Source organism: Bacillus sp. 5RYD7K, assembly GCF_059831465.1.
The window spans coordinates 290,858-346,379 of the sequence record NZ_CP191200.1 but is presented as its reverse complement, the minus strand read 5'-3'; the positions used below and the strand labels follow the sequence as shown (position 1 = coordinate 346,379).

At 44.3% G+C, this 55,522-nt stretch carries 58 protein-coding genes and 3 pseudogenes (1 of these 61 only partly in view); 33 read left to right on the top strand and 28 right to left on the bottom strand.

The features are described from left to right. Nucleotides 1-264 precede the first annotated feature (264 nt). Both ACQE26_RS01645 and ACQE26_RS01640 read right to left on the bottom strand, forming a co-directional pair. On the bottom strand, nt 265-834 hold the full coding sequence (locus ACQE26_RS01645) for a DUF2812 domain-containing protein (RefSeq protein WP_500470484.1): 570 nt from the start codon (nt 832-834) through the stop codon (nt 265-267). After that, complete coding sequence (locus ACQE26_RS01640) at nt 821-1,138, bottom strand: PadR family transcriptional regulator (protein ID WP_015416893.1); 318 nt, start codon at nt 1,136-1,138, stop codon at nt 821-823. Before ACQE26_RS01640 ends, ACQE26_RS01645 begins: the two co-directional genes overlap by 14 nt. 301 nt (nt 1,139-1,439) lie before the next feature. Between ACQE26_RS01640 and ACQE26_RS01635 the strand changes: the two genes are divergently transcribed. Together ACQE26_RS01635 and ACQE26_RS01630 are read left to right on the top strand one after the other, a co-directional pair. Next, complete coding sequence (locus ACQE26_RS01635; protein ID WP_500470483.1) at nt 1,440-2,345, top strand: bifunctional helix-turn-helix transcriptional regulator/GNAT family N-acetyltransferase; 906 nt, start codon at nt 1,440-1,442, stop codon at nt 2,343-2,345. 22 nt (nt 2,346-2,367) lie between these two features. Next, a pseudogene (locus ACQE26_RS01630) lies at nt 2,368-3,629 on the top strand (MFS transporter). Between the two features lie 63 nt (nt 3,630-3,692). Here ACQE26_RS01630 and cotR read toward each other — a convergent pair. Further along, on the bottom strand, nt 3,693-4,655 hold the full coding sequence (cotR, locus tag ACQE26_RS01625; RefSeq protein WP_016937134.1) for a sporulation hydrolase CotR: 963 nt from the start codon (nt 4,653-4,655) through the stop codon (nt 3,693-3,695). 186 nt (nt 4,656-4,841) lie between these two features. Between cotR and ACQE26_RS01620 the strand changes: the two are divergent. The 4 genes and pseudogenes from ACQE26_RS01620 to ACQE26_RS01605 form a co-directional block, all read left to right on the top strand. Further along, nucleotides 4,842-5,021: pseudogene (locus ACQE26_RS01620) on the top strand (DinB family protein); the annotation flags it as partial. 177 nt (nt 5,022-5,198) lie between these two features. Then, nucleotides 5,199-5,384 (top strand): hypothetical protein, encoded by a 186-nt coding sequence (locus ACQE26_RS01615; RefSeq protein WP_438421266.1) that lies wholly within the window; start codon nt 5,199-5,201, stop codon nt 5,382-5,384. 264 nt (nt 5,385-5,648) lie between these two features. Then, nucleotides 5,649-5,960 carry a hypothetical protein gene (locus tag ACQE26_RS01610; protein ID WP_500470481.1) on the top strand — a complete coding sequence of 104 codons (312 nt, stop codon included), beginning with the start codon at nt 5,649-5,651 and terminating at the stop codon, nt 5,958-5,960. Nucleotides 5,961-6,303: 343 nt separating this feature from the next. Further along, nucleotides 6,304-7,650, top strand: a complete 1,347-nt coding sequence (locus tag ACQE26_RS01605) for an FAD-binding oxidoreductase (RefSeq protein WP_500470480.1) — start codon at nt 6,304-6,306, stop codon at nt 7,648-7,650. A gap of 178 nt (nt 7,651-7,828) precedes the next feature. On the opposite strand, the gene ACQE26_RS01600 is transcribed toward ACQE26_RS01605, so the two are convergent. Further along, nucleotides 7,829-8,251 carry a VOC family protein gene (locus tag ACQE26_RS01600; RefSeq protein WP_500470479.1) on the bottom strand — a complete coding sequence of 141 codons (423 nt, stop codon included), beginning with the start codon at nt 8,249-8,251 and terminating at the stop codon, nt 7,829-7,831. 220 nt (nt 8,252-8,471) lie between these two features. Between ACQE26_RS01600 and ACQE26_RS01595 the strand changes: the two genes are divergently transcribed. Continuing rightward, the gene (locus tag ACQE26_RS01595; RefSeq protein ID WP_500470478.1) at nt 8,472-9,413 is read left to right on the top strand and encodes a cation diffusion facilitator family transporter; all 942 of its coding nucleotides are present in this window, start codon (nt 8,472-8,474) and stop codon (nt 9,411-9,413) included. 180 nt (nt 9,414-9,593) lie between these two features. On the opposite strand, the gene ACQE26_RS01590 is transcribed toward ACQE26_RS01595, so the two are convergent. Beyond that, entirely contained in the window at nt 9,594-10,895 is a 1,302-nt protein-coding gene (locus tag ACQE26_RS01590) for a DedA family protein (RefSeq protein WP_500470477.1), read from the bottom strand. A 453-nt stretch (nt 10,896-11,348) separates the two neighbouring features. Here ACQE26_RS01590 and ACQE26_RS01585 point away from each other — a divergent pair, with 453 nt between their 5' ends. The 4 genes from ACQE26_RS01585 to ACQE26_RS01570 all read left to right on the top strand — a co-directional run bounded on the left by ACQE26_RS01585 (nt 11,349) and on the right by ACQE26_RS01570 (nt 14,505). Beyond that, complete coding sequence (locus ACQE26_RS01585; RefSeq protein WP_060963486.1) at nt 11,349-11,888, top strand: cupin domain-containing protein; 540 nt, start codon at nt 11,349-11,351, stop codon at nt 11,886-11,888. A gap of 341 nt (nt 11,889-12,229) precedes the next feature. Continuing rightward, nucleotides 12,230-12,751 (top strand): streptothricin N-acetyltransferase SatA, encoded by a 522-nt coding sequence (gene satA / locus ACQE26_RS01580; protein ID WP_045926968.1) that lies wholly within the window; start codon nt 12,230-12,232, stop codon nt 12,749-12,751. Between the two features lie 271 nt (nt 12,752-13,022). Beyond that, the gene (locus ACQE26_RS01575; protein WP_500470475.1) at nt 13,023-13,406 is read left to right on the top strand and encodes a YdeH family membrane protein; all 384 of its coding nucleotides are present in this window, start codon (nt 13,023-13,025) and stop codon (nt 13,404-13,406) included. Between the two features lie 136 nt (nt 13,407-13,542). Beyond that, on the top strand, nt 13,543-14,505 hold the full coding sequence (locus tag ACQE26_RS01570) for an arsenic resistance protein (protein WP_045926966.1): 963 nt from the start codon (nt 13,543-13,545) through the stop codon (nt 14,503-14,505). Between the two features lie 54 nt (nt 14,506-14,559). On the opposite strand, the gene ACQE26_RS01565 is transcribed toward ACQE26_RS01570, so the two are convergent. Beyond that, nucleotides 14,560-15,609, bottom strand: coding sequence for an NAD(P)-dependent alcohol dehydrogenase (locus ACQE26_RS01565; protein WP_060963481.1), 1,050 nt, complete (start codon nt 15,607-15,609; stop codon nt 14,560-14,562). 159 nt (nt 15,610-15,768) lie between these two features. On the opposite strand from ACQE26_RS01565, the gene ACQE26_RS01560 reads away from it, so the two are divergent. Both ACQE26_RS01560 and ACQE26_RS01555 read left to right on the top strand, forming a co-directional pair. After that, complete coding sequence (locus tag ACQE26_RS01560; protein WP_500470474.1) at nt 15,769-16,173, top strand: MerR family transcriptional regulator; 405 nt, start codon at nt 15,769-15,771, stop codon at nt 16,171-16,173. 223 nt (nt 16,174-16,396) lie between these two features. Next, entirely contained in the window at nt 16,397-17,686 is a 1,290-nt protein-coding gene (locus ACQE26_RS01555) for a Na+/H+ antiporter NhaC family protein (protein ID WP_500470473.1), read from the top strand. Between the two features lie 30 nt (nt 17,687-17,716). Here the strand turns inward: ACQE26_RS01555 and pdxR are convergent, their stop codons facing one another. Continuing rightward, the gene (gene pdxR / locus ACQE26_RS01550) at nt 17,717-19,099 is read right to left on the bottom strand and encodes a MocR-like pyridoxine biosynthesis transcription factor PdxR (RefSeq protein ID WP_500470472.1); all 1,383 of its coding nucleotides are present in this window, start codon (nt 19,097-19,099) and stop codon (nt 17,717-17,719) included. A 117-nt stretch (nt 19,100-19,216) separates the two neighbouring features. Between pdxR and ACQE26_RS01545 the strand changes: the two genes are divergently transcribed. Further along, nucleotides 19,217-19,837 (top strand): FMN-binding negative transcriptional regulator, encoded by a 621-nt coding sequence (locus tag ACQE26_RS01545; RefSeq protein ID WP_500470471.1) that lies wholly within the window; start codon nt 19,217-19,219, stop codon nt 19,835-19,837. A gap of 48 nt (nt 19,838-19,885) precedes the next feature. On the opposite strand, the gene ACQE26_RS01540 is transcribed toward ACQE26_RS01545, so the two are convergent. Next, complete coding sequence (locus ACQE26_RS01540; RefSeq protein WP_500470469.1) at nt 19,886-20,245, bottom strand: hypothetical protein; 360 nt, start codon at nt 20,243-20,245, stop codon at nt 19,886-19,888. Nucleotides 20,246-20,451: 206 nt separating this feature from the next. On the opposite strand from ACQE26_RS01540, the gene ACQE26_RS01535 reads away from it, so the two are divergent. The 4 genes from ACQE26_RS01535 (at nt 20,452) to ACQE26_RS01520 (ending at nt 23,544) form a co-directional block, all read left to right on the top strand. Further along, a complete protein-coding gene (locus tag ACQE26_RS01535) occupies nt 20,452-21,060 on the top strand; it encodes a class I SAM-dependent methyltransferase (protein ID WP_500470467.1) in 609 nt (202 codons plus the stop codon). Next, nucleotides 21,032-21,718: a response regulator transcription factor gene (locus tag ACQE26_RS01530; RefSeq protein WP_438421284.1), complete on the top strand. Its 687-nt coding sequence runs from the start codon at nt 21,032-21,034 to the stop codon at nt 21,716-21,718. The genes ACQE26_RS01535 and ACQE26_RS01530 overlap by 29 nt, the downstream gene beginning before the upstream one ends. Continuing rightward, nucleotides 21,715-22,788: a sensor histidine kinase gene (locus ACQE26_RS01525; RefSeq protein ID WP_025284318.1), complete on the top strand. Its 1,074-nt coding sequence runs from the start codon at nt 21,715-21,717 to the stop codon at nt 22,786-22,788. The genes ACQE26_RS01530 and ACQE26_RS01525 overlap by 4 nt, the downstream gene beginning before the upstream one ends. A gap of 126 nt (nt 22,789-22,914) precedes the next feature. After that, on the top strand, nt 22,915-23,544 hold the full coding sequence (locus tag ACQE26_RS01520; RefSeq protein ID WP_489201685.1) for a TVP38/TMEM64 family protein: 630 nt from the start codon (nt 22,915-22,917) through the stop codon (nt 23,542-23,544). A gap of 92 nt (nt 23,545-23,636) precedes the next feature. On the opposite strand, the gene ACQE26_RS01515 is transcribed toward ACQE26_RS01520, so the two are convergent. Next, the gene (locus ACQE26_RS01515) at nt 23,637-24,827 is read right to left on the bottom strand and encodes an MFS transporter (RefSeq protein WP_500470466.1); all 1,191 of its coding nucleotides are present in this window, start codon (nt 24,825-24,827) and stop codon (nt 23,637-23,639) included. A gap of 248 nt (nt 24,828-25,075) precedes the next feature. Here ACQE26_RS01515 and ACQE26_RS01510 point away from each other — a divergent pair, with 248 nt between their 5' ends. After that, nucleotides 25,076-25,654: a TetR/AcrR family transcriptional regulator gene (locus ACQE26_RS01510; protein WP_500470465.1), complete on the top strand. Its 579-nt coding sequence runs from the start codon at nt 25,076-25,078 to the stop codon at nt 25,652-25,654. Between the two features lie 156 nt (nt 25,655-25,810). Then, nucleotides 25,811-25,953, top strand: a pseudogene (locus ACQE26_RS01505) (MocR-like pyridoxine biosynthesis transcription factor PdxR); the annotation flags it as partial. 116 nt (nt 25,954-26,069) lie between these two features. Here ACQE26_RS01505 and ACQE26_RS01500 read toward each other — a convergent pair. The 7 genes from ACQE26_RS01500 to ACQE26_RS01470 all read right to left on the bottom strand — a co-directional run bounded on the left by ACQE26_RS01500 (nt 26,070) and on the right by ACQE26_RS01470 (nt 30,782). Continuing rightward, nucleotides 26,070-26,369 carry a spore coat protein gene (locus tag ACQE26_RS01500; protein ID WP_016937108.1) on the bottom strand — a complete coding sequence of 100 codons (300 nt, stop codon included), beginning with the start codon at nt 26,367-26,369 and terminating at the stop codon, nt 26,070-26,072. Nucleotides 26,370-26,383: 14 nt separating this feature from the next. Next, complete coding sequence (locus ACQE26_RS01495; RefSeq protein ID WP_003156073.1) at nt 26,384-26,581, bottom strand: hypothetical protein; 198 nt, start codon at nt 26,579-26,581, stop codon at nt 26,384-26,386. Between the two features lie 18 nt (nt 26,582-26,599). Beyond that, the gene (locus ACQE26_RS01490) at nt 26,600-27,736 is read right to left on the bottom strand and encodes a zinc-dependent alcohol dehydrogenase (RefSeq protein WP_016937106.1); all 1,137 of its coding nucleotides are present in this window, start codon (nt 27,734-27,736) and stop codon (nt 26,600-26,602) included. A gap of 18 nt (nt 27,737-27,754) precedes the next feature. Next, nucleotides 27,755-28,123, bottom strand: coding sequence for a spore coat protein (locus ACQE26_RS01485; protein WP_070081429.1), 369 nt, complete (start codon nt 28,121-28,123; stop codon nt 27,755-27,757). A gap of 17 nt (nt 28,124-28,140) precedes the next feature. Continuing rightward, entirely contained in the window at nt 28,141-28,386 is a 246-nt protein-coding gene (locus tag ACQE26_RS01480; protein WP_060963473.1) for a hypothetical protein, read from the bottom strand. Between the two features lie 147 nt (nt 28,387-28,533). Then, nucleotides 28,534-29,748, bottom strand: coding sequence for an MFS transporter (locus ACQE26_RS01475; protein ID WP_500470463.1), 1,215 nt, complete (start codon nt 29,746-29,748; stop codon nt 28,534-28,536). Further along, entirely contained in the window at nt 29,745-30,782 is a 1,038-nt protein-coding gene (locus ACQE26_RS01470) for an ROK family protein (RefSeq protein ID WP_500470461.1), read from the bottom strand. The genes ACQE26_RS01475 and ACQE26_RS01470 overlap by 4 nt, the downstream gene beginning before the upstream one ends. 167 nt (nt 30,783-30,949) lie before the next feature. Between ACQE26_RS01470 and ACQE26_RS01465 the strand changes: the two genes are divergently transcribed. The 4 genes from ACQE26_RS01465 (at nt 30,950) to ACQE26_RS01450 (ending at nt 35,736) form a co-directional block, all read left to right on the top strand. Further along, nucleotides 30,950-31,486: a sugar O-acetyltransferase gene (locus tag ACQE26_RS01465; protein ID WP_060963470.1), complete on the top strand. Its 537-nt coding sequence runs from the start codon at nt 30,950-30,952 to the stop codon at nt 31,484-31,486. Between the two features lie 152 nt (nt 31,487-31,638). After that, on the top strand, nt 31,639-32,856 hold the full coding sequence (locus ACQE26_RS01460) for a sensor histidine kinase (protein ID WP_500470460.1): 1,218 nt from the start codon (nt 31,639-31,641) through the stop codon (nt 32,854-32,856). Then, entirely contained in the window at nt 32,849-33,484 is a 636-nt protein-coding gene (gene ydfI, locus ACQE26_RS01455) for a two-component system response regulator YdfI (RefSeq protein ID WP_500470459.1), read from the top strand. The genes ACQE26_RS01460 and ydfI overlap by 8 nt, the downstream gene beginning before the upstream one ends. A gap of 98 nt (nt 33,485-33,582) precedes the next feature. Continuing rightward, nucleotides 33,583-35,736, top strand: a complete 2,154-nt coding sequence (locus ACQE26_RS01450) for an MMPL family transporter (RefSeq protein ID WP_500470458.1) — start codon at nt 33,583-33,585, stop codon at nt 35,734-35,736. 33 nt (nt 35,737-35,769) lie between these two features. Here the strand turns inward: ACQE26_RS01450 and ACQE26_RS01445 are convergent, their stop codons facing one another. The 4 genes from ACQE26_RS01445 to ACQE26_RS01430 form a co-directional block, all read right to left on the bottom strand. Further along, nucleotides 35,770-36,492 carry a gamma-glutamyl-gamma-aminobutyrate hydrolase family protein gene (locus tag ACQE26_RS01445; RefSeq protein WP_500470457.1) on the bottom strand — a complete coding sequence of 241 codons (723 nt, stop codon included), beginning with the start codon at nt 36,490-36,492 and terminating at the stop codon, nt 35,770-35,772. Nucleotides 36,493-36,633: 141 nt separating this feature from the next. Next, nucleotides 36,634-38,262, bottom strand: a complete 1,629-nt coding sequence (gene abc-f / locus ACQE26_RS01440; protein ID WP_500470455.1) for a ribosomal protection-like ABC-F family protein — start codon at nt 38,260-38,262, stop codon at nt 36,634-36,636. Nucleotides 38,263-38,538: 276 nt separating this feature from the next. Beyond that, a complete protein-coding gene (locus ACQE26_RS01435) occupies nt 38,539-39,066 on the bottom strand; it encodes a GNAT family N-acetyltransferase (protein WP_438421298.1) in 528 nt (175 codons plus the stop codon). 113 nt (nt 39,067-39,179) lie between these two features. Beyond that, nucleotides 39,180-40,037: a YitT family protein gene (locus ACQE26_RS01430; protein ID WP_438421299.1), complete on the bottom strand. Its 858-nt coding sequence runs from the start codon at nt 40,035-40,037 to the stop codon at nt 39,180-39,182. A 299-nt stretch (nt 40,038-40,336) separates the two neighbouring features. Between ACQE26_RS01430 and ACQE26_RS01425 the strand changes: the two genes are divergently transcribed. Then, on the top strand, nt 40,337-41,449 hold the full coding sequence (locus ACQE26_RS01425) for a glycerol dehydrogenase (RefSeq protein ID WP_500470454.1): 1,113 nt from the start codon (nt 40,337-40,339) through the stop codon (nt 41,447-41,449). Between the two features lie 155 nt (nt 41,450-41,604). Next, nucleotides 41,605-42,816: a Bcr/CflA family efflux MFS transporter gene (locus ACQE26_RS01420; protein WP_060963462.1), complete on the top strand. Its 1,212-nt coding sequence runs from the start codon at nt 41,605-41,607 to the stop codon at nt 42,814-42,816. A 27-nt stretch (nt 42,817-42,843) separates the two neighbouring features. Here the strand turns inward: ACQE26_RS01420 and fabF are convergent, their stop codons facing one another. Beyond that, nucleotides 42,844-44,079: a beta-ketoacyl-ACP synthase II gene (gene fabF / locus ACQE26_RS01415; protein WP_060963461.1), complete on the bottom strand. Its 1,236-nt coding sequence runs from the start codon at nt 44,077-44,079 to the stop codon at nt 42,844-42,846. Between the two features lie 108 nt (nt 44,080-44,187). Between fabF and ACQE26_RS01410 the strand changes: the two genes are divergently transcribed. Beyond that, the gene (locus ACQE26_RS01410) at nt 44,188-45,027 is read left to right on the top strand and encodes a helix-turn-helix transcriptional regulator (RefSeq protein ID WP_500470452.1); all 840 of its coding nucleotides are present in this window, start codon (nt 44,188-44,190) and stop codon (nt 45,025-45,027) included. Nucleotides 45,028-45,067: 40 nt separating this feature from the next. Here ACQE26_RS01410 and ACQE26_RS01405 read toward each other — a convergent pair whose 3' ends face one another. Both ACQE26_RS01405 and bltD read right to left on the bottom strand, forming a co-directional pair. Beyond that, nucleotides 45,068-45,811: a sulfite exporter TauE/SafE family protein gene (locus tag ACQE26_RS01405; protein ID WP_060963459.1), complete on the bottom strand. Its 744-nt coding sequence runs from the start codon at nt 45,809-45,811 to the stop codon at nt 45,068-45,070. A 145-nt stretch (nt 45,812-45,956) separates the two neighbouring features. Next, nucleotides 45,957-46,427 carry a spermine/spermidine acetyltransferase gene (bltD, locus tag ACQE26_RS01400; protein WP_500470451.1) on the bottom strand — a complete coding sequence of 157 codons (471 nt, stop codon included), beginning with the start codon at nt 46,425-46,427 and terminating at the stop codon, nt 45,957-45,959. 263 nt (nt 46,428-46,690) lie between these two features. On the opposite strand from bltD, the gene ACQE26_RS01395 reads away from it, so the two are divergent. Then, entirely contained in the window at nt 46,691-47,308 is a 618-nt protein-coding gene (locus ACQE26_RS01395) for an NUDIX hydrolase (RefSeq protein ID WP_500470450.1), read from the top strand. A 130-nt stretch (nt 47,309-47,438) separates the two neighbouring features. Here ACQE26_RS01395 and ACQE26_RS01390 read toward each other — a convergent pair whose 3' ends face one another. Next, entirely contained in the window at nt 47,439-48,344 is a 906-nt protein-coding gene (locus ACQE26_RS01390; RefSeq protein WP_500470448.1) for an alpha/beta fold hydrolase, read from the bottom strand. An 11-nt stretch (nt 48,345-48,355) separates the two neighbouring features. After that, complete coding sequence (locus ACQE26_RS01385; protein WP_500470447.1) at nt 48,356-49,420, bottom strand: tartrate dehydrogenase; 1,065 nt, start codon at nt 49,418-49,420, stop codon at nt 48,356-48,358. Between the two features lie 180 nt (nt 49,421-49,600). Between ACQE26_RS01385 and ACQE26_RS01380 the strand changes: the two genes are divergently transcribed. Together ACQE26_RS01380 and ACQE26_RS01375 are read left to right on the top strand one after the other, a co-directional pair. After that, nucleotides 49,601-50,287, top strand: a complete 687-nt coding sequence (locus tag ACQE26_RS01380) for a GntR family transcriptional regulator (protein WP_029575258.1) — start codon at nt 49,601-49,603, stop codon at nt 50,285-50,287. Nucleotides 50,288-50,427: 140 nt separating this feature from the next. Then, entirely contained in the window at nt 50,428-51,615 is a 1,188-nt protein-coding gene (locus ACQE26_RS01375) for a macrolide family glycosyltransferase (protein ID WP_500470446.1), read from the top strand. 58 nt (nt 51,616-51,673) lie between these two features. On the opposite strand, the gene ACQE26_RS01370 is transcribed toward ACQE26_RS01375, so the two are convergent. After that, complete coding sequence (locus tag ACQE26_RS01370; RefSeq protein ID WP_438421314.1) at nt 51,674-51,928, bottom strand: hypothetical protein; 255 nt, start codon at nt 51,926-51,928, stop codon at nt 51,674-51,676. A 232-nt stretch (nt 51,929-52,160) separates the two neighbouring features. On the opposite strand from ACQE26_RS01370, the gene ACQE26_RS01365 reads away from it, so the two are divergent. Both ACQE26_RS01365 and ACQE26_RS01360 read left to right on the top strand, forming a co-directional pair. Next, complete coding sequence (locus ACQE26_RS01365; RefSeq protein WP_047478256.1) at nt 52,161-52,430, top strand: hypothetical protein; 270 nt, start codon at nt 52,161-52,163, stop codon at nt 52,428-52,430. Between the two features lie 139 nt (nt 52,431-52,569). Continuing rightward, nucleotides 52,570-53,928 (top strand): serine hydrolase domain-containing protein, encoded by a 1,359-nt coding sequence (locus ACQE26_RS01360; RefSeq protein WP_500470445.1) that lies wholly within the window; start codon nt 52,570-52,572, stop codon nt 53,926-53,928. Nucleotides 53,929-53,978: 50 nt separating this feature from the next. On the opposite strand, the gene ACQE26_RS01355 is transcribed toward ACQE26_RS01360, so the two are convergent. Then, entirely contained in the window at nt 53,979-54,152 is a 174-nt protein-coding gene (locus ACQE26_RS01355) for a hypothetical protein (RefSeq protein WP_016937085.1), read from the bottom strand. A gap of 203 nt (nt 54,153-54,355) precedes the next feature. Between ACQE26_RS01355 and ACQE26_RS01350 the strand changes: the two genes are divergently transcribed. Beyond that, entirely contained in the window at nt 54,356-54,922 is a 567-nt protein-coding gene (locus ACQE26_RS01350; protein WP_045926971.1) for a YdhK family protein, read from the top strand. 53 nt (nt 54,923-54,975) lie between these two features. On the opposite strand, the gene ACQE26_RS01345 is transcribed toward ACQE26_RS01350, so the two are convergent. Continuing rightward, nucleotides 54,976-55,522, bottom strand: partial view of an MFS transporter gene (locus tag ACQE26_RS01345; protein ID WP_500470444.1) — the end only. The gene runs 614 nt beyond the window's last position; 547 of the gene's 1,161 nt are visible here — the last part of the coding sequence; its start codon lies off the right edge, out of view; the stop codon is at nt 54,976-54,978.

The following is a 55,522-nucleotide window of genomic DNA, read 5'->3' as shown; positions in this document are numbered from 1 at the left end:
ACCCCGAATGAAAAAAATCCCTAAACAGGGGAGGATCATTTCGGGATGAAACGAATAGAAGAGCTGGTTGCAAGAATGTATCTTTGTGACAATAAAGGTACCTGTGAAGGTTTAGCATCCCAATGATACCAAGGGTTTTAACGCCCTTGGTATTTTTTGTTTTAAATAAGCCGTCTGATCTGTCAGTGAATTCAGGGCGTTAAAGCGCCCGACTGTGGCAGGTACATGATCCTTCATTACTTTTTTGAATGTAACTTCCCCGCATTATTCTTCTTTTAACATTGAATACTTTCGATACGCTTTATAGAAGCTGATGCCGAAGATAACAGCCATAAGGGCGGGAAGCGACCTCAAAAGGGCAAATGGAGTTTCAAATAAAAATGCTTTCCAAAACATTGAGCCTTCCATACTCCACAGACCTTCGGCTAAATATAAACCTGAATCCTTGTAAATCAAATAAGAATAAAACAAGCACAGGAAACCAAAACAAGATGAAAACCTCATTAATCTTTTATAATAATTACTCTTTGATTGGCGATCCGAGAAGATTTCATTTTGACCATCATCTTCTTTTTGCCAATATCGAGTTCCAAGCCCCCACGGGCCATTTATATAACTCCAGCCGAAGTCTTCATAAATTCCTTTGTAATCTTTGAACTTTTTCATTGATAAATAATCTTGATAATCTACACGCATTACATATCTCTTATCGGTTTTTTCGAAGGTGTATATTCCTAATCCGCTAATATTTGTACAACGATAGCCTTTTTGTAATTGCTCGTTCAGCCATTGCTCCTCTTTTTCAATATCAAAAAACATCTTAAATTTCTTCATTCGATTCACTTCCTTCGTACAGGGATAAAATATGCAATAACCTGTTTTGTTCCATTTTCAAAATGGCGCTTCCTTCCGCAGTTATCATATAGACTTTTCTCCGGCCCGACTCTCCGACAGGCTCAATCCAGCCATGCTTATTCAAGTTTTCAATCGCGCCGTATAATGTGCCGGCCGCTAAAATAACAGTACCGTTACTCATCTTTTCTATCTTTTGCATGGCGGCATAGCCATGGAGCGGCTCACGCAGAGCTAATAAAATGTAATGCATGGTTTCAGACAGCGGTAATAATTTATGTTTCATATCCTCACCCTCTATTCAGTTCGACTATATAGTTCAACTTTATAATAATGTAATACAGTTCAACTGAATAGTCAATGGGTTTTTCAAAATTTGTAAAAGGAACTTGAAGTAAAAAAAGAATTTATGGCGGTGCGTAACGGTTCTCCGATGAAACAGTGCCGTTGATTTTTGTTTTTTAGAAATCAAAGGTGCTCATTACAAAAAAGGTAGAAGAAATGAAAAATATAGTTGACTTAAGCAACTGATTCGATTACGATGGAAAAAGTTGCTTAAGTCAATCTTTTGGAGGAGGTACATTAATTTGGAAACAAAACGTGTTTTGGCATTCAGACAATTTAATAGATTTTATACAGATATTTTGGGTTTTCTGAATGAACACATTTATGACAGTCCATTCTCTTTAACAGAAACCAGGATTTTATACGAAATTTATAATACGCCCGATTGTACAGCAAAAATCATTCAAGAAAGATTAGACCTGGACAGAGGATATGTAAGCAGAATTATCAGAAAATTCGAAGAGGAAGGATTCATATATAAGCAAAAATGCAAAGAAGACGGACGTAATCATTTCCTTTATGCCACCGAGTCAGGGAAAAGTCTTTATAAAAGTCTGGAGAAAAAAGCCAATCAGCAAGTTGAATATATCCTTGAATGCATAGACAAAGAGGAACAAGAAAAACTTGTAGATTCAATGGAAACCATTCAACACATTTTGCAGCATTCTTTTTATGATAAAGAATCTCCGATTTCAATAAGAGACTATTATACTTCAGAGGATGTCAAAAACATAATTGAAAAACAGCGATTATTTTATGCCAAATCCCATGGGTGGGATGACACATTCTTATCTTATCTTCGCGATACGTTTAAAGCTGATATTGAAAAAATATGGGTGGCGGAAAGCGGGAATACATTTGCGGGTTGTATCGGCTTAGTGAATGACGGTGAAAAAACAGGACAGTTAAGATGGTTTTTAGTCGATCCGTCTTTTCAAAGAAAAGGTGTCGGCAGCCGTCTGATGAAGGAACTTGTTCAATATTGTAAAGAAAATGGATACGAGCGCATATTTCTTTGGACGGTAAAAGACATGTCAACAGCCCGGCCATTGTATAAAAAAACCGGATTTGAAATAACAGAAATTCATGAAGAGAAACCTTTATGGGGATCAAATTTAATAGAAGAGCGCTGGGATTTGGAATTATAAATAAAAGTGAGGGGGGGATAGGATGCGAATAAAATATCACTACGCATGGATCATTGTTTTTGTGAGTTTTTTAACCTTATTAGCGGTTCAAGGGGCACGTCTTTCATTTGGAGCTTTTGTTGAACCGTGGGAAAAAGATTTTTCTATGAACAGAGGAACAATCTCACTTATTTCTACTCTGAGTTTTATCATATATGGCCTATCTCAGCCCATAATAGGGAGGCTGGTTGATAAACTAGGCCCCAAAATGATTTTGTCAGTCAGCACTTTCTTGGTCGGGCTTAGCTTTATTTTAACTTCTTTTGTGAATCATCCATGGCAATTATTTATCCTTTAAGGAGTTGTTATCTCCGTCGGTGTTGGAGGGGCATCTAATGTAGCCGCAACAGTTGTGGTTACAAATTGGTTTAATGAAAAACGCGGGCTTGCTTTTGGAATTATGGAGGCGGGGTTGGCGCTGGTCAGATGCTTCTTGTTCCCGGCTCTCTCATTTTGATTCAATGGTTTGACTGGAAGTTAACTGTAGTGATTTTGGGTCTGCTTTTAATGGTTATTGTGTTTCCTGTCATCCTGTTATTTTTACGGAATCATCCCGGCGAGATGGGGTTATCTCCTATGGGCGGCTTTATGAAAGAAGAAGCTGGAAGTGGGCAGCATACGACCGGCATTTCTGTTTGGGAAGTATTTTGCAAGAAACAATTCTGGTTTTTAATATTACCCTTTGCGATATGCGGTTTTACAACTACAGGCCTGATGGATACTCACCTTATTCCTTTTTCTCATGACCATGGGTTTTCAACAAGTGTAACCAGTGCTGCAGTTAGTGTGTTGGCGGGATTTAATATTTTGGGGATAATCATTTCAGGAATTGCGGCAGACCGCTGGAGCAGTAAAAAGATGCTTATTCTTTTATATGTCATCCGCGCATTATCAATTTGCATCCTGTTATACAGTCATCATCCGGTTATATTACTTATTTTTGCAATTCTGTTTGGGCTGGTTGATTTTGCAACTGTAGCTCCTGCCCAAATGTTAGCCACGCAATATTTTAAGCAATATTCAGTTGGTTTTATTTTAGGCTGGTTATTCCTGAGCCATCAGATAGGATCGGCGCTGGGCGCTTATGTACCGGGTTTTCTTTATAGTGAAATGGGTAACTATGATCTTTCGTTTTATTTCTCAATGATTATTTTGTTGGGAGCGGCAATATTGACTTTCTTACTGCCTGAAACGGTGAAAATAAAAAAAGAGCAAAAGCCGGAGACCGATTCAGCTTCATATTAATCAGTCCTCGGGCCGTATCTAAAAATACCAAGGGTTTTTCCACCCTTGGTATTTTGTCTGTTCTTATTTGTTGTTCCAGTTTTTCTCTATAAATTCAATCGCAGGCTGTAAGTTGGTTTTGTTCGCAATTTCAATGACAGCGGGAACGACGGCAGGGTCCGTTTTGGAGAAGTTCGGAATCCGCGGATCTAATCGGAAAAAACGATCTCCCAGAAGATTCGCACTGACCATGGATTCATAGTAACCATTTCCGCCAGCAATTATCTGAAGAAATGGCAGTAAAGGTTCATTAGGCGACCTGTCCAAAAGGACTCCCCAATTTGGCGGAAGGTTCTTCAGATTTTCGGGACGTATGTTATCTGCACTTACCATTCCCCATCCCCTCGTATCTCTTCTTAAACGGGTCGGGGCTTCACCTGTTCCGATGGACAATACCGCAATTTGATCCAATGGCACGTTGGCTTTACCAACTGCAAACGCGATACTGGCTGTACTGGGGTTCGTTGCTACTACATATCCGTCCACATAGTTTTGATAGGCGCGTTGCGTCGCAGGGGCACCGCTGCTCCGCAGTATGACATCACTCACTTTCTCATTTAAATAGGGAGAGCCGGGAAAGTTGTGAAATAATACAGGAGTCCAACGATCCAGTTTTGGAGAGTATAATTTGAATGAAGGGACAACAATTCGCTTTCTTAAATCTTTGAGGCGAAGATCTGCCGGGAAAAAATTTCGTACCGCTTTAATAAAACCGGAATATGGTAATTGTTGATTGAAAACAGGTCCGCCCGGCCGGGAAACGCTGAATGCGGGCAGGATTTTTTCCTTAAAATAGCGGAATGTCTCATGCGGCGATCTTCCGCTGGCTAATGCAAGGGCAGTGAATGAACCGATTGAATTTCCTGAAAACACGTGGGTTCGGCTTATTAAAGTGGGATTTTGTTTAACCAATCTGTTCAATAGCTGTAAACTTAAAGCACCTAACGTACCTCCCCCATCAAAGGTCATGATCCGATATTTTGCCAAAGCTGATGTCTCCTTTCTAATGAAAACTATCATTCAGTATATGTTCAACCAGAGTCTATTGTATGGATGAATGGATATCTCTTGATCTTAAAAATTGTTTGATTTATCAATCCAGCGGGATGGGAAAGAATATCTTCTTTAATTGAAGAGGTTTTTCCGGGAAGAAGGAGAATGGTTTAAAAATAAGTGAGACGGCGAAGCATCAAGTTGTGGACAGCTATCCCTAAGGAAAGAATGGACTGGCGCCCGGATTCCGAAGCCATGTCGTGTAAGGAAATGATAAGGCATGTTTTAGAAGCAGAATTTCTTTATCATCAAATGTTACTAAAACATATGAATGAGCCTTCAGAGGAATCTGCTAATCCTTAGGGTGTTGTGAATACCGGGCAAGAAATAACTGATCAAACAGCTGAAAATGATGTCTGGGTCTAGCCTGTAATGATAGACCGAAATTAAGAAAGGTTTAAGGTTAAATATTGAAAATTTTGTTAATATTATAATACATTGTTTGGAAATTTTATCATTTGATAAGGAGTTTTCTAATTGCGTTGGAGTAAATGGTTCAATATTTTTTGTATAGTTGCATTGGGATCAATATATGGTTATAAATTATGGACTAACCAAGAAGTTAACACTACTCGTTTAATAATAGCTTCAGTAGTTGTCTTGTGGAACATTGTTGGACTTTTTAGCAAAGAACCGGTAAAACAAACACAGCAAGCAAATTAAAAGTCAAAAAAGTCGGTACAGAAAAAGGCTGCAGCGTGCAGCATCTCTCAGTCTCGCAAAAAACCAAGGGTTCAGCCCCTTGGTTTTTTTGTGGTTTTCGCAGCTTATTATTTTCAAGTTTATTGCAGGCATCCAGAGTCTGTTGTATGGATAAATGAAAATTGAGGCTGAAATGTGTTGGTTAACCAAATGAATAGTCCAAGCTGGAGTCTTTTATATACATAGTATGAAGAGATTAAAAAATATGAGAAGGAGTGGTCGTTCATGTATTATAACCCAGGTGAGAATCACGTTCAGAAAAAACCATACGACGAAGCCTGTGACCTTGGCCATGATTTTGATATGGCGGAAGACGAAGCAAGAGCAGAAGCTGCAAGAGAAGCAGAAGCGAGAGCAAGAGCGGAAGAGGCAATAGCAAGAGCGGAAGAAGCAAGAGCCAGAACAGCAGAAGCAGAAAGACTAGCAGCAGAAGCAAAGGTAAAAGCGGCAAAAGCAGCAGCAAAAGCGAAATGTAAAAAACATCATAAGAAAGAGAAAAAACATGATTGCAAACGTAAACACAAGAAGAAAAAATAGGAGAAATTCCGGCCCAAGGCTGCAAAAACGATAAAGAAAAAGATTCTTGTTGGAGATCAAACAGGAAGATTACTCAGCTGGTGCGGCAAAAAGGGCGCATAGCAGGATAAACAAAAACTTTCCTATGAGCTTCCATAGCCGGGTCAGTATATCACGCCAATCATATTAAAAAGATAGGAGAGACAAGAGTTTCGGCAACCTGCCGCTCTTGTCTTTTTTGTGTTTTTATATCATCTTCGCGTATTTCTATTTATTTTTAAGTCAGCAGATCATCCGTCTAAGAATTTGTCCAAATCCTGCATATACTGGAATCGGAATCAAATGTTTATGGGGAGTGAAACAGATGGGATCAGCACAGTTAACAGGGCGCGTCATCTTCAAAGGGGACCCCGGCTATGCACAGGCGGTTAAGAATTGGAACCCTTATGTTGATGTCTGTCCGCTTGTCTTTGTTTTTGCACAAAATTCATACGATGTAAGTAATGCGATTAAATGGGCGCGTGAGAATAATGTGCCTTTGCGTGTCAGAAGCGGCCGCCATGCTCTGGATAGAAACCTTTCAGTCGTAAGTGATGGAATAGTTATTGATGTGAGTGACATGAATAAAGTTTTATTAGATGAAAAAAACGCGATTGCAACCGTTCAAACCGGCATTCATGTTGGCCCGCTTGTGAAAGGATTGGCCCGGGATGGTTTTATGGCTCCGTTTGGAGACAGTCCGACAGTGGGAATCGGAGGAATTACGATGGGCGGCGGGTTTGGCGTGCTTTCACGATCAATCGGCCTGATAAGTGATAACCTTCTCGCACTGAAAATGGTAGATGCAAAAGGCAGGATCATTCAAGCAAATCAATCTCACAATGAAGATTTACTATGGGCTTCCAGAGGCGGCGGGGGAGGCAACTTCGGATATAATACCCAATACACGTTCAAAGTTCACCGTGCTCCTAAAACCGCAACCGTCTTTAATATTATTTGGCCATGGGAGCAGTTGGAGACGGTCTTTAAAGCTTGGCAAAAATGGGCGCCGTTTACAGACGAACGATTGGGATGCTACCTTGAGATTTACAGCAAAGTAAATGGCTTGTGCCATGCGGAAGGATTGTTCCTCGGTTCAAAACCTGAGCTGATTCAATTATTAAAACCTTTATTAAATGCCGGAACCCCGACACGAACAATTATCAAAACATTATACTATCCGGATTGCATAGATTTCCTGGACCCTGATGAACCGATTCCGGGAAGATCTGATCAGAGTGTTAAATTCTCCTCGGCATGGGCGCTAAATCTTTGGCCGGAAAAACCTATTTCAGTGATGAGACAATTTTTAGAAAAAGCCACCGGAACAGAAACAAATTTCTTTTTTATCAATTGGGGCGGTGCGATAAGCAGAGTTCCCAGCAGCGAAACAGCCTTCTTTTGGCGCCGGCCGCTGTTTTATACGGAATGGAATGCCAGTTGGGAAAATAAATCACAAGAAGCCTCGAACCTTGCATCAGTTGAAAGAGTGCGTCAGCTGATGAAACCATATGTAACTGGTTCATACGTCAATGTTCCGGATCAGAATATTGAAAATTTTGGGAAAGCATATTATGGCTCAAACTTTGCAAGGCTTCGAAAAATAAAGGCGAAATACGATCCCGAAAATGTATTTCGTTTTCCGCAAAGCATACCGCCATCCAATCAATAGTTTATTCGTTTTGTTACACAAAATAAAAACGCTTAGTGCTGAACCTCATCCAGTTGGAACACACCAGAACATTCAGGTGTGTTTTTATTTTTAGCCCTGCCGTCAGTGATGTGTCAAGAATGGTCTTGCAGAAAAAACACTGCTCTGGCCTATCCGTTTTTCACTGATGAACATTCCGTTATTCAGTTATATCCCAATGCGGATTCCAAACGATTTCCCATAGGTGCCCATCGGGGTCTTGGAAGTGACCGGAGTATCCGCCCCAAAAAGTATCATGAGCGGGATCAGTTATCGTTGCTCCTGCCTGTTTTGCCTGTTCCATGACTTTATCGACTTCAGCTTTACTCGTAACATTATGTCCTAATGTAAATTCTGCCGGGCTTGGTGCAGTTAAAGCAACGTTTGTCTCATGTGCGATGTCTTTACGATTCCAAATGGTCAGTTTCAGTCCTGTTTGTAAGTCAAAAAAGGCGACGGCGCCATGTTCAATCTCTTTTCCGACTATTCCCTCAGTAGGCAGTCCGAGGCCGTCCCGATAGAAGCGAAGTGATCGTTCCAGATGATCTACGCCTAAAGTGATGACTGTAACCCGCGGTTTCATAAACATATAACCTCCCAAGCTGATGATAAGACAATGATATCAAGTTTCATTATTGCGCTGCAGCATCATATAGAAAAAGATTTTGACATTTCAGTAAAGAACCTATATATTCATATATGAGCACATAATCATATATGATTATTTTTGTATCCATGTTAGAATGCTTCATAACAGAAAAGAAATAATAAATGCAGTGTATGAGATAAGGAGGAGATTTTTTATGGGTCATAATCACAATCACGCCGGCGGGTCCAATAAGAAGGTTTTATTGATCTCTTTTATCGTGATTACAGGTTATATGATAATAGAAGCGATAGGCGGATTTGTAACCAATAGTTTAGCGCTTTTGTCAGATGCCGGTCATATGCTGAGTGACTCAATCTCATTAATGGTTGCTCTGATTGCTTTTAAATTGGCCGAAAAAAAGGCAAGTCATCATAAGACATTCGGCTATAAACGATTTGAGATTCTCGCAGCTGTGATAAACGGTGTTGCCTTAATATTGATTTCCCTTTATATCATTTATGAAGCAATCAAACGTTTCTCTCATCCGCCAGAAGTGGCAACAACGGGCATGCTTATCATTAGTATCATCGGGTTAGCTGTGAATATATTGGTCGCTTGGATTATGCTGAACGGCGGAGATACAAAGAATAACCTGAACATAAGGGGAGCTTATTTACATGTAATAAGTGATATGCTCGGCTCTGTAGGTGCCATTCTGGCTGCGGTGCTTATCATCTTCTTCGGGTGGGGCTGGGCAGACCCATTGGCCAGTGTCATTGTAGCTGTTCTTGTTTTAAGAAGCGGTTACCATGTGACGAAAGATTCCATTCACGTATTAATGGAAGGAACTCCGGAAAATATTGACGTGACTGACATCATCCATACGATTGAAGAGACAGAGGGCATTCAGCATATTCATGATTTACATATATGGTCTATCACAAGCGGGTTGAATGCTCTTTCCTGCCACGCTGTTGTTGACGATCAGCTGACCATTTCAGAAAGCGAACATATTTTACGCAAAATTGAACATGAGCTTGAGCATAAAGGCATTACGCATGTAACGATTCAAATGGAAACAGCAGCGCATAATCACGACAATGCAATCCTTTGTCAGGCAAAAATTGAGCAGACGGACGGCCACCATCATCATTAAATTTTTATCTGATTTGAATGCAGAGATGGATGAAAGCCTCCTGATGCTCCAAAGCTTTCCGGGATGTATACGCTTGGTAAGAAAATTTACAGAGAATTGTTTAGCTCACGCACATAGAAAAGCTCCTTGTTAAAGGAGCTTTTCGATTGTTTACATATGGTTCATATAAAATGTTTGCTTTCACTTTTTGTTCAGCCTTTCTCCTTTAATCCTTTCGATTACAAGCCGAAATAGTTCAAACAACAAGAAGTTAAAAAACATCCAAACTCCGCCATATACATATCCGCCCACTATGTCGCTTGGAAGAACGCTTGTCCATTTCATATTTACAATCGCGAGACCTATTAATAACAGTAATCCAAATAAAGGAGCCGCAACGGTCACATAATGTGTGTTTGAATGACGAACAAGCAAAAATATGCAAGTTCCATAAATGATCATCATCATAGCGGCATTCAGATCCGGAAAATCGGCAGAATGAAATTTCCCCTTAAAACCAATCGTTCGAAGGATAGAGAAGGCCTCCATAATAAATTCACGAAAAGGGGCTCCCCCGAGTATGGAAACCGACAATAATAGATACTCCAGCAGCCTATTCTGATTCTTGAACCAAATGACTAATAGGGTTAAAATGATGAGGCCGGCAAGGGCAGCCGGTTGTTGAAAAATGAATAATTCTTTCATCCAGTCCATATAAAAGGCAGTATAAACGATATATTCCGCAATTTGATTAAACTGGGCAACGTCATTTGCAAGATAATCCTGAGCTAAGCCAAACATCAGGATCACAAATCCAATTAAAACTGACGTGAGGCAAGTAAGGAATATTTCAGTGGCTCTTATCGTTCTGAATCGATTTGTTAACCTCGTCAGCCATTGGATAAAAAAGTTTTTAATCTGGATTTTATAAAATCTAAAAAGAAGATATCCCGTTAACAAAACAGCCAGAACAAGAAGAAAAATGATTAAATATTTGCTTGCTGCCTGATGTAAGGTTTCCCATTTAGGCCCCAATAATTTCCCTAAAGTAATAAAACAGCTTCCCCACAAAATGGCCCCAATGTAAGCAGGAATAATAAATGTCTGGAATGACATTCTGGAACTTCCTGATACATAACCGGCAAAATGCCTGACCCCGGGAATGAAATAAGCAAACACAAGTAATTTACTTCCTGACCGTTGAAACCAAGCCGCTGTTTTTTGATACCTTTCGGGCCCTAAGTGAACATACTTTCCATACCTCTCGATTAATCTATATCCTCCGAGTCGGCCAATCCAGTACGTAATTGTTATTCCTGCGCCCGTGGAAATAAAAGCCGTTAACAGTGCTAAAACATAATTCATTTTCCCTTGATAAACGAAATACCCTGCATAGCTCATGATCAATTCAGCTGAAATCGGAATAGCTAAAAGCTCTAAAATAATACCTAAAAATAAAATCAAATAACTATGTTGTTCAAATAATGTGATTAAATGTGACATAAACGCCTCCGGATTCGTCTAACACCGTTACTTGATCCGCAATGTATCATTATTTTTTTAGTGAGTTTAGCATTTTCAGAAACTGTAAGTTTTTAATAGGAACAAGTTTATTGTATAGAGTAAGGATGCCCGATTCTGAAAAAAATATAACATCAGTCCAAGCAATTGCGATGCTTACTAAAAGCGATTTTTTAAGCTTTAACTTTTAATGTAAAGCTGACGGGTTTATGAATTGCTTCGAATTTTTATCGCCCTCTTCTCATTACGTATCAACATATAGCCGGTTTTTGGAACAGAGAACAGTATCATTGAGGGACAATGAGTGAGTGACCTGCGGAAGTTCAAGTTTTCTCAGTCGTACTCATGATAAGGGGGAAATTCCTTAGCGTGGCACATTCTCACTGTAAAAGCATAGGATAACATCATAAAAATTCAAAATTGCGGGGATGAAAAATGTATTATATACCTTTTTCGCATCAATGTTATTATTATGTGAATGTACCGATGTATAACGACGGAAGATCTGTTTATTGGGCTTATCCAAATGACATGGGGTTGCGATCTTCACCCGAAGATAGAAATCTTCTCCTAAAAGATTACGGATCAAAACCATTAGTTGTGAATATCAATAAAGCCGCAAAACAAAATCATACGTTCCGTACTGCCTTATGGACAGGAAAACATTTTCAAATTACTTTGATGAGTATTGGCATTGGGGAAGATATCGGTTTGGAAATCCACCCCCACGTAGATCAATTCTTACGGATTGAGCAAGGCCGGGGAATCGTTAAAATGGGCAGGAGCAAGGAAAATTTAACTTTCCAAAGAAATGTCTATGATGACTTTGCCATTGTTGTACCTGCCGGCACTTGGCACAATGTGATTAATACGGGTAATACGCCGTTAAAACTATATTCAATTTATGCGCCTCCCAACCATCCATTTGGTACGGTTCATGTGACTAAGGCAGATGCAGAGGCTGCGGAAGGTTAGCATAGTATGCTGCGGAGGTTTGACAAACTGGGATTATGCCATTCTGGCTGCCCAAGAGTACGGTAAATAAGGCCGATTTAATATGAATCGGCCTTATTTTTTGTTGGATTTATTTTAACGGTCTTTGATCGCTGCGGGCAATGAATCGGTTTAACGGCCTCAAATTCTCCGAAATACCACGGCACGATTCCAAATATGGCCTTCTTGATTAGGCTTTTCAGCAAAGAAAGAGACCCTCTTTTTTACTTCTACGTTCATTTTGCACATGTTATTGATTTATTTGCGAAGTAACATATAATGGAAATGATGAAATGTAATATCTCGTTGAGAAGGAGATTGAGATGATCATTAAAATGACTTCGTTTCATATGAAAGACTTCAATAAACCAAATGAACCTCTGGTTGTTTTCGGGAGAATTATACCCGCACTTGAAAACAATGTTTGGACATATACTGAGGAACGATTTTCTAAGCCTTATGTTAAGAAATATGAAGATGACGAAATTGACGTCAGTTATGTTGAAGAAGAGGGGAAAGCAGTCTTTTTTTATTATGATGAAAATAACTGCATCGGCCGGATTAAGATACGTTCTAATTGGAATGGATATGCGCTGATAGAGGACATTGCGGTTGCAAAGGACTATCGAAACAATGGGATTGGAACGGCATTATTAAATAAAGGGATTGAATGGGCAAAGGAGAATGATTTTTGCGGTCTCATGCTTGAAACACAAGATATTAATGTATCAGCTTGTCATTTTTATGCTAAACACGGCTTTGTAATAGGCGCAGTTGATACTATGCTTTATTCCAACTTTTCAACGGCAAATGAGATCGCGATTTTTTGGTATTATCAATTTTAACTGCTTGGAAAAAGCAAAACGCTGAGTGTATAACATTTAGGGGAATATCGGTGATTCAATTTCCTAATTTGATATTGATATAGATGATGCTTGGGGACAATTATGCGGAAACTGTAAAAAAGTGGGGATTGTCCTAAGAGCTTATATTAGGCGGGTATTTACAGAAGAGAACGCAGGAAAGTGACGGATACGAAGCAATACAAAAATTCCGAACAAAGCTGACGGTTCAACTTTATCTTGTTTTATTTTATATAAAAAAGGAGTCATAACGTTGCTGAAAAGGTTTTTTCTTGTTTTTCTTACGCTGATAATGTCTGTATTTGCTGTATTCGCGGCTGCTGAAGAGTCTCCCGGCGATCGTGTCATTTCTTTTGACGAGCCTATGATTTTATTGATCTCACTCGGAATCATCTTATGTTTGTTCATTCCTCCATTCGTCATGTCCTTTTTTGGCAGTTTGGTTGTGAGAATCATATCCGGAGTCTATCAATGTTTTATCGTCCTCACGTTTGCGGGGCTCATTCCGATTGGATTTCTGATTCCCAATGGCTTTTTGACAATTCTTGCTGCTGTCCTGGGAACTTTGGTCAGTTCAGCCAGTGTTGCGGTCACCTTATTCGTTGGCAGGACAGAGAACACAAGTAAACTTTCATAAGCGGTTTTGACAACAATAACTCGCGTTCCAAAAACACCAAGTGTCACAGACCCTTGGTGTTTTTTAATTCCGGCAGGACCTTAATGCAAGAGCTTCAGAAAAGAAGGTATAATGGGCGGAGAAGAGGTGTCAGCCAATGAAAATAACCAGAGAGACATTAGAAAATCAGCAAATTTGGATATATGGTGTGTTTCTTGTGATCGGCGGAATAGCGGGGATCGCCGGGAAGGATTCAGGACTCAGCTGGGGCTGGACGATATCACCGCTAATCGCTGTTCTCATGTATGCCATGTTTGCCCAAATCCCATTCTTGAAGCTGAGGGAAGCGATCTCGAACCTCAAGTTTATGGCGGCTTTACTGATCGGTAATTTCTTAGCTGTGCCTGTTGTTGTATGGGGGTTGACCGCCATTTTTCCTCAATCTCCTCCTATATTATTAGGCGTTTGTTTAGTATTGCTTACACCTTGCATTGATTACGTCATCGTCTTTACTCAGCTCGGGAAAGGAAATGAGAAATTAATACTGGCTTCCACGCCGGTTTTGTTCGTCGTTCAGATGGTATTGCTTCCGTTATACTTGTGGCTGTTTATCGGGAAAGAAGTCATAGGGGCTGTTCATGCCGGGCCGTTTCTGGAAGCATTCTTATGTTTAATAGCGGGACCGCTGCTGGCGGCAGTGATGACACAATTGTGGGCTGATAAGAAGCCGGCTGGAGAAAAGATGTTAGAGTGGACGGCGTGGCTGCCTGTTCCTTTTATGGCTCTCGTATTGCTGGCGGTCGTTGCCACACAAATCGGCAAGGTATACAGTGATTTTGAGGTCATTATACGTGTAATTCCGATTTATCTGTTATTCCTGCTCATTATGCCGTTTGTTTCCCGGTTTATCGCATATGCGTTCCGTCTGGATACAGGCGAAGGAAGAGCATTGATCTTCAGCACGGGCACAAGAAATTCTCTCGCAGTCCTTCCGTTAGCGCTGGCCTTGCCGGATGCTTGGGCCTCATTAGCCGCCGCTGTAATCGTCACACAGACGATTGTTGAACTGATAGGCGAATTGATTTATATAAAAGCGGTGCCCAAATGGCTGCTGAAATAAAAAAAATCTGAACTGAAAAAACATACCAAGGGATATTGGTATGTTTTTTTATGATTATAAAGTTGAAATATCAATGACGAAACGGTAGCGGACATCGCTTCGGAGAACCCGTTCGTACGCTTCGTCGACTTGATTGGCCGGAATCACTTCAATTTTAGGAGCAATGCCGTGCTCGGCGGCGAAATCAAGCATTTCCTGAGTCTGCGGAATACCGCCGACGAGTGAACCCGCAATGCTGCGGCGGCCCGTGATTAAGGAGAACACACTGTATGAGTCCGGATTAGCAGGCGCTCCTACATTTACTAATGTACCGTCAATGCGAAGCAGGGATAAGTAGGCATCTACATCAAGGTTCGCGGATACCGTATTTAAAATGATATCAAAATGTCCGGCCAGCTCAGTGAATGTATCCGGATCGCTTGTCGCGAAGTAATGATCGGCTCCAAATTCAAGGGCTTCGTCTTTTTTGTTCATTGAGCGGCTGAGGACAGTGACCTCTGCGCCTAAAGCGTGCGCGAATTGAACGGCTAAGTGTCCGAGCCCTCCCATTCCGACAATCGCCACTTTTTTGCCGGGACCGGCATTCCAGTGTTTCAGCGGAGAATACGTGGTAATGCCCGCGCACAATAGCGGGCTGGCAGCATCCAAATCCAGCTGATCCGGAATCCGGACAACGAATCTGTCAGTGACAACTATTTTCTGGCTGTAGCCGCCGTACGTAGGATTTCCGTCGTAGTCCAGATTATTGTAGGTCTGAACAACGCCTTTTGTGCAATATTGTTCGTCTCCGTTAAGGCAGTATTCACATTCCCCGCAGGAGTCTACAAAACAGCCGACACCCACACGGTCGCCGACGGCAAATGTGGTGACTTCTTCACCCACGGCTTCCACAACTCCGGCAATTTCATGCCCGGGAACCATCGGAAAGATTCCGCCGCCCCATTCATCGAATGCGCTGTGGATGTCTGAGTGACAAATCCCGCTGTACTTAATATCAATCAGGATATCGTGCGGCCGTAATGCTCTTCTCTCAATCGTTGTCCGCTCAAATTTAGCTTTTGCATGCGGAGCGCTTAATACACGAGTCGGATGATTATTGCACATGGTTATCTTCCTTTCCAAGATAAAGTGATGAATCCTCTGTTCGGTTTTACTTTAAATGTTAAAGCGGACTTTAAGTCAAGGGGTTTGGTTTATTTTTTTATGAAATGATATTCTATAATGGCACGCTTATGAAAGGGATGAAGGATGGGTGGTAAGAATATGAAGATTGCGCAGGCTGCAAAGCAGGTTGAGTTATCAGCCGCGACGCTTAGGTATTATGAAAGTATAGGACTGATTCCTCCAGTAAAACGGGATGAAAGCGGCATCCGCGATTATGACGAAGATGATGTGAATTGGATTCAATTTATAAAATGCATGAGAAATGCCGGGCTGTCGATTGAGGCGCTGATTGAATATACCGCTTTATTTATTGAAGGAGCCGATCATACGATTGAACCCCGAAAAAACATCCTTATAAATGAAAGGAAAAGGCTGACGGAGAAACAGAGGGAAATTGATGAAACTATAAAACGATTAAACAGGAAGATTGAGGATTACGAAGACATCCTTGAAAATGAAGCGAAACTTAAAAATAGATTGAAAGCTGAATATATTTCTGAATGAAGAGAAGATGTCCCGGGCGCCGGGCCGCATGAAATGTACCAAGGGAAACGAACCTTGGTTTTTTTATTTTCTAAAGAGAGGAAACAAAACAGTTTTTCCTATCTTATCAATCTTTACTTATCCTTTTTTCAGCTTGACTTTTTTACTGCAGACTTTTAAAGTGTGAAATGTTGCTTAGACTGTGATTAGCGACTTTAATGCTGAAAAGAGGTGGTTTACCCAGATGAACAATAAAAAGAACCCTTGGGCGTTATTGCCTTTAGTCTTATTCGTAGGGCTTTTTGTCGGCTCTGGTCTGGTGACCGGAGATTTTTATAAATTGCCGATTCTGATTGCCGCGATCATTGCGTCAGCTTTTGCGCTGTTATTTAACCGGAAGAAATCGCTCAATCAAAAAATAGAATGGTTTGCTTCCGGCGCGGGGCATCCTGATATTATCATTATGGTTATGATTTTTATATTGGCAGGTGCCTTTGCTTCAGCTGCTGAAGCGATGGGAGCGGTGCATTCAACTGTCAATCTTGCTTTGAGTATTATTCCGCAGCAGTTTTTGCTGCCGGGGCTGTTTATCATTGCTTGTTTCATTTCTATATCGATGGGAACATCAATGGGCACGATTGCGGCGGTTGCGCCGATCAGCGCCGGTTTGAGCGGGGAGCTTGGCATTTCCGGCGCGATTACGATGGCAGCCGTGGTCGGCGGAGCTATGTTTGGAGATAATCTTTCTTTTATTTCCGACACGACTATTGCGTCAGTGCGGACGCAAAAAACACAAATGATGGATAAATTCAAAACGAACTTTCTGATTGTTTTGCCCGCTGCTATTTTAACCGTTATTATCTTATTTTTTATTCCGGCAGGCCACGCCGGCCATGCGGGTGCTGCATCTTACAGCTGGATAAACGTGCTTCCTTATGTCGCCGTGTTGGTCTTCGCGTTAATCGGTTTTAATGTGATGGCTGTCATATTCGGCGGATTGATTTTGACGGGAATCATAGGGTTAGCGAGCGGCAGCCTGACGTTTGATTCTTATTTTAAGGCGATTACGGATGGAGTTGCCGGAATGAGCGATCTGATCATCCTGTCCATGCTGATCGGCGGAATGGTCGGCGTGATGAAACAAAATGGCGGGATCGACTTTTTACTGGAGTTCATCACGAAACGAATCCGTTCGAAAAAAGGCGCCGAAGCCGGCATTGCCGGGCTGGTCAGCGTGACGAATCTGGCTGCTGCCAATAATACGATCTCAATTATCGCAGCCGGTCCGATTGCGAAGAATATCGCTGATGAATTTAAGATCGACAACAGAAAATCGGCAAGTATTCTGGATATCTTTTCGTGCATGGTGCAAGGTTTGATTCCTTACGGCGCGCAGCTGTTATCGGCCGGGAAATTCGGGAATATTTCCCCCGTCAGTATGCTGCCATACTCTTTCTATCCCGTTTTAATCGGAATCTGCGGCATTATCGCCATTATGTTTGGCCTGCCGAAATTCACAAGGAATACGAAATAAAAAAAGGCGCCGTTCGGCGCCTTTTTTCTTTCATGTCAGCCAAGCATGTTTCAAAAGCTGCACGCCCTGTGCGATCTGATCCGTATCAAGGTGGGCGAAACCTAACTTTATGATCGGCGGTTCAGGCTTTCCGGCAACGAAATAAATGGCGGTAGGGTATACTTTCACTCCGTACTGAAGAGCGCGCTCGATTAACGTTTCTTCTGTACAGTTCAAGTGAACTCTCACCAATATATACAATCCGGACTGCTCGCCGATGATCGTCAACTGTTCGCCGAACTGCTGCTTAATATGTGAAGTTAAGTGCTGCATCTTACGCTTGTAGACAGTGCGCATGCGCTTAATATGGCGGGTCCATTCCCCGTTCTTCATCAATTCAGCCATGGTCAGCTGGTTAAGCGAAGAAGCGGTGCTTTCGAAATGAATGAAACGTTTTTTATACCGGTGCAAAATGCGCCGCGGCAAAACCATATAGCTTATGCGGATGCCCGGAAGAAAGGATTTTGAGAAATTCCCCAAATAAATCACCCGGTCTGACTGAATGGAAGCAAGGGCGGGAAACGGCTGCTGCGTATAACGAAATTCACTGTCATAATCATCTTCAAGAATATATCCCTCTCTTTTATTCACCCAATTGATCAGTGTTTGGCGCTGCTGAATGGACATGCTTACGCCGTAAGGGCTGTGGTGGGAAGGAGTCACGTAGATTAATTTTTCTTTCATTGCATGCAATTGAGAAAAATCAGCTCCGTTTTCATAGACGGGCATCGTTTCCAGTGATAGCCTGTGAAATTGAAATGCCTCTCTGGCACCGTCAAATCCCGGGTTTTCCACGATAACTCCGGAAAAATCTTCTTTCAGAATCCGGCTGAGATAAATCAGCATCTGCTGTGTGCTGCTGCCGATGATAACCGAATCCGCATCTGTTTTCACCCCGCGTGATTCCAAAAGATAAGCGGAAATTTGTTCACGCAAGCCTCTCTCGCCGAACGGTTCACCGTACAGAAAGCTTCTCTCTGATGTTAAAACTTGATTGTGTAATTTTCTCCATGTTTTCAGAGGAAAATGCTTTTGATCGACGGCTCCTGCGCGAAAATCAATCAGGGCCGGCTGAGTTGATTCGTTTTTCTCTGCGTGCACAACATCGTTTTCTTGCTGAAATAAAGAGGGCTCTATTTCATTTGCAAAATATCCTTTGCGCGTTTCGCCGCGAATGTATCCTTCCGCGAAAAGCAGATCATAGGCCATCAATGTCGTATTGCGGCTTACCCGCAGGGAATCTGCCAGCTCCCGAATGGATGGCAGCCGCTCATTTGCCTGAATCGTTCCCTGTTCAATCAATGTCTTAAATTGCTCGTAAATTTGTTTGTATTTCGGGGTGTCGCTTTTGAAAGCGAAAATCATATTTTTCATCAGATGTTCACCTCTGACATGCGTATTTATCCAAAACTGTACCTTTTTAAATGTCAGTTGATCTTTTATTATAGCGGAAAGCACTTTATCAATCCAGGTTCAGAGAGGAGAGTTTTTATGTATATTCCCGCTCCATTTCAGCTGAGTGAAGCTGAAGCGTACGATGTTATTAAAGAGTATGGTTTCGCAACCCTGTTTTCAACGGCAGGAGGCATGCCGTATGCAACCCACCTGCCATTGATGATGAGCAAGGACAATCAATGCTTATACGGTCATTTTGCCTTGCCGAACCCCCAGTGGAAAGAGATTGAAGGCCAAAGTGTATTAGCCGTTTTTCAAGGGCCTCATTGTTATATCTCGCCCAAATGGTATGAGACGAATCAGGCTGTTCCTACATGGAATTATGTGGCGGTTCATGTATACGGGGAGGCGGAGCTTTTGGAAGAGGAAGAAACCGTGCATTCGATGGGCGATCTCGTATTGAAATACGAAAGCCCCGACAGCCCGTACAAATTAGAAGATGTCGATGCGAAATTCCTGTCAGGCATGAACAAAGGGGTAAAAGGCTTTAAAATCAAAATCAGCAAAATAGAGGGGCAGGCGAAGCTGAGTCAAAATCATTCAGCCGCTAGACAGGAAATGGTCGTACAACAGCTCAAACAGATCCCGCACACAAACGAACAGCTCATTTCCGGCCTGATGGAAGAAAACATCAAGCGGATCACTGCAAAAAACTGATACGCATCTTAAAAACATACCGGCAGCATGCGGTATGTTTTTTTCTGGTTATGAAGGTTTTCTCGGGATGAAAAACGACTCAAACAGCAAATAAATCAACGGTGCCGATAAAACGAAGAAAGAACGGGAAATAGCATATGTTATGAGTAAGTAAACGATAAGTTTCAATAGAATGAAAGACGTTTTATTCAATGTCCAACGGTTCCCCAAAACATCAGTCATACATGCTGAAAAAAGGCCGACCGTCAAATAACCGGCTGCGATGTACATATAAATAGAAAGGTAAAACAGATCAGACAACGGCGGTGTGTCTTCCTGTGTCACTTTTAAACTCACGTAAAAGACCAATAAAAAGCAAACGGACGAAATCAGAGCCAGCAAAAGGTGTTTATATAAATACTTCTTCATGTGTTCACCTGCCTATAGCACAATTAATTCTTAACATATTATGACATGGTTTTACCGCTGCTGAAAGAATCGGCAGCTGAAAAAGACGGCAAATCCCGCCGTCTTTTTTTATATCTTAAGATTTCTTAAGAACTTTTACCGCTTTTTCTTCAGGTTTTGAATGTAGAGTGTGTTTTATAAATTCAAAACAAATGGAGAGATTATAGATGAAACGTCTGTTATTTTTATTTCAATATATTATGAATCCCAGATCTGTCGGCGCCGTTCTGCCCAGCTCACACTTTCTTGCTGAGAAAATGACCGGAAAAATTGATTTTCATAAAGCTGAATACATTGTTGAATACGGACCAGGCATGGGAGTATTTACAAAAAAGCTGCTTGAAAAACGTCAGCCTGGGACGATGATCTTATTGATAGAACAAAATGAGGAATTTTATGCTTTACTGAAAGAAAAATATAAAGAGGAACAAAACCTATTTATTGTACATGGATCAGCTGAACATATTGAGAGTCATATGAAGGAGCATGGAATTCCTTATGCCGACTATGTCGTCTCCGGACTTCCTTTTGCAAGCCTTCCAAAAAAAGTGTCTGCCGATATTTTGACGAATACGGCTAAAATCTTAAAAGATAACGGAGAATTCATTACGTTCCAATATACTCAATATAAGAAGGCATTGATTGAGCAATTCTTTCCGCAAATAGAAGTAAGGAGAGAAATCAGGAATATACCGCCGGCTTATGTTTTCAGCTGTTCATTGCCGAAAAAAAAGAGGGAGGATTCATATGGGGACAACCATTCTAATCGTAGATGATGACAAAGATATCCGAAACCTGATCTCTGTCTATTTAGAAAATGAAGGAATAGACACACAGAAGGCGGAAGATGCTGCTGAAGCATTAAAATTATTGGAGCAAAAGGAGTTTGACCTGATCATTTTAGATATTATGATGCCCAATATGGATGGGATTGAAGCATGCATGAAGATCAGACAGGAACGAAATCTGCCTATCATCATGCTTTCCGCCAAATCGGAGGATATGGATAAAATTCAAGGACTGGCTTCCGGTGCCGATGATTATTTAACGAAACCGTTTAATCCGTTGGAATTGATCGCCAGAGTGAAATCGCAGCTGAGAAGGTATAAAAAATACAATACAGATACAATCAGCACGAAGAACGTCATTGAAATCGGTGATTTGACCGTGAATACAGATACAAGGCAAGTGTGGGTGCGGGGGAAAGAAGTCAGGCTGACTCCGAAAGAGTTTGATATTCTGGAGCTGCTTTCGAGAAACAAAGGAATTGTCATGAGTGTTGAAAAAATATATGAGGCGGTATGGAAGGAAGACTTTTTTAAGTCGGACAATACGGTGATGGTCCACATCACAAAGATCAGAGACAAGATAGAAGAGGATTCTAAACATCCGATTTATATCAAAACGGTATGGGGAACAGGATACAAAATATGAAGAAGTTTGGAAATAAGCTGATTGTCAGGCTTCTGATCGCGATCGCAATTAGTTATCTTGTTGCATTTGGTGTGTTGATTCTTGTTATTTTATCTATTTCATATCTGTACAAAATAAATTATTTAACAGATGTGAGCCAGGGAAACGCTAATTTTAGGATACTGATTCAATTTACTGCAGCTATTTTGACCTTTATTGCGGTTTTTTTGTTATTGGTGCGGAAAAAAATATTATATTTGAAACACATTACTGAGAGTGTTCACCATATTGCCAATGGAAATTTAGGCTTGACCATCAGGACTGAAAGCAGGGATGAATTGACACAGCTTGCACAACATATCAATTATATGTCCGAAGAATTAGAGAGTAAATTTGAACATGAAAGACAATTAGAACGAGCGAAAAGTGAGCTGATCTCAAGTGTATCCCACGATTTAAGGACCCCGTTAACATCAATTATCGGATATTTGGATCTGCTTAAAAAAGAACAATACAACAGTAAAGCCCAATTTCAGGAGTACCTTGAAACGATTTATTCAAAATCGCAAAGGCTGAAATATTTAATAGATGAACTGTTTGAATATACACATTTATCGAGTCCGGACGTTACTTTGAACCGCAGCAAAACAGACTTGTCTGCCCTATTGGAACAAATCACCGGAGAGTACATTCCCATTTTTGAAAAGGAACAATTAACTGTCCGAAAATCAATTACGGAAGAACATGTTCCCGTCTGTATTGATATAGAAAAGATGGTTCGCGTTTATGATAATCTTTTTATGAATGCGCTGAAGTACAGCATCAAACCATCTGAATTGTTCATAAACCTAGAAATAAAAGATGAAAAAGCAATTTTGCAAGTGTCAAACAAGGCCGAAAATCTCCCTGCTGACGATATCAATCAATTGTTTGAACGGTTTTTCAGAGGGGATAAGGCTAGGACGGGTCATCAAGGTACCGGGCTCGGACTTGCCATTTCAAAGAGAATTGTTGAGCTTCACAGCGGCCGTATTCATGCGGATTACAGCGGCGGATGGCTTCGTTTTTCTGTTGAACACCCGATTGACTAGAGCTTGCGGGACAAACGTTCCGTAAGCTTTTTTCTTAGAATAACTTAAGAATACTTAAGAATTTTACCGGCTGTTTCTTCATTTTTTTTGCTTATGATGTGATGGAAAGCGAGGAGAGCGGAGAAATTGAAAAATAAAATGATTTTATTATGTATATGGTTTTTAGGCGTTTATTGTTTGAAGGAACTGGACGTGCTGTCATTTGATATGAATGATGTAACGGACTTTATATCAGGGCATGTGCAATACGCGATGCTGCTGTTTTTGGCTTTGTGGGTCGTCAGGCTTCTCTTTTTTATTCCCGGCATGACGCTTATGTTTGTAGGTGGAATATGCTTTGATCCGATGGTCAGCATTTTATTATCAATGGCCGGACTGTTTATAAGCGAAACGTTGGTTTATCTTTTTTCAAAGAAATTCGCCAGCGAAAAAACGACTCAATTGCTGGAAGATAAATATCCTGACTTGAAAGTGTTATTGGAGGCGTACAATTATAAGTTTTTGGCATTGGGGATGATTTGTCCGGTAGCTCCTACGGATGTGATTTGTTTTTTATCGGCAGCAATCGGGTTAAGGTATTCTGCCTACATGTTAACTGTATTGATTTCAAATATTCCTATGGTGCTATTGTCCAGCTTTGTCGTTATCAATTTCAGTGAGTCAATGACAGGTATTGTGTTAGTAATCGTTTCGTTTATATTGATTACGATCTTAACGGTGAGAATGTGGAACCGCATGAAGCAAAATTACTCATGAAACAGGGGTTTATTGTTCGGAAGGATGTAAAGAAGAATACATCAAAAAAAGCTGTCAGCTCGGTCTTTGACGGCTTATTTTTGATGAAAGGCTTATTTCTCCGTTGTGAAATAAAGCAATGCGATGACCGGAAAAGCGATTCCAATCCATAATGTGATACTCCACCCGCCTGAGGCGTATGCCCATCCTCCGATTGATGAACCTGCAGCACCGCCCAGAAAGAAGATGGCCATGAATAAACCGTTTAATCGACTGCGAAATTCAGGTGCCAACGAAAAAATGGCACGTTGACTAAGTACGAGATTGGCAGATACACCCACATCTAACAGGATGGCTGCGGCCACCAGAACTGCTATTCCGACGGGGGAGCTGCTCTGAATCATGAGCGGGAGTAATAAAGAAACGATGACAGCACCGAGAGCGATTCCGGTGGCAAGCCGGGTCAGGCCGCGATCAGCCAGACGGCCGCCTATCGGTGCAGCGGCTGCACCCGCAATGCCCGCCAGTGCGTATAGCGCGATTGCCTTCTGAGAAAAATGAAAAGCAGGGCCGGACAATAATAAAGGTACAGTCGTCCAGAACAAGCTGAAAGCTCCAAATACAAACGCATGATAAATGGCACGGCGGCGTAAAACCGGAGTCGTGCGCAGCAGCTTCCACATTGAGCCGAGTAAGGCGGTATAGCTTGTGTTTGCTGTTGGTTTTCTGGCAGGAAGCACTTTTGATAAGACGATTGCCAGGACAACACTTAACGCGGCGGAGAAAGCAAATATGGCATTCCACCCCCATATATCAGCGACCAGACTGGATATCGGGCGGGAAAGCATAATACCGAGCAATAGGCCGCTCATCACATTGCCGACAACCCGGCCGCGTGCGGCGTCCGGTGCAAGGTAGGATGCGAACGGTACAAGCACTTGGGCGGCGATCGATCCCAGTCCGATGAAAAACGCAGCGGCTAAAAACAGTGTTCCATGCTTCACACATGCTGTCAGTGTCAAAGCGGCTGCGCTTAGTAGGAGCGATACGACGACAAGTTTTTTGTTTTCGATTATATCTCCCAAAGGGACGAGAAACAGTAAACCGGCAACGTATCCGATCTGGGTCAGCGTGACAATCAATCCGGCACTGCTTGGAGAAAGCCCAATGGCCGCACTGATGAATCCTGCCAAGGGCTGTGCATAATAAAGATTAGCGACAATGATGCCGCATGCAGCTGCAAGAAGAAGGGTTAAACCAGTTGAGACCCCCTGATTTCCTTTTTGTTTGTTTAATGTAGCCATGTGAATGAACTCCTTTTTAATGATTTTATGAGGTTTGACAAATAATTTGCTGATTCATCTCCTCTCCATAGATTTTTAGTGCTAAGGTTTTGCGGAGTGTTGAACATTTTCTAAACTGAACGTTCAGTTTTATTTATAAGTGAATGATATACTAAACGTTCAGTTTTGTAAATGGGTTTCTGTTTTATTTTTTTATCATGTTAAGTATACTGAACGTATCGTTTATATTTCGGGAAGGAATGATTTATGTGCAGAGTAAACGAGGGCGGCCGCGTGATGAAGGAACACATAAGGCGATTCTTTCTGCGGCCTATGACCTCTTGCTGGAAAAAGGTTTTGATGCGGTGACAGTCGATAAAATTGCAGAGCGCGCGAAAGTGAGTAAAGCAACGATTTATAAATGGTGGGCAAACAAAGCTGCCGTTATCATGGACAGCTTTCTTTCGACCGCTACGGAAAGGCTGCCTGTGCCTGATACGGGATCAACAGTACATGATGTATCGATCCACGCCGCGAATTTAGCAAGGTTTTTGACAAGCCGGGAAGGAACCGTTATTAAGGAATTAATAGGTGCGGGGCAGCTGGATGCCAAATTGGCAGAAGAATATCGCACACGATTTTTCCAGCCCCGCCGCCTCCAAGCAAAAGGCCTTCTGGAAAAGGGAATTCAGAAAGGTGAATTGAGAAAGGATCTTGATATTGAAGTAAGTATTGATCTTATTTACGGACCGATTTTCTATCGCCTGCTTGTAACAGGGGACGAGGTCAATGATGCCTATGTGCATGATTTGGTGATGAATGCGTTTAAGGGAGTTCAAGCTACGTGAATAATCGCCCGAGCGGAAAATAATGAAAAGGCAGAACAAGGTTATTGTTCTGCCTTTTCTGCTTTATTAGCGAACCGCCGGGCGGCTGCCACGCACGCGATAACGCCGACATTCACCGCCGCAAGTCCCCATCCTACTCTTTCGTAAATCGTTTCTTATAAACAGACCGTCTCCTGCCACCGTCAGCTGACGCTTGCCCAATTTCAAGCGGGGAGTGGCAGAAACATATCAACAGAATGAGAAAGCTGTACCGGAAAAAAAGAGCGGTATTATTAGAGGCCGTGCGACGCGAGCAGGGGTTTCTGAAACCGATACAAAAAAACAGAGCTGCCTGGGCGCTGGGCGTTGTAAAGGCAGTTCTCAGTTTGACATACTGAAGCTTGAGCAAGAGGTGCTGTCTCAGCAGCAAAACGATTTATAGGACGGGCAGGCGGAGCGCCGTATCAATATTTTGTAAATTAAACCGGACTTGTTCATCTGTGTTCCACGGATGATACCAGCCTTTTTCCATCATATAGCGTGAGATTTGCTCGTGCATGTCGATCGCTTCTTCTAAGTGACGGGTGAGGATCGCTTTCACTTCAGGCGTTCCGGCTTCCGTCGCCGCCATCGCATAGTTTCTGACTCCGCTTTTTGCCGAATTCAATAAATCCATAGCGACAATTTGGTCTGTCAGTGCATCCATCCCCGTCAGGTATTCCATAATCGGATTCATTCGTTATTCATCTCCTATTCATGCTTTGCATCAGATAAAATCGAGGCAAACTCCTGCAATTGCCTTGTTGATGTATCCGCATCCTGCTGCATGATTTCTTTCAGCTGCGGATCGGATACGAGCGCTTTCATGGTTTTGGACTTCGTCAGACAAAGTGACTTAAAAGAAGCCATCTCCTGAATTTCGAGTAATTCATGTAAGGCGCTGGCCATTTCTGTAGCCTCCGTTCTCTAAGGTTTGAGTACAACTTTTATGCAATCATCTGTTTTCGTGTCAAACATCTCATAGCCGTGCTTCGCTTCACTAAGCGGAATGACATGGCTTACAACATCGCCCGGATCAATTTTGCCGGTTGATACCAGTTCAAACATATACGGCATATAATGGATAACCGGAGCTTGTCCTGATCGGATATTGACGTTTCGCTGCATGATATCGCCAAGAGGAAACCCGTTATATCTGCCGCCGTACACACCCGTAATCTGGATCGTTCCGCCTTTGCGCACCGCTTGGGAGGCAATAACTAAAGCGCTCATCGCCCCGCCTTGAAGTTTTAATCCGCTGGCGAGGAACTCCAGGTCAGTCATTTTTCCGTCCATGCCGACGGCGTCAATGACCACATCAGCGCCGCCTTTGGTGATTTCCTTCAGGTAGCTGCCCGTATTTTTGTGGTCTTCGAAGTTCACGATTTCCACTTTATTCGTCCGTTTCGCATGCTGGAGACGGTAGTTGACATAGTCTACAGCTATTACGCGTTTCGCTCCCTTTAACCAGCAGAATTTTTGAGCGAACAGACCCACAGGCCCGCAGCCGAGAACGATGACCGTATCGCCTGCTTTTACGCCGGCATTGTCAACGCTCCAAAAGCCGGTTGTCATTGCATCGGCAATAACACTCAGTTTCTCATCCGGTTCTTCGCATGTTTCGGGGACTTTAAAATGAGTAAAGTTCGCAAAAGGGACGCGTAAATATTCGGCCTGGCCGCCCGGATAGCCGCCGGTACTCCCTGAATAGCCGAAATAAGCGCCCATATCGCCGTTATCATTTGATTGATCACATTGGCTTTCCAGGTGATTTTTACAATAAGTGCATTCTCCGCAGGCGATATTAAAAGGAATAATGACACGGTCCCCTTTTTTGACTTTCGTCACGCCGGGGCCGACTTCTTCCACGATGCCCATCGGTTCATGCCCGATGATGTAGTCTTCCTGCAAGTTCGGGATGAGTCCGTGGATTAAATGTAAATCTGACCCGCAAATTGCCGTACTTGTGACTTTTATAATCATGTCATCGTGTTTTTCAATCTTCGGATCAGGCACGTCTTTGACGACGACGTTTTTAACTCCTTGATACGTTACGGCCTTCATGCTGTAATACCTCCAGTGTTAGTGTTCATCAGGTGTGCGGTCAAACATCCCTTTTCTATTTGTTTCAACGGGAAACAGATTCATGTTTCCGACCATGAGGGTATTTTTCGCAGAGAGCTGATCCAGTTTATACTGTTCGCTCAGATCATGCGGGTGAAACCACTTTTTGCTGACCATCAAGTCTGTAATTTCCTGATGCATCGCGATTCCTTGCATGAGCTGTTTGCGCAGCAAGGCTCTTACATCAGGTGAAGCAGTTTCTGTTAAAGCGACGGCGGTATTTCTGACGCCTTCTTTTGCCCGTAAAAGAAAATCCATTGCGAATGTCATATCTGCGAGTTCAGGGACGTGTAATGAATTGATTGGATCTAAATAGTCATGATTCAATGATGCTTACCTTCCTTTCAATTGATGATCGAAGTCGGCCGGTTTTGAGGAACAGGAGCCTGAAAAGGTGCACGTTCATAAACCGCCTGTAAATCAGCCAGGTCTTGAGAGGCTTGCTGCACGTCTTTTTCCATTAACGTTTTCAGGTCCTGATCAAACACAAGCCCTTGCATGAGCTTGGATTTCGCTACACAAAGCGTCTTGAAGTTAATCATTTCATGTAAGTCAAGCGACTCGTGAGCCGCTAATTCACGCTTTTCCATAATTATCGTTAAACCTCCTCTTCTCGATTACGTAATTAATTTCCCCTGAGAAAAGGACTTTATTCTTGCACATTTTGTTTATAAAAAAAGCAGAGAAGAAGTCTGACGGCACATCAAAAAAGAGGAAGCATAATCGCTTCCTCTTGTTCACATGGAATGGCTGTTGGTGCCATGAACGTTTTTCTGATGCGCGGGCGGTTTTGCCGCACGGGAGACGAGCCCGCTGAGCACGATGCCGATCAGAACGATCGTCAGTGCTTGAACAAGGCCGAATTCTTCACCGAGCAGTCCGAGAACGGGAGGGCCGACTAAGAAGGCGCAGTAGCCGACGAAGGAGATTGCTCCGACCCGTTTAACTGCTCCTTTTGGATCATCGCCGGCTGCGGAAAGGCCGACCGGGAAGCCGAGGGAGGCGCCGATCCCCCAAAGAAAGACACCGATTACGGCTGCTGTGAGGTTCCCGCTGAAAATCACAAGGGAAAGTCCGACGACACTGACGGCGGCGCAGAGACGAAGAACGGGCACGCGTCCGTATCGGTCTAAAAATGCCCCGCCAAAGATGCGGGCGATCAGCATAGCGGTGAGGAAGACGCCGTAAACCGCCGTGCCTTGCGCGTGCGTCACATGAAAACCATCCGTCATGGTGAGCGGAAGCCAGTCATTGGCCGATCCTTCTGCGAAAGCCATTCCGAGCACGATGAGCCCGATCAGCAGCGTGCGCGGCTCTGTCCAGACGTTTACCGGCTTTCCACTTGAGACTTCCTGCCGCCTTGAGACGGCATCTTCTTTCCCGGTGTCCTCCGGCAGAAACCGGAAGAAAGTAAAAATCAGGATAAACTCAATTCCGGCAATGAGCAGCAGGTGAACGAGCACGGGAACCTTGAATAAAATAGCCGCGGAGGCGAGGCCCGCGCCGATCAGTGTGCCGGCGCTGAACGAAGCGTGCAATGCGGGCATCATGGTTTTCCCGGCGGCGCGTTCAAGGGCGGAACCATCTGCATTAAGGGCCACTTCCGCAAGTCCGTAACCGAGCCCGAAGATGATCAGTCCGGCAAATACGATGCTTTTGAAGGCGGAAAAAACACCTGCGCTGATGACGAATATCCCGATAATGACAATCAGAACACTGATCAGAGCTACGAATCTGGTTCCCTTCCGTGAGATGACCCGGCTGGCGCTTAACAGGCCGATTAATGAGCCGCAGGCAAGCCCGAAAATAATCAACCCCATCACTGAAGTCGAGGCTTTCAGCGTTTCTCTGACTTCAGGCGTGCGGGAAATCCAGGATGAGAAAGCAAGTCCGGGCAGCGAAAAAATAATAAAAAGGGAAAGCTTCCATTTTTGAATGCCCTGTTTACTCATAAAATCAGTTCCCTCTCTGCCAAATGAAGCGGAAAACGCAGAGATGTTAATGTGATGGCAATCAATCCTTTTTGGTAATAGGGCTGAATGTCATCTATGAGAATCAGCTCGGGCATGTGTTCTTTCGGGACAAAAGCGGAGCAGGCTTCATAAACCTGTTCCATATCCAAGCCTTTTGATAATTCTCCGATAAATGCAATGGCCTGCGGGTTGATGATTGAAATGATGGCGCTTGTCATCTTTACAGCCAGTTCCGGAAAAGAATCCGGTGAATAGAGCTTTTCAAGCTGCTGCTGGCGTGTCGTTTCAAACGGAATATAAGAAATTTCTCCGGCGAATTGCGTATTGCCTTTGACTAAGCGCCCGTCTATGACGAAGCGCGCTCCCGGAGGATTGTCTTTGACAAATGAGGCCATGGCGATTGTTTTCGGGACGGAATACTGCTGGTCGCGATAAAAGCCGTATAAAGCATAATGCATCTCATTTTCTACATTGACTTTGACAGAATGTCTGGCTTCAAGTCTTTCCTGCATCGGGATATCACACAGCTCTTCAGTGTCACAAATGCCGATCACCCCGTGGCTGACCACACCCTGAACACCCATGCCGATCGCCTTTATATTGGGAAACCGGCTGATCCACTCGTCAGTAAGCCGTTCGATAACTTCATAATTGATGATCTCATAATAACAGCTGTCTTTTTCAACATAGTCACCGTGCCAATCTGCCAGTGCAATGTCAATCGAATGGATGCCGCCTTCTGTTTTAACGGATATGCCGAGAACCAAATGGCTGTCCGCATTTAACGTAAACTGCCTTGCTTTTCTTCCCCCGGTTGAGGCACTCGGCCCCGATTCCATTACTTCGCCGCGTTCTTTTAATTCATGTAAAATGTTTCCGCACGTGGCCGCACTGAGCCCTGTTTGTTTAGAGAGAAAGGAAATAGTAGCCGCATCTGTTTTCTGCAGCACTTCAATGATGGTTTCTTCATTTGTTTTCTTTACGATGGAAGTATTATTGATGTTGTTCGCCATGCTCGGCACCCCTTTATTAAACACTTTTTATAAGACTTATTAAAAGTAGTTTAAAATATGATTTCCGTATCAGTCAAGTCGATGAAAGAGATGAATGGAAGGTTTTCAATCGCCGGGCAGATAGGGTATCCTTGCAATACGGTGATGAAAGAATGGAGGCGCGAAAAATGAGTTCTGATAACAAAATCTATTATGAACGCGGAACGGAAGAGTTGAGGAAGAAAAACATCCGGGCGCATAAGCTTGTCCGGGAATTAAACGATACCGATCCGGAAGCGTATGAAAAAAAAGAAGCGATTATCAAAGAATTGTTCGGGACAGCAGGGGAGAAACCGAGTATCGAGCATAACTTTCATTGTGATATCGGAACCAATATTCATGTCGGCGATCATTTTTATGCCGGCTATAATTGCACCATTTTAGATATGGCTGAAGTGCGGATAGGCGATAACTGCATGATAGGGCCGAATGTCGGGATCTACACAGCCGGACATTCTCTGCAGCCGGAAGGAAGAAATAAAAGCGGGTACGGCATACCGATTACGATCGGCAGTAATGTATGGATCGGGGGCAGCTGTGTCATCTTAGCAGGTGTCACCATCGGCGATCATTCCGTGATTGCGGCCGGAGCAGTTGTTACGAAAGACGTCCCGCCAAATTCCGTCATGGCCGGAAACCCGGGAAAGGTCATAAAAAAGATATGAACAAAAGCTGCTTGCGAACAATCCCGCAGGCTGTTTTTTCTTTCACCCGTTATGCAGGACAGAAGGGGAAGGTGAGAAGCAGGGACTTATGGTATGATGACAAATAGAATAAAATCTCGTGAGGCCGTCGGCTAAAAGGAAGTGGACAGAGATTGTTTGGTACAAAACATCAAGAAGACTATTTCTCCCGTGACAGACGCTCATTGCATATGCTCGCGTTTCGGGTGCCCGGTCTGGCGTTTATTTTTATGGTATATGCCGCATCAGTCTCTTTGCAGTACATTTATGAAAGCTGGACGGTTTTTTTGCTGCTGTTATTTACGATATTGATCGTCACTTTTGCCGTGCTGCACTGGCATTCCTATCGCTGGGTCAAGAGAAAAACGTTTCTTTATTTCATCATACAGGGATTCATCATATATACAGCGGCTAACTTGATGGCCGGCGGCTATATCGCGGTGGTCGTCGGTCTCTATGCCTTTTTAATCGGGCAGATTATCGGAATGACGGAAAAGGGCAAAACGCTGCTCATACTCTATCTTTTCATTTTAATGTCCATAACAGCCTTGCACGAGGAGCATCCGCATCATCTGCTTCGTTTCATCGTTATCGCCGCTCCCATTATGATTGTGATTATCACGTATGCGGCAACGTTTTTCGCGCAAGTTGATGAAAAAATAAAAACACAGATGACGCTTGAAAAATTAGAGCTCGCTCACCGGCAAGTGAAACAGCTGACGCTTCAAAACGAAAGGCAACGGATGGCGAGGGACTTGCACGATACGCTTGCCCAAGGATTGGTCAGCTTGCATATGCAGCTTGAAGCGGTGCAAGTTCATCTTTCGAAAGATAACACTGACAGAGCGAAAGACATCATCAGCCAGTCAATGAAAAGAGTGAAGGGCACATTGGCTGATGCGCGCTCGGCCATTGATAACCTTCGCAGCAAATCAGAAGAGATCGGATTTTTAGAAGAAAGCATCACTGAACAAATCAACCATTTTACAGAAGCCTCCGGGCTGTCTTGTTTTTTAGAGTACAGCGTGCATCATGTGCTTGACGTTCATATGGCGGAGAACTGTCATTATATGATCGGAGAAGGCCTGACAAACGCCGCCAAGCATGCGGAAGCAGATAACGTCTGGGTATCCGTTCGGGAAGAAGAGGGACAGATCCGCATAACCGTCAAAGATGACGGGAAAGGCTTTGATGCCGGAACAGAAATGAGAAAAAGCGGACATTACGGGCTGCTTGGGATACAAGAACGTGTCAATATGATGAACGGCACCTGCCGTATAACAAGCGCCAGATCAGCGGGAACTCAAATTGAAATCATCATACCAATTCAAGGAGAGGCGGAACATGTATAAAGTGTTAATAGCTGATGACCATCTTGTCGTCAGAGAAGGTCTGAAGCTTTTGATTGAAACAAATGACCATTACACCATAACGGGAGAAGCGGAAAACGGGAAAACCGCCGTCCGCCTCGCAACGGAACTAAAGCCCGATGTCATCCTCATGGATCTGTACATGCCGGAAATGAGCGGGCTGGAAGCCATTAAACAGATAAAAGGGCATTCTGATGTGCCGATCATTATTTTGACGACCTATAATGAAGATCATCTGATGATAGAAGGCATCGAATCAGGCGCGAACGGTTATCTGCTGAAAGACACAAGCTCAGAAACCTTATTTCATACGATGGATGCGGCAGTCAGGGGAGAAGTGCTTCTGCAGCCGGACATCTTGCAGCGTTTCCGGAAAATGAAAATGGAACGGGCAAATGCCAATGAAACACAGCTGACGGAAAAGGAAATCACAGTTCTGGAAGCCGTTGCGAAAGGGCATAAAAGCAAAGCGATCGCCTTTGATTTAGGAATCTCTGAGCGGACGGTAAAAGCAAGATTAACATCGATTTATAACAAATTAGGAGCGGATTCGCGGACTGAAGCCGTCACCATTGCCATGCAAAAAGGCATTTTGAAACTGAACATATAATGAAAAACTGCCCAAACGTACATGCCCCTATGTACGTTTTTTTTATGTGAATGTGAACTACAATTAGGCAGAAAGTAATGATTGGAGAGGAGTATTCGATGTCTGGATTTTTATATAAATTAGGGGGATGGTCTGCCCGCAACCGATTAAAAATGATCAGTGCGTGGCTTGTGATACTGATCGCTTCGGCTGTGATCGCCATCTCGTTAAAACCTGCTTTTTCTGAGGATATGTCAATACCCGACACACCTTCTGAAAAGGCAATGGATATCATTCAAAAAGAATTTTCAAAGGGCCCTGATAAAGGAAGCATACGGGTTATTTTCGGTGCTGAAGATGGGAAAAAACTGACTTCAAAATCGGAAAAACAAGCGATCGAAGATTCTTTAAAGAAGATCAAAACAGATCATTCAATCGCCTCAATTGCAAGTCCTTTTGAGACAGGAACCATTTCTAAAGACGGGTCAGTAGCATATGCCGATATTACGTACAAAAAAGCGGCGGATGACATTTCGGCCGCGTCTGTTTCACATATTAAACACAGTCTGTCTGCCGCAGGAGACAAGGGCCTGCAGACGGAGCTCAGCGGTGATGTGCCGGGGGCCGGTGTTGAAGTCGGCGGTGTATCAGAAATTATCGGCATTGTGCTGGCATTCGTCGTACTGGCTATTACGTTTGGTTCATTAGTCATAGCGGGACTGCCGATTGTCACGGCCCTGATTGGGTTAGGCGTAAGCGTCGTGCTGACGTTAATTGGGACACAGTTCTTTACGATAGCCTCAGTCAGTCTCTCATTATCCGGCATGATCGGACTGGCCGTCGGGATTGATTATGCGCTGTTTATCTTTACGAAGCATCGTCAGTTTTTGGGCGAAGGTGTACAAAAAAATGAATCGATCGCTAAAGCTGCGGGAACGGCTGGCAGCGCCGTCGTTTTTGCCGGACTGACTGTGATCGTGGCGCTTTGCGGATTAACTGTTGTCGGCATTCCGTTCATGTCTGCGATGGGGCTGACTGCGGCACTCAGTGTGCTGATGGCTGTATTGGCTTCTGTTACGCTGGTGCCCGCAGTGTTATCGGTCGCAGGAAAACGGATGATTCCGAAATCAAATAAGAAGAAAGAAAAGAAAAGCGCCGACACGAATGCCTGGGGGCGCTTCGTGACAAAGAGGCCTATTCTGTTAAGCATTTTCAGTATTATTCTCTTAGCCGTCATCAGTCTGCCGGCCATGCATTTAGAGCTGGGGCTGCCTGATGCGGGAATGAAAGCGAAAGACAGTCCGGATCGCCGCGCCTATGATCTTTTGTCTAAAGGATTCGGCGAAGGCTTTAACGGCAAGCTGACAATTGTTGCCGATGCAAAAGATGTCAAGGGCAATAAAAATGAAGCATTCCAAGACGCCGTGAATGAAATGAAGGACTTGCATAATGTGGCGAGCGTCACCCCTGCCATGCCGAACGAAAAAGGGGACTATGCCATTATTACGGCAGTGCCTGAAACCGGGCCGAATGATAAGGCAACGAAAGAGTTAGTGCAGGATATACGAAAACTATCAGACAAAAACGGTATCCGCCTGCTCGTCACCGGATCAACCGCGGTGAACATTGATATTTCAGACCGGTTAAACGATGCGATTCCGGAATTCGCCATTCTCATTGTCGGATTTGCGTTTGTATTGCTGACCGTTGTTTTCCGTTCTCTTCTCGTGCCGCTGGTTGCCGTTCTTGGCTTTTTGCTGACGATGACTGCTACACTCGGATTATCGGTATTCGTCCTGCAGGATGGGAATTTCACAGGCATGCTGAGCATTCCGGAAAAAGGACCGATTCTCGCCTTCCTGCCTATTTTGGCGATCGGTATTCTTTTCGGACTGGCGATGGATTATCAAGTATTCCTTGTCAGCAGAATGAGAGAAGAATATGTCAAAACAAAACATCCGGTACAAGCCATCCATGCCGGATTGAAGCATAGCGGGCCTGTCGTAACAGCGGCGGGACTGATCATGATTTTCGTCTTTGCGGGATTCATCTTCGCAGGGGACTCTACGATCAAATCCATGGGATTGGCAATGACATTCGGTGTTCTTTTCGATGCGTTCATTGTAAGAATGACCATCATTCCGAGTGTCATGAAGCTGATGGGACATGCGGCCTGGTACTTGCCGAAGCGGCTGGATAAGATCATTCCGAACGTGGATATCGAAGGCCATAAGCTGACACAAAGCAAAACGCCGGAGAAACCGGAAGAATAAAATGAAAAAGCAGATCATGATGATCTGCTTTTTTTATGTGCTGACCGCATCCATAAAAAGAGAAAAAAGCTTTTTCATATCTTCATGTTTTTTTGTCAGCATTTCAGGATGCCATTGCACGCCGACGACAAATAATTCACCCGTCCGTTCAATCGCTTCAATGGCCCCGTCTTTTGCATAAGCCGCGGCCTTAAACGATGGCGCTGTCTCTTTTATGATTTGGTGATGGAACGAGTTCACAAGCGTTGAATCGCCAAACAAGGAATGAAGACGGCTTCCTTTTTCAAAAGAAACATGATGGGTTCTTAACGGGGGATCTTTTTCTTGATCGTGCTTAATTTCAGCAAACGACGCATGTGTCAGATCCTGATATAAAGTCCCCCCGAAAGTGACGTTTAACATATGCATCCCCCGGCAGATTGCCAGTATCGGCTTCTCCAAAGCAATCGCCGTTTGGATCAGCTCCTTCTCATAGGCGTCCCGGTCAGGAAAGGTCTTTCTTAAAGCCTGTAAAGGTTCTTCACCGTACATCAGCGGGTCTATATCCTGGCCGCCGGACAGAATAATGCCGTCAACATGAGAGACCTGTTCCTTTAAAAGCTCAGTTTCTTGAATCACCGGCAATATAAACGGCACACCGCCGGCCTCGGCAGCAGACTGAATATAATCATTGTTGACATACGCCCGATTATAACCCGGGAAAGGACCGGATTGATCAGCCATAATGTTTCCCGTAATACCAATGCGCTTGGCCATTCTTCGTTCACCTGAACCTTTCTTTCTGAGCCTGCTCATAACAAATCTGAACGTAGGTTGTACAAATCAGTTTGAAATTATTCTCTTTATACGTAAACTTTCTAAAACAAAACCCGTGACAATAATCACGGGTTTTTACATTCATTTCAATTTCTTGATCTCTTCCGTCAGCTCTTTGAATTTTTGGTCAAGCTCACGATATTGTTTATCAGCCGGAGTCATGAAGCTGAGCTTACCGAGGACTTCCTGCCGTTCGGTTTCAAGCTTTAACCGCAGCTCTTCAATATCATCTCTGGCGGCGGGGGATTCTTTCCATTGTTTTTGGATGCTGCCGTTCGTGATATCAAGCCGGATGTCTGTCGTCTTTTCGAGGAAGTAGCGATCATGCGATACGATGATGAGCGTACCGTCGTATTGAGCCAATGTGTCTTCAAGCTGCTCGCGTGACGGCAGGTCAAGGTGGTTTGTCGGTTCATCCAGAATCAGCACATCTTTCTCCTCCAGAATAAACGCCATCAGCTTGCATTTGACCCGCTCTCCCATGCTCATCTTGCCGATGGGTTCCGTCCATTGCGCTGCGGTAAATCCTAAATGCTTCATGAGAGATTGAACATTTCCCCTTGCTTCGAACGTTTCTTTGTAAAAAAGCTGTTCGGGGGTTTTATCAAGCGGGAGGTCGAATACTTCCTGCGTTAAATATCCGACGTTTGCAGACGGAGATATCCATATGCTTCCCTGCGCTTTTTCCTCACCGAGGATGACCTTCAATAATGTTGTTTTCCCGCTCCCGTTCGGGCCTGTAATGGCAATCTTTTCGCTGTGCATCACAGTGAAATTCACGTTTTTGAACAGCGTTCGGCCGTCATACGATTTTGTGAGATCACGTACTTCTAAAAAACGTTTTCCCGCTTTTTTGCGGTGCTCAATGGAAAAACGGACTTCATACTCCGCCTCCACCGGTTCTGCTTTCGCTTTTTCAAGCTCTTTTTCAAGACGCTTCCGTTTTGATTTAATCTGGGCGTCCGTACGCTTTGCTTTTACGCGATGGTATTCTTTAAAGCCTTCTATTTTCGTTGACTGGGCATGGGCTTTTGCTGACCAGGCGCTCAGCTCGTTCATTTGAGCTTCAATCCGTCTGATCATATTCTGCTGATTCTCATATTCCCGCTGCTGTGTCAGTCTTCTCTGTTTGCGGACCTCCATATAGCTTGAATAATTCCCTTTATGTTCAATGAGTTTCTTTCCTTCGATCGACCAGATTTTTGTCGCCGCCGCATCCAAAAATGCACGGTCATGTGAGACGAAAATAATGGTGCCTTTATAGTTCTTGATCTGTTTTTGCAATAGGTCTAAACTGTGCTGATCGAGGTGGTTCGTCGGTTCATCTAATAACAAAAGACCGCTCGAAGAGGAGAATCCTTTGGCAAGCCGGGCTTTCAGTTTTTCTCCGCCGCTTAATTGTGAAAAGGCGCGGGCGGGCACGTTCCATTTTTCTAACAGGGCTGCTTCGGCAAGCTCCGGGTGGCCGGAATCATAAGCTTCCGTTTCTTGTTCGACCATATATATGTGCATATCTTGCAGCACCTGAATCTGTCCTTGTGACGGCGCTGTTTTATTACAGATCAATTGCAGCAATAAAGATTTACCGGCGCCGTTTTTGCCGATAACGCCGATGATGTCGCCCTGCTGAACGCTTGCGCTGATCTGTTCAAAAAGGGGCACACTGTTGATTTCATAACTGATGCCGCTTAATTTTAATATTTCTTTCATATGTCAATCCCTCGCTTTAAAGGGAGGACAAAAAAATCCTCCCAATTGATTTGGAAGGATTAGCCGTACCTGTACATGATCAAATAAGCTATTTTCACATAGCTTTTGTATCGTATAGAAAATGGGCAGACTAATCCTATTTTTTCTGATTTGAAATATTTGATTTCAAACGGTCAAAATAAGATTAGTTAATCATTGTCCACCCATCGTCCCTTCGTATTTGTTACAAACAGTGTAGCACACACTTACCTGTAAGAGCAAAGGGTATTCGCCTTTTTATTCCAGATTCGAGGCTTCCCGCTCTTCTTCTAACACGGCATAATAATATTCATCCCACCAGTCATTTTCATGGGGGATGCATTTTTTAAAAAAGCCTTCCCGTCTCATTCCGATCTTTTCCATCACCCGGTGCGAAGCCGTATTTTCCGGCTGGCATGTCGCAATGATCCGATGCAATTTCATCTCGTTAAACCCGAATGCCAGCACGGCGCGTGCAGCCTCTGAAGCATATCCTTTGCCCTGATATTCCGGGTGAAACACCCAGCCGATTTCATACGTATGGTTGCCAAAATACTGAAAAAAAGCAATGTGGCCAATGACCGTTTTTTCATCCTTCAATAAAACGGGATACTTTTCAGCACGTTCACCGCTGTTTTCAATAACGAATTTCTTGGCGTCTTCTTCGGAAAAGACGCCCTCCGGTATATACTTCATGACCTCCGGATTTGACGTGTACTCATAAACGTCTTGCCAATCTTCCCGTTCAAATGTCCGGATCACGAGCCTGTCGGTTTTGATCTTCATTTTACATTCTCCCATCCAAAAGGTTTCATCCTATACTTCGATCGAAAAGATGCAAAAACCTTTGAGCGGGGAAGGGCGATATAAAAAGCCTGCAGCTACTACACTGCAGGCGGTTATTTCTCATTCGCGGCGGCAGGCAGGTTAGTAAAACCGAATTGCCCTCCGACAGCTTCTTTTACTTCATGAATAACGATAAATGATTTCGGATCAATTTTTTGAACGTGTTTTTTGATTTTCAGCAATTCGTTCTTTTTAATGACGACATAGATAATGCGCTTGTCTTTGCTTCCGTAATACCCGTATCCGTAAAAAATCGTCGCCGCGTTGCCGTATTCGGACGTGATGGCTTTGGCGATCTCTTCGTATTGGTCAGACATAATGGTGAGAGCTTTTTTATTATGGAAACCTTCAATGACAATATCGACGATTTTGGCACACAGATAAACGAATATAAACGTATACAGCATATGATTGATGCCGATCGCTAGAACGGACGCGAAAATAATGACGCAATCCATATAAAACATGCTTTTGGAGATGTTAAAGCCCTTTGTGTAGTTCAATAAATACGCCAAAAGCGTGGTTCCGCCGGTAGATCCGTCAGCGATAAAGATCAATGCCAGCCCCGCTCCCATCAGCAGAGCGCCGAATACAATCCCGAGCACCATGTCGTGCACGCCGAATGGAATAAAGCTGACGATACTGAGAAAAACAGAAGTCATTCCCGTGCCGAGTATCGTATATAAAATTGTCCTTTTCGTTAAAAATTTATAAGCCAGCCCGATAAAAATCAAATTTACAACCAGAGTTGTAATGCTTGCAGGTATATGGAAAAGATAATATAAAACGAGAGCGATTCCCACGGTGCTGCCGTCCCCCAGATGATTCGGGATGACGAAAAATTCCACGGATGCCGCGATAAGAAAGGCTCCGGCCATAATCATCAGTATATCCTTGCAAATATTCTTCATGTGCAAACCTCCTCTGCAGTCCAAAATATATACAAAACAAAAACGCCTCAAAAATTATCCAGCAGAACTAAATAATTTTTAAGACGAATCATTCACAATCTCGTTTGTTCATTCAATAAAGAATGATCAGCTTCAATATCGAAGATTATATAGACACCTTCACATCTTGTCAATGACGTAAAATTGAATTTTCTATTGTATATATGAGGTTTGAATGAAATAAAAACAAGGAATTATATCAGAAGAGCTTTTATTTCTAAACTATTGATTAGAGAAATGAAAAAAGCAACAAAGAAGGGATGAGAACATTGGAACGAATTTTTATCAGTCCGGCTAAATATGTGCAGGGAAAAAACGCAATTGAAACGATCGGCGGACACCTTGAGGGCGTTGGTGAAAAAGCCATCGTCATTGCGGACAAAACCGTATGGGATATCGCGGGTCACAAAGTGACGGCTGAATTAAAGAAAAGCAGCATTTCGGCTGAAGAGGCGGTTTTCAACGGGGAAGCCTCCAAGGAAGAAATGAAAAGAATTGCGGGCATCGCAGAGAAAGCGGGCGCATCCATTGTAATCGGAGTCGGCGGCGGTAAAACGCTTGATACGGCCAAAGCGGTATCAGATGAAATAAACGGCTACACCGTTATCGTGCCGACGGCCGCTTCGACGGATGCCCCGACAAGCGGGCTGTCTGTCGTGTATTCTGAACAAGGCGCGTTTGAAAATTATCGTTTCTATCATAAGAATCCTGATCTGGTTCTGGTCGATACGAAAATCGTCGCAGAAGCTCCGCCGCGCTTTTTAGCATCAGGGATTGCCGATGCGATGGCGACGTGGATAGAGGCGCGCAGTGTCATCGCCAGCGGCGGTAAAACGATGGCAGGCGGAATTCCCACAATTGCCGGGGAAGCTATCGCGGAAAAATGTGAGGAAGTTCTGTTCAAATACGGCCGTCTCGCCTATGAGTCTGTGAAAGCGAAAGTCGTCACTCCTCCATTAGAAGCGGTAGTTGAAGCGAATACACTTCTGAGCGGACTGGGATTTGAAAGCGGCGGCTTGGCTGCGGCGCATGCCATTCACAACGGCTTCACCGCGCTTGAAGGAGAAATCCATCACTTAACCCATGGTGAAAAAGTGGCATTCGGCACGCTCGTTCAGTTGGCGCTGGAAAAACGTTCGCTTGAAGAAATTGAGCGGTATATCGCGTTTTATATCAGCTTGGGACTGCCTGTCACACTTGAAGACATCAAATTAAAAGACGCTTCGAAAGAGGATATTATGAAAGTGGCAGAAGCCGCGACGATTGAGGAAGAAACGATTCATGCCGCTTTTGATGTGACGGCTGACGACGTGGCGGATGCTATCATAGCGGCCGACCAGTACGCAAAAGCGTTTAAAGAAAAGCATGCGTAAACATTTTCATCGCGCGAGTTGAAACCAAGGGCTGTGACGGCTCTTGGTTTTTTTATGTCTTTTTGCCCCGCTTGAAAACTTTTAAAAATAAAGAAAAAATTATGATACAATATACAAATGTTTTGAGAGACTAACAAAGGAAAGGTGGGAACGATATGCTGCATAATCCGACCGGCAAGGAGCGGCTTGCGCTGGCTTTTCTTCTCGGCATGCTTGCGATACTGGGGCCGCTGAATATAGATATGTATCTGCCGAGTTTCCCTGAAATCGCTGAAGATTTAAGCGCCCGCGCATCGCTTGTCCAGCTCAGTTTAACCGCATGTCTGATCGGACTGACAATCGGACAGGTTGTTGTCGGCCCGTTAAGTGACGCGAAGGGAAGAAGAAAACCGTTATTACTATGTATTTTTTTATTTGCTTTGTTTTCTCTGTTTTGCGCGCTTGCACCGAACATTACTACATTAGTGATTGCCCGTTTTCTTCAAGGCTTCACCGCTTCGGCGGGGCTCGTTCTGTCCCGTGCGATCGTCAGAGATGTGTTTACGGGAAGAGAGCTTTCTAAGTTTTTCTCGCTGCTGATGGTCATTACCGCCGTCGCGCCGATGGTGGCGCCGATGACGGGAGGCGCGATTTTACTGCTCCCGTTTGCATCATGGCATACGATTTTTCTCTTTTTAACCTTTATCGGGTTTTTGCTTGTTCTCATTATTGCGCTTAAGCTGACAGAAACCCTGCCGCCGGAAAAGCGGATTCCGAGTTCCGTCGGAAATTCCGTGCGGACAATGGGAAGCCTGCTGAAAGACCGGTCATTTATCGGCTATGCGCTGACGGTCGGCTTTATTCACGGCGGGAGCTTTGCGTATGTTTCCGGGACGCCTTTTGTGTATCAGGATATTTACGGAGTATCGCCGCAGGTATTCAGTATTTTATTCGGCATTAACGGTCTGGCGATCATTTCCGGAAGTTTTATCATCGGGCGTTTCGGAGGAATCATTCATGAAAAAAGCCTGCTGAGAATCGGCGTGATTACAGCGATGACGGCGACTGCCGTTCTGCTCGTCATGACGATCATTCACGGGCCGCTGGCGGCACTGGTGATTTCAATTTTTATTTATATGATTACGATCGGCATGACGCTGACAAGCACCTTTACATTGGCGATGGAAAAGCAGGGACACCGCGCGGGAAGCGCAAGCGCACTGCTCGGCATGCTCCCGCTTCTTCTCGGTTCCATCGTGTCGCCGCTTGTGGGAATGAATGAAGCGACGGCCGTCCCGATGGGGGCGATTATGTTTACGACATCCGTTATCGGTTCCATCGCTTTTTTCACCTTAACAACTAAACCGGAGAAAGCAAAAAAGGAGTGAAATGATTCACTCCTTTTTTTGTTCCCGTTACTCATATGTCTTGAGCACGATCGCTGAATTATGCCCGCCAAAGCCGAATGAGTTGGAAAGACCGATCGTTAACGATTGATGTCGCGGACCGTCTGATACATAGTCCAAATCACACGCCGAATCAGGGTTTTGCAGATTGATCGTCGGCGGGATGATGCCGTGTCTCAAGCTTTCTGTCAAAGCGATGGCTTCAACTCCGCCTGCCGCGCCAAGCATGTGGCCGAGCATTGATTTGTTTGCCGTGACCGGAATGTCATAGGCAAGCTCCCCGAATAATGTCTTGATGGCCAGCGTTTCAGAGAGATCTCCGGCTTTTGTGCTTGTCGCATGAGCGCTTACGACATCAATGTCTTCCGCTGAAACGTTCGCTTTCTTCAAAGCGTTTTTCATCGCCAGGTAAGCGCCCGTTCCTTCCGGATGAGAGGCTACCATATGATAGGCATCCGAGCTCGCGCCGTAGCCGAGCACCTCACAGAGGATCGGGGCGTTTCGGCTGATTGCGCTATCCAATGATTCTAATACTAAGATGCCTGCGCCTTCACTCATGACGAATCCATCACGATCCGCATCAAACGGCCGGCTTGCCGCTTCGGGATCTTCGTTTCTTGCTGAAAGGGCATGGGCATTGCCGAAGCTGGCCAGTGACAGATTGGTAATCGCCGCCTCCGCGCCCCCGGCAAACATGATATCCGCATCATCATTCCGAATGGCGTTGAATGCTTCCCCGATCGACGTATTGCCGATGGAACACGCGGTCACCGGAGAAAGTGAGGGGCCGAGCGCGCCTAATCTGATGCTGATTTGAGCGGCGGCCGCATTTGAGATCATCATGGGGACAAGGCTCGGGCTTACTTTTCGCGCTCCCCGTTCATTTAAAGTATGGACATTGTCAATCAAAGTTGTGATGCCGCCGATTCCGGAGCCGACGTACACGCCGAGGCGTTCACGGTCAATCTGATCGAGCTGAATTCCGGAGCTTTCCAGCGCCTGTTCCGCTGCCGCTAAAGCAAACTGGCTGAAGCGGTCAAGCCGTCTCGCTTCTTTTCTGCCCCATCTTTCTTCTGCGTCAAAATCGCGGACGGTGCCGGCTATTTTTGTCTTCGAGCTGGAGACATCAAAAGAATCTATGAGAGAAATTCCCGATTTTCCTTCCGTCAGGTGTTTCCAAAATGTATTTACATCATTGCCGAGAGGTGAAATCACTCCCATTCCGGTGATGACAACTCTTTTCATGGTCATTCCTCCTTCGGTATGTATTTATTGTAACTCGCAATTATCCTATTACAAGTTGTTGTTTATCCTAGTATAATAAATACCAGGGTAGGAGAGGAGAGATTCGGAATGATACCAGAAGGAAGATTGCAGGCTCTTTCAGAGTTTTTAAAAACGCAGCGGGCCAAAATTTCTCCGCAGATGGCCGGCCTGCCGACGGGCACGCGAAGAAGAACGCCGGGACTCAGAAGAGAAGAGGTCGCGCAATTAGCCGGTGTAAGCACCACGTGGTATACGTGGCTGGAGCAGGGCAGAGACATTAAAGTGTCGGCAGGTGTATTAGACGCCGTTTCCGATGCGCTCCAGCTGAATAAAGATGAAAGAAATTATTTGTACGCGCTTGCCATTGATGAGGGCGTGAAACAGCCGTTTGCCGCGGAGGAAGAGGCGGTCATCAGCCCGTCCCTTTCAAAAATTCTGCAAGAGCTCCGTTATTGTCCCACCATCATCTCGGACAGGCGGTGTCATATCGTAGGGTGGAACCAGGCGGCGGCTCACGTGTTTTTAGATTTTGAACAAATTCCCCCCGAAAAACGGAATCTCATTGAGCTATTGTTTTCAAGAAAAGAATTAAGAAGTCTAGCCGTGAACTGGGAGCATTTTGTGAAAGGTTTCATTGCCATTTTCAGAACGTATTACGGCCAGTATGTAGCGGATACGTGGTATTCTCAGTTTATAGAGGAAATGGAGAAGACATATTCAGAGTTTCATACGCTGTGGAATGAGAGCGAAGTCAGCTCGGCTCCTGAAGTATTAATTGAGTTCCGCCACGCGAAGGCGGGAAAAATGGTCTTTAATCTGACTTCTTTTCAGGTTCAGGGCAATAGTGACCTGCGCTGCAGCGTGTATACGCCGGTAGATCATACCGAAACGGAAGCAAAGCTGAAAAAGCTCTTCGAAAACAGGTGAAAACAGAAAAAAACGGGAGGCCGCCGCCTTCCGTTTCAGTTTAAAATAAAAGCATCAGCCCGGCGATGGCCGGTGTTAAAAAGATGGCTGATTTCAGAATGACTTTCGGCACGAGATTGGTGAATTTCGCTCCGACATATGCACCGCACATCGTTCCGATCAGCACTTTGACCAACAGCATATAATCGACAAACCCTTCCGTCACATAACCGAGACCTCCGCCGACTGCAAGCGGGATAATGACTAGCATGGTGGTGCCGACCGACTGGCGGATGGATAAGCGCAAAAGAATCATTAAGCCGATTTGGATGAAAGGGGCAGAGCCGATGCCGAATGTTCCGGACAAGATTCCTGCGATAATACCGAGAACAACGGCTTTCACCCATATGTTCAGATGGCTTTGCGGTCCGGTGTCTTCTTGTGTTTCTTTTAAAATAAATAACCGGACTAAAATCAATAGAGCAGATAAAAACAACATGCCCGCCGTCAAGTAATGCAGCAAATCTGCGGGGATAAGAGAAGTAAGTCTGGCCCCGAAAAATGAACCGAATGCCGCAAAAACGCCGACGATGAGACCGATTTTCATCTGAATATTGCCTTCACGATAGTGGCTGAAAGCTCCAGACAAACTTGTGAAAGCCATTCCGGCAAGGGAAGTGCCCAAAGCCGTGTGAATCGGTACGTGAAAAAGTATGGTTAAAAGTGCAATGACAAAGCCGGCTCCCCCCGCGCCGATAAACCCGAGAATAATCCCGAGCAGAAACATAACGAGTATAATAAGCACAATCTTCTCCTCCATTTAGATGCCTGATGACAATGTTTCGATCCGCTGTACCAGATGTTTAACGATCGACTGTTGTCCGTCGACCGTCGTTCAATAACTTTATGTTACCTCAAATTTAAAGTATTGGCAAGAAGCCGGAATGCGTTTATACAGCGCTCTTCAGCTCTTTGACCATCACTTTTTCCCCGTTTGAGTCCAGCTCTCCATTGAATCTAAAGCCGAATTTTTGATAAAGGCGCAGTGCGTGCACGTTATCTTCAAACAGGCTTAAATAAATCCGTCTGCAATCATATAATTGAGCGAGATGATGGATAAGGGCATCAAGCATCAGTCTGCCTAATCCCCGTCCCTGATATCGTTCATCAATGAAAAAACGGTCAAGCCACACTCTGCCGTTTTTATTTTCTTCATCATATTCCGGAAACCAGCCGTACATGGCAAAGCCGACCAACTCCCCGTCAACATAAAGGCCGGCCGGCTGATAATGCCGGCAATCCTCAGCATCTTGTAAACACTCTTCCGCAGTTTCAATAAATGAAGCCTGGCTTTCACTTACATGAAGCGCCAGTATATCGGCACGGTTTTCTTCCGTGACTGCTCTGATTTCAATCGTCATCCTTCATACTCCTCTTCCCTTTTTCTGAAGATCATCCAATGATCATCATAAAGGATATGGTTGCCATATCGTCAAGGAGGTATTATGAGCGAAGACGTCAAAAAATACTTCATAACGGTTGAATTCCAAAACTCTTCCATGAAAAAAACAAACCCTGTTCCGCTGCTTTCTCAGCCAGGGGGGAGAAAGCAGCGGAAAAACTGGGGGTTAATGAACTAGGTTTCTGTATTTGTGAAAACATAAAGATCGGAGGATGATTGAAAATGGAGCCAAAATGGCTTGAATGGGCAAAACAGCTTCAATCCGCGGCGCAAGCGGGGCTGGCTTATTCCAAAGACATATATGATATTGAGAGATTTGAAGAAATAAGAAAAATCAGCGTGGATATCATGGCGCATCATACCGGGACCGGCAAAGAGATCATACAAGACGTCTTCGCAGGGGACAGCGGGTATCCCACTCCGAAAGTTGATGTCAGAGCGGCAGTTTTTAAAGATCAGAGTATATTAATGGTGCAAGAGAAAAGCGACGGCAGATGGGCGCTGCCGGGCGGGTGGGCCGATATCGGGATTTCTCCGGGCGAAGCAGCTGTCAAAGAAGTAAAAGAGGAATCGGGCATCGACGTAAAGCCGGTCAAACTGTTAGCTGTAATGGATAAGAAATGCCATTCCCATCCGCCGTCCGCCGCCCACGTTTACAAAGTGTTTATCAAATGTGAGATCATCGGCGGACAGCTCAGGGAGGGAACGGAAACCAGCGCGGCCGCTTTTTTTGCAGAAACGGAGCTGCCGCCGCTGTCAGAAGCCCGCAATACGGAAAGTCAGATTGAAAGGATGTTTGCATATCTCAAACATCCGGACGAACCCGCTTATTTTGATTAAGGCAGCAAGCAGGAAAAAGAGAGGAACTGGTTCAGAACCATTTCACATATGAATGATCCGGCCTGTGATAGAGATGGTAAATCATCAGGCCGGGTTTTAAGAGTCTGCCTGTTTCGGTGTGGTGCGCCCCTTAAAAAACCGTTTTTGAAAAATCGATAATTCTGCGGGCAGCTTCTGTCGGTTTTTCCTCGGGGACATAATGGCCGCAGCCTTTTACCTCATATCCGCTGACTTCACGAATTGATTCTCTCCATGTGTCAAGCACGGGAAGGCCGGCTAAGTTCCCTTTTTCTCCCCACAGCAAAAGCGTGGGCACATCCAGTTTTTTCTGTGATTCCTTTTCTGAACGATATCTCGGCAAATCAATTTGATAAGCGGCTCTGTAGTCATTAAGCGCAGCTTGGACAGCGCCGGGCTGCTTCCAGGCGGCTAAGTACCGGTCCCAGGCGCCGTCTGATGTCAGCAGGTCAAAAAGCCCGTCACCTCTGCTTAATAAAAATCTAAGATATTCCTCTTCTTTTCCTCTTATTAATTCTTCCGGCAGATGGGGAACGACTTGAAATGTCCAGTGCCAGTATTTTTTTGCCGCTTCCGCTGCCGTCAGAGAATCATAGACGTATTCAGTCGGCATAATGTCAATGAGCACAAGGCCTGCCGCCAGCTCCGGAGCATCTAAAGCGAGCCGCCTTGCGACCCTGGCGCCTCTGTCATGCCCGGCAATTAACGCTTTTTGTATATGCAGGCGGCGCATCAGACCTTGGATATCGCTTGCCATCGTTTTGTTATCATAGCCGTTTATGCCGCCCGGCTTTTCAGAATCGCCGTAGCCCCTCAGATCAACAGCGATGACTCTATGAGAAGCGGCAAGCGTCGGAATCACATAACGCCACGTCACCCAGCTTTGCGGAAAGCCGTGCAGGAGAATGACGGGGGGAGCATCCTCCTTTCCCGCAAAGACGTAATGAAGGCGGATGCCATTTACCTCAATTGAATCATGGGTCACATGCTTTTCAAATTGTTCACGAAAAGAATCCATTTTCTCTCTCCTTATAAAATGTTATTTTTTATTTGAGAAATAATAGCGGAAGTGACGTCTTCCGTTGAATGTTTTCCGCCGACGTCCGGGGTCAGGACGCCGCTGTTTGTGACCGTTTCAATGGATTGCAGGAGGAGATTGCCCAGCTCTTCTTCTCCGAATGAATCGAGCATTAATTTTGCCGTCCATATTTGGCCGATAGGGTTGGCAATCCCTTTTCCGACAATATCCGGAGCGGAGCCGTGAACAGGCTCAAACATGGAAGGGTATTTGCCGTTTACATTGATGTTGGCGGCGGGAGCGATTCCGATGCTTCCCATAATCGCCGCGCCGATATCTGTCAGCACATCTCCGAACAGGTTTGAAGCGACAATGACATCGAAGCGCTCCGGGTGAGTGACAAAAAAGGCCGCCAGTGCGTCAATATGCTGCGAGTCCGTTTCAATCCCGGCATACTCCCGGCTGACCTCTTTAAAGATGTCATCCCAAAACGGCATCGAGTGAACAATACCGTTGGATTTCGTCGCGCTTGTGACGTGTTTCTTCCGATTTGCCGCCAGTTCAAAGGCATACCGCATCACTCTTTCCGTTCCTCTGCGGGAAAAGACCGCGTTTTGAATGGCGATTTCGTCTTCGCCCTGATACATTCTGCCGCCGACAGAGCTGTACTCGCCCTCACTGTTTTCCCGGACGACCAGCAGATCAAAATCCTTCGGGTTAACGAGAGGGGAAGTGATCCCCGGCAGCAGCTTCGCCGGCCGCACATTGATCACCTGTTCAAATTCCCGGCGTATCTTGATGAGCAGCCCCCACAGCGAAACATGATCGGGGACGAGCTTTTGATTCCCCACCGCTCCTAAAAACAAAGCATCAAAGTGCTGTAACGTTTCTAATCCATCATCCGGCATCATGGTTCCGTGCTCCAAGTAATACTCGCAGCTCCACGGAAAAGAAGTAAAATCGAATGCCATGCCCCCATGTAATTCTGCGATTGCGTTCAACACCCGCTCCGCTTGCGGAACGACTTCTTTTCCCACACCGTCCCCCGGTATGCTGGCAATCTTGTATGTTTTCATGTTCCATCCCCCCTGAATGAATTGTTTCGGTTTACGGCAGACCGTCGACCGTCGTTTGTTATAATTCCATATTACGCCATACTCGCTATGCTGACAAGCTCGGGAATGTTGCTTCCATAGATAAACTGTTATATGATCTTGGTAACAATAAGGCCTAAATTGTATGAAGAGGTAGGAAAGATGGATAACTTTAAATTAGATAAGCCAACCCCGTATTATCTGCAATTTTATTCCCAATTGAAAAAAATGATATTTGACGGGATTTTTAAACCGGGAGAACGGCTGAATGAAACACAGCTGGCCAAGGATTTCGGAGTCAGCCGGTCGCCGGTCAGAGAAGCGATGCGGCTCCTTGAAAAGGACGGGCTTCTGACGGCAGACGATCGAAACGGCTTTGTCATCTATTCTTTATCCGTAAAGGATGTTGAAGAGATTTATCAAATCAGAATGTCACTTGAATCACTGGCGGTCGAACTCGTCATTGATGAAGCGGCTGAGAGTGAAATTGAACTCATCGAAAAACAGCTGCGGGAGACGGAAGAAGCTATCCATAAAGGCGTCAAAGAGACGGAGATTATTTCCTTGAATGAAACGTTTCATCAGCTCCTTGTGGAGTTCAGCCATAACAGTCAGCTGGCCAAGCTGCTTGAGCATGTCAATGTGCTGATTCATTTTTGCAGAGTCCTTAATTTTAAAGGGGATGACCGTGCGGAAGTGATCTTACATGAGCACCGGAAAGTCTTTGAAGAAATAAAAAAAGGCGACAAAACAAAAGCCGTGCACTATATGACGGAGCATCTCAAGCACGATGCAGAACATCTGAAAGGCGTGCTGAAAGCACAAGAAACAGACGAATCATCACGATAGACAAGGCGAAAAGCCTTGTCTTTTTTTGGCGGTGTCATCAAACCGCCATGAAGACCTGACGGGTGTTTCTTGCATAATTTTTCCCGCATCATTTATGATGGATATGGAAAAGGCGCAAAAAAGGCAAAGGAGTTTGAAAAATGGCAAAACATATTCTCATGGTCAATTTTCCCGCAGAAGGACACGTAAACCCGACCCTCGGTATGACAAAGGCCTTCAGTGAACGGGGCGATCACGTTCATTATATCTCAACGGAAAAGTACAAAAGCAGGCTGGAAGGAGTAGGGGCGGAGGTTCACCTTCACCGCGATCTGCTCAGAATGACACCCATTGATCCTGACAGCCCGTCCGGCATACTGCCATTCTTAAAAATTCATATCAAAACGTCACTGGAGATTTTACATATTGTGCAGCGTCTGGCTGAGGACATTCCATTCGACGCCGTCTATTATGATAAATTCGGTGCGGGAGAGCTGGTGAGGGATTATCTCAACATTCCCGGCATCTCTTCTTCAGCATCCTTCCTGCTCAATGAAGACGGCCTGAAAACCCTCCCGCTTCATCCGGAATCGGGCGTGCCGTTTAAGCCGGACAGGGAATGTGAAGAGCTGTTGGCTGAGATGAAAGACAAATACGGCGTTGCTCCTGACAGCCTGATTCAATTTATGAACAACACGGGTGAACTGAACGTCGTCTATACAAGCAGATATTTTCAGCCCGAAAGCGAGACGTTCGGAGATGAGTATTTATTTATCAGTCCGAGTTTTCCGAAGAGAAAGGGGCACACCGACTTCCCGATTGATTCTTTAAAGGATGAAAAAGTCATTTATATTTCAATGGGGACGGTGCTCTGGGACACGGAAGCGTTTTTCAATCTGTGCATAGACGCGTTCTCAGATTTTGAAGGCAAAGTTGTCATCGCCGCCGGAGAAATAGCCGATCTGTCGAAAATCAAACAGGCGCCGGAAAACTTTATCATCGCTCCATACGTGCCGCAGCTTGAGGTGCTGGAGCAGGCTGACCTATTTGTTACACATGGCGGAATGAACAGTGTAAATGAAGGCATTCATTATCAAGTGCCGCTGGTCGTCATCCCGCATGATAAAGATCAGCCGATGATTGCACGCCGCCTGACTGAACTGAATGCCGGCTATACCGTGCAAAAAGATGAATTAAGCGCTGAAAAGTTAAAGCTTGCCGCAGAAGAAGTGCTGCATAACGGAAAATATAAACAAGGCATTCAAGCCATTAACGAAAGCTTTAAAGAATGCATGGACATGAAAGATGTCCTGGCCCGGATCGACCGGTTTATTGAACAAAAAAAATAATACACGAAAAAAGCCTGTTTCCGCTGTAAAAAGGGAAACAGGCTTTTTATAAAGACTCTTAGATGATGTGATGCTCTTCATTTGCGAGTTTGATAAGAGTCAGAAGAGATTCTGCCTCACGTGCGCCGAGTGTTTTTTCCAGACGGTCTTTTTCAAAGATCTGCTGGCCGAAGACATTCACGGACGCCTCATCTACTGTCGCGTGCCAGTCCTTTTGTGAATGATTCTCAGAAAAAGAGAAGACAAACACAGCAAAGACCGCTATAAGCATCGCCTTGATCCAAAATTTTTGCCGGTTTCCTGCTGTTGACATAGGCCGCCTCCTAAACGATCGTTTTACAGTATTAGATCATATATGAGCCGTTTTTAATAGAGTAAAGAAGTAATATTTTCAGGTAGTTCAAATGGTATGGAGAACAGCCGGATGCACGCGGGTCAGGCAGATGTTCCAATTCATAGTTTGTTCATATTTTATTAAAAGTTTATCCAACCCTGTCCTTTACAGTAGGTATAACCACAAACACACTGCTGAAAGGGGCCTGAAAATGCATATTCATATGATGAACAAAAACCAGTTTGAGAGTGATTTGGAGGCGGCAGGATTCAGCCGTCAGGCAGATGATATTATCGGCAAAATGAAAGAGTACGTAACGGAATGCGCGGCTTCATCCGAACGGTTCCTGATTGAAATTCAAACCGTCATGAACGAATACAAAGCTGTCGTCTGCGCGATGTTTTCAACTATGGAAATTGCCGGGGCCAAAAAAGATGAGAAGCATGTTGAATTCGAAGCCTGTACTGTATTGTGTGAATAAAAGATCCTCATAAAAACTCCGCGGCTTCTGATTATCATCGTATATTTACCGACTTGTTCCGGTTAAGGAAGAATATTGAAACTCATATAAAAGCCATTCGTATAAAAGAGAGATACAGTTTTTATATGGAGGGATCATAATGATGGATAAGAAAAAACAAGCTTTTGAACAGCTTTTCAGCACTTTAGACGGAAGGCATGAAATAAACGGAGCTGTTTTAGCGGCAGAAAACGGCCGCATTTTATATCAGGGTTCATTCGGCACTGCAGAACTGGAAACAAACAGGATGCTGAATGACCGCTCTGTCTTTGAATTGGCCTCAGTATCGAAGCCGTTTACTGCTCTCGGGATTATGAAGTTAGAGCAGCAGGGGAAGCTGCGGTATGACGATATGATAGAGCGGTGGCTTCCTGATTTTCCTTATCGGGGCATTACCATTCGGCATTTACTTCATCATACGTCAGGATTGCCGGATTATATGGAGCTGTTCTTAACACATTGGGACCGGGACAGAATTGCCGTTAATCAAGATGTGATCGATATGCTTAAGCAGCATAAACCGGATGCTTATTTCCCGCCGGGTAAGGGGTGGCTTTACAGTAATACGGGTTATGTTGTGTTAGCGGTTATGATTGAAATTGTATCAGGCATGAGTTTTGCTGCATTTATGCAGCAAGCTGTATTTCATCCGCTCCGTATGAACGATACTCGGGTTTATAACAGAAGGCTGAGTAAAGAAAACATCCCGAACTATGCATATGGCTATGTCTATGATGTGCATTCCGGAGAGTATGTCCTGCCTGATGAACTTGAGGAAACCAATTATGTCGTCTTCCTTGACGGTATTCAAGGTGATGGAACCGTTAACTCCGCGATAAGAGATTTATATCTGTTTGATCAGGCTCTTTATACGGAAGAAATCATCAGCAAAGAGACGAAAGACCAAGCTTTTACACCTGGCTATTGGAATGAAGAAGAGCACTTCGGGTATGGATTTGGCTGGATGATTCAAAACAGCCCCCAAAAAGGGAAGGTTGTCAGTCACGACGGAGGCTGGCCGGGCTATTCAACTCTGATGATCCGTTACATTGACCACAATAAAACATTGATCTATCTCAGCAATATGGAACAACCGTATCAATTTGAACAAGCTGTGATTGCCGCGGCTGTAAACATCTTATTTGATCAGCCATACGAGATTCAGAAACGTCCGGCGGATCAGAAAAAAGCAGACATCGATCCTGCGATTTACAGCAGATTTATCGGTGATTACTCATTTCAGGATGATACTCATGCATCGGTGGCGGTAAAAGAAAACCGATTGTATCTTACTATAGACGGGCAGACACCATTCGAATTATTCCCAATGACGGAAACCCGTTATTTTGTCCGGGCGCTGCCGCTTGAAATTGAATTTGCCGGTGATAAAGCCCAAGCGGCCTCACATTTCGTTTTATATCAAGACGGCACAGAAGAAACTGTTCTGCGAATAGACTGAGTGACATACAAAAAAGCCGCCGTCCTGAGAAGACGGCGGTAATAGAAAAGTCAAACCCCTTTGATGACGCGAAATTTTCTTTTCGGCTCTGACATAAAGATAGAAGAGAAAATCATAGCTCCGAGCATGGTGATGTATTCCATATAAAGTGAAACCTCTGCCAAAATCAAACCTGCAACCATTAAAACAGCACCCAATACCACCGCAAAAACCTTTGTTTTCATGATGAGTTCCCCCTATTATCTGATAATGGAATTATACTGCATTTCCATTAATGTGTACATTTTGTGAACAATTTCACCTGACGAAAGGCAATGAAGAGAGAGTTGAAGAATTAGGAGAGATGACCGGCTGCAATTCATCTTCTGTTTTACTGACGAACCGAAAGGGAAAAGTAAAAAATCAAAAAGACAAAGGAGTTCTTGAAATGAAAGCAAGATTATTTTTATTCAGCATGTTTCTCCTCATTCCCGTCCTGGCGCTTGCCGGATGCAACAGCCAATCTTCAGGAGGAAGCGAAAAAGCGAAAGACAAAGAAACGCACGCTCACGAAGACATGAATCACTCAGGTTCATCCGAGGTGCCGAAAGGTTTAAAGAAGGCCGAAAATCCGACTTATAAAGTCGGCAGTGACGTCATGATTTTAGCTTCTCATATGAAGGGCATGAAAAATGCGCAAGGAACCGTAACAGGTGCTTATGATACAACGGTTTACAGTGTATCTTACACGCCGACAACGGGAGGAAAGCGCGTTAAAGATCATAAATGGGTCATTCAGGAAGAATTAAAGGGCGCCGGTGATAAGACGTTAAAGCCAGGTGACAAGGCCGTCATCGAGGCATCCCATATGAAAGGCATGAAGGGCGCTGAAGCCGTCATTGATTCAGCCAAAAAGACAACCGTTTATATGGTCGACTATACATCGACGGACGGCGGCCAAAAAGTAACCAACCATAAATGGGTCACAGAAGACGAACTTTCCGCCGCAAAATAAAAAAAGACCGCAAAAGCCGAAGGAACTCCTTTGGCTTTTTTGCGGTTTCACACTTATGCGGATTTTCTTTTCAAAGCAGGTCTCGTTAAAGAAAACACGGCTAACGCGACAGCGATAATGACAATCAAACCGCCGCACCAGGCGGTAGCTGTGACAGAACCCGTTTGTCTGATCACGCCGCCGCCGATGGCTGACCCGAGCGCAATGCCGATTTGCAAAGCGGATGTATTGAAGCTTTGCTGAATATCGGAAGACTCAGGCGCAATTTTGATCAAATAACTTTGCTGCGCCGGCGCAAGGCTCCAGCTGAGCAATCCCCAGATCACCATCGCAGGCAGGAAAATGATTAAAGAAACCGTTGACAGCGGAAGGATAAACAGGATCAAAGCGAAAGAAACAGTCACAAGCATGATGCTTTTAAATGATCCCAAACGGTCATACAGCCAGCCGCCGAACGGTCCGCCGCATACCGCTGACAGGCCGAACAAAAAGTAGCATACACTGACCCAAACGGAACTCAAATGAAGCGTTGTTTCCAAAAAAGGCGCAAAGTAGGCATAGAGTGTGTAATGCCCAGCCAGTGTAAACAAGGTGACAAGA

What these genes read in the sequence shown, in the direction of transcription:
- ACQE26_RS01500 (WP_016937108.1), bottom strand. Translation starts at nt 26,369, where the DNA reads ATGAATCCGATTATGGAATACCTGACGGGGATGGATGCACTGACAGAC.
- fabF (WP_060963461.1), bottom strand. Translation starts at nt 44,079, where the DNA reads ATGAAAAGAGTTGTCATCACCGGAATGGGAGTGATTTCACCTCTCGGC.
- ACQE26_RS01465 (WP_060963470.1), top strand. Translation starts at nt 30,950, where the DNA reads ATGAGTTCTGATAACAAAATCTATTATGAACGCGGAACGGAAGAGTTG.
- ACQE26_RS01535 (WP_500470467.1), top strand. Translation starts at nt 20,452, where the DNA reads ATGAAACGTCTGTTATTTTTATTTCAATATATTATGAATCCCAGATCT.
- ACQE26_RS01375 (WP_500470446.1), top strand. Translation starts at nt 50,428, where the DNA reads ATGGCAAAACATATTCTCATGGTCAATTTTCCCGCAGAAGGACACGTA.
- ACQE26_RS01390 (WP_500470448.1), bottom strand. Translation starts at nt 48,344, where the DNA reads ATGGATTCTTTTCGTGAACAATTTGAAAAGCATGTGACCCATGATTCA.
- bltD (WP_500470451.1), bottom strand. Translation starts at nt 46,427, where the DNA reads ATGACGATTGAAATCAGAGCAGTCACGGAAGAAAACCGTGCCGATATA.
- ACQE26_RS01355 (WP_016937085.1), bottom strand. Translation starts at nt 54,152, where the DNA reads ATGAAAACAAAGGTTTTTGCGGTGGTATTGGGTGCTGTTTTAATGGTT.
- ACQE26_RS01490 (WP_016937106.1), bottom strand. Translation starts at nt 27,736, where the DNA reads ATGAAGGCCGTAACGTATCAAGGAGTTAAAAACGTCGTCGTCAAAGAC.
- ACQE26_RS01445 (WP_500470457.1), bottom strand. Translation starts at nt 36,492, where the DNA reads ATGGCCAAGCGCATTGGTATTACGGGAAACATTATGGCTGATCAATCC.
- ACQE26_RS01435 (WP_438421298.1), bottom strand. Translation starts at nt 39,066, where the DNA reads ATGAAGATCAAAACCGACAGGCTCGTGATCCGGACATTTGAACGGGAA.
- ACQE26_RS01565 (WP_060963481.1), bottom strand. Translation starts at nt 15,609, where the DNA reads ATGTGCAATAATCATCCGACTCGTGTATTAAGCGCTCCGCATGCAAAA.
- ACQE26_RS01425 (WP_500470454.1), top strand. Translation starts at nt 40,337, where the DNA reads ATGAGAACATTGGAACGAATTTTTATCAGTCCGGCTAAATATGTGCAG.
- ACQE26_RS01420 (WP_060963462.1), top strand. Translation starts at nt 41,605, where the DNA reads ATGCTGCATAATCCGACCGGCAAGGAGCGGCTTGCGCTGGCTTTTCTT.
- ACQE26_RS01370 (WP_438421314.1), bottom strand. Translation starts at nt 51,928, where the DNA reads ATGTCAACAGCAGGAAACCGGCAAAAATTTTGGATCAAGGCGATGCTT.
- ACQE26_RS01350 (WP_045926971.1), top strand. Translation starts at nt 54,356, where the DNA reads ATGAAAGCAAGATTATTTTTATTCAGCATGTTTCTCCTCATTCCCGTC.
- ACQE26_RS01600 (WP_500470479.1), bottom strand. Translation starts at nt 8,251, where the DNA reads ATGAAACCGCGGGTTACAGTCATCACTTTAGGCGTAGATCATCTGGAA.
- ACQE26_RS01475 (WP_500470463.1), bottom strand. Translation starts at nt 29,748, where the DNA reads ATGAGTAAACAGGGCATTCAAAAATGGAAGCTTTCCCTTTTTATTATT.
- ACQE26_RS01480 (WP_060963473.1), bottom strand. Translation starts at nt 28,386, where the DNA reads ATGGAAAAGCGTGAATTAGCGGCTCACGAGTCGCTTGACTTACATGAA.
- ACQE26_RS01605 (WP_500470480.1), top strand. Translation starts at nt 6,304, where the DNA reads ATGGGATCAGCACAGTTAACAGGGCGCGTCATCTTCAAAGGGGACCCC.
- ACQE26_RS01545 (WP_500470471.1), top strand. Translation starts at nt 19,217, where the DNA reads ATGTATATTCCCGCTCCATTTCAGCTGAGTGAAGCTGAAGCGTACGAT.
- ACQE26_RS01380 (WP_029575258.1), top strand. Translation starts at nt 49,601, where the DNA reads ATGGATAACTTTAAATTAGATAAGCCAACCCCGTATTATCTGCAATTT.
- ACQE26_RS01585 (WP_060963486.1), top strand. Translation starts at nt 11,349, where the DNA reads ATGTATTATATACCTTTTTCGCATCAATGTTATTATTATGTGAATGTA.
- ACQE26_RS01515 (WP_500470466.1), bottom strand. Translation starts at nt 24,827, where the DNA reads ATGGCTACATTAAACAAACAAAAAGGAAATCAGGGGGTCTCAACTGGT.
- ACQE26_RS01365 (WP_047478256.1), top strand. Translation starts at nt 52,161, where the DNA reads ATGCATATTCATATGATGAACAAAAACCAGTTTGAGAGTGATTTGGAG.
- ACQE26_RS01530 (WP_438421284.1), top strand. Translation starts at nt 21,032, where the DNA reads ATGGGGACAACCATTCTAATCGTAGATGATGACAAAGATATCCGAAAC.
- ACQE26_RS01385 (WP_500470447.1), bottom strand. Translation starts at nt 49,420, where the DNA reads ATGAAAACATACAAGATTGCCAGCATACCGGGGGACGGTGTGGGAAAA.
- ACQE26_RS01610 (WP_500470481.1), top strand. Translation starts at nt 5,649, where the DNA reads ATGTATTATAACCCAGGTGAGAATCACGTTCAGAAAAAACCATACGAC.
- ACQE26_RS01360 (WP_500470445.1), top strand. Translation starts at nt 52,570, where the DNA reads ATGATGGATAAGAAAAAACAAGCTTTTGAACAGCTTTTCAGCACTTTA.
- ACQE26_RS01595 (WP_500470478.1), top strand. Translation starts at nt 8,472, where the DNA reads ATGGGTCATAATCACAATCACGCCGGCGGGTCCAATAAGAAGGTTTTA.
- ACQE26_RS01590 (WP_500470477.1), bottom strand. Translation starts at nt 10,895, where the DNA reads ATGTCACATTTAATCACATTATTTGAACAACATAGTTATTTGATTTTA.
- ACQE26_RS01450 (WP_500470458.1), top strand. Translation starts at nt 33,583, where the DNA reads ATGTCTGGATTTTTATATAAATTAGGGGGATGGTCTGCCCGCAACCGA.
- pdxR (WP_500470472.1), bottom strand. Translation starts at nt 19,099, where the DNA reads ATGAAAAATATGATTTTCGCTTTCAAAAGCGACACCCCGAAATACAAA.
- ydfI (WP_500470459.1), top strand. Translation starts at nt 32,849, where the DNA reads ATGTATAAAGTGTTAATAGCTGATGACCATCTTGTCGTCAGAGAAGGT.
- ACQE26_RS01640 (WP_015416893.1), bottom strand. Translation starts at nt 1,138, where the DNA reads ATGAAACATAAATTATTACCGCTGTCTGAAACCATGCATTACATTTTA.
- ACQE26_RS01430 (WP_438421299.1), bottom strand. Translation starts at nt 40,037, where the DNA reads ATGAAGAATATTTGCAAGGATATACTGATGATTATGGCCGGAGCCTTT.
- abc-f (WP_500470455.1), bottom strand. Translation starts at nt 38,262, where the DNA reads ATGAAAGAAATATTAAAATTAAGCGGCATCAGTTATGAAATCAACAGT.
- ACQE26_RS01395 (WP_500470450.1), top strand. Translation starts at nt 46,691, where the DNA reads ATGGAGCCAAAATGGCTTGAATGGGCAAAACAGCTTCAATCCGCGGCG.
- ACQE26_RS01540 (WP_500470469.1), bottom strand. Translation starts at nt 20,245, where the DNA reads ATGAAGAAGTATTTATATAAACACCTTTTGCTGGCTCTGATTTCGTCC.
- ACQE26_RS01470 (WP_500470461.1), bottom strand. Translation starts at nt 30,782, where the DNA reads ATGGCGAACAACATCAATAATACTTCCATCGTAAAGAAAACAAATGAA.
- ACQE26_RS01570 (WP_045926966.1), top strand. Translation starts at nt 13,543, where the DNA reads ATGAAAATAACCAGAGAGACATTAGAAAATCAGCAAATTTGGATATAT.
- satA (WP_045926968.1), top strand. Translation starts at nt 12,230, where the DNA reads ATGATCATTAAAATGACTTCGTTTCATATGAAAGACTTCAATAAACCA.
- ACQE26_RS01525 (WP_025284318.1), top strand. Translation starts at nt 21,715, where the DNA reads ATGAAGAAGTTTGGAAATAAGCTGATTGTCAGGCTTCTGATCGCGATC.
- ACQE26_RS01560 (WP_500470474.1), top strand. Translation starts at nt 15,769, where the DNA reads ATGAAGATTGCGCAGGCTGCAAAGCAGGTTGAGTTATCAGCCGCGACG.
- ACQE26_RS01495 (WP_003156073.1), bottom strand. Translation starts at nt 26,581, where the DNA reads ATGGCCAGCGCCTTACATGAATTACTCGAAATTCAGGAGATGGCTTCT.
- ACQE26_RS01410 (WP_500470452.1), top strand. Translation starts at nt 44,188, where the DNA reads ATGATACCAGAAGGAAGATTGCAGGCTCTTTCAGAGTTTTTAAAAACG.
- ACQE26_RS01555 (WP_500470473.1), top strand. Translation starts at nt 16,397, where the DNA reads ATGAACAATAAAAAGAACCCTTGGGCGTTATTGCCTTTAGTCTTATTC.
- ACQE26_RS01645 (WP_500470484.1), bottom strand. Translation starts at nt 834, where the DNA reads ATGAAGAAATTTAAGATGTTTTTTGATATTGAAAAAGAGGAGCAATGG.